Genomic DNA, 57,671 nt, shown 5'->3' with positions numbered 1-57,671 from the left:
CGACTATTCAGAAGTACAAAAACGAGGAGAGATTTATCATACTCGTATGATTTTGTTAGCACTCCTAGCGACCTAATCTGGGGTGGGAACAGCGTCTTCTACTGTCTTCGCCCCTGAACAAAACGAAACGGAGGTGGCTGTGTGGGCCGCATAGGAATTCTTGGTGCCGGCTTGGCTGGCCTTGCAGCTGCTACAAAACTCGCCGAAGCCGGTGAAAACGTCACGGTATTCGAAGCCCGCAACCGCCCCGGTGGTCGTGTGTGGTCCGAAACGCTTGACACACCAAAAGGCAGCTATGTGATAGAACGAGGTGCAGAATTCGTTCTAGATGGCTACACCTCCATGCGGCGGCTGCTTTCCCAGTTTGGGCTTAGCTTGGTTGACACTGGCATGAGCTATTACGTTCGGGAACCCGGCGACACGACTGGAATCACTTGTGATGACATTATCCGTACCGGACGGGAAGCACTGGAATTAGCCAGTGGCAGTGGCCTTCAGGGGACCGCCGAAGAGTTGCTTGCCAAGTTGCCCGACGAACCGGAACTGGTCGACGCCCTTCGTGCCCGAATCGAAATCTCTACGGCTGTGAGCGCATCAGAGGTCACGGCGAGATCCTTACAACATATCGCCTCGTTCGAACCCAAACCCAGCTGGCGGGTGGCTGGCGGCAATCAGCGGCTGCCCGACGCGATGGCAGCTGCACTTGGTTCTGCTGTTCGTTACGGCGAAACCGTGAGGGCGGTTGAAAACATTAGTGACGGCGGTGTTCTTGTTACCACCGACACCGACACGTCCGTTTTCGACACCGTCGTTGTTGCTCTTCCGTTGGCTGTAATCCGTGACTCGCAACTGAACCTTCCGACAACCGAGGCACGTGACGCAGCCCTAAAGCACGTTCTTCAAGGACATGCGGCAAAACTACACCTCCCATTGGAAACCCAGCCCGCCACAAGTGCTGTCATGTCCGTCGAAGGCCGCTACTGGACCTGGACAGCCACGGACGAATCCGGGGCCGTGGCCCCGGTGCTGAACGCCTTCATGGGCTCACCATCAGCCATTACCCGTGCCAGCCTTAAACAGCGCCCAGCGGAATGGGTTGCCAAAGCACGAGCACTTCGCACGGATCTCGCCATCCCACAGGACGCTGCCGCGCTGACCACTGTATGGTCCGAGGACCAACTGGCAGGTGGCGCTTACGCCGCCCATGCCCCAGGCGTAACGGCAGCGGGGACAGCTCTTTTGGAAAAGCCGGTAGGAGATGTTTTCTGGGCCGGCGAATACAGCGAACCCGAATTTGTAGGCCTAATGGAAGGAGCTATACGCAGCGGCGAGCGAGCCGCCGGACGTGTAATGCAGCGCCTTGAAACTAAGTCTGGTAACTCTGACTCTGAAAGAAGCAAAGCATGAGCACCGTACTTCACGCATCTTCCATACACTGGCCAAAACCGGTTTCGATTACTTCCGAACGAGTCATTCAGGGCACACCCGCCGCGAGTACCCACGTGCTTTTTACGGACGGCAAAACGGAGCTTGGTCTGTGGCGGGTGAGTCCTGGTGAATTTAGTACAGTCCATCAGGGATACGAGGAATTTATTAGCGTGTTAGAAGGAGAAGGTGAACTGATTCATGATGACGGCTCACGCATCACCCTCAAGCCCGGAACAGTCCTAATCCTTGAGAACGGCTGGAGCGGTCGGTGGAGTATCAAAAGCACCCTCGTTAAGTCCTACGCAATAGTTCGCCTTTGAACTGAAACGGGACAAGCACCTGTGCCGTAAAAGTTTTCTACCCTTCATCGTAGCGAAAGTCGCTGTATCCATAGCTCTACAAAAGGTCTAGACGTGAACAAGCACTCGTTCCACCTGTTCCGCCCCGGGTTTTGCCATGTGCGGTCAACTAACCATGGTGCGCGCCACCTCCAAGATCGGACACCACTCGGTAACTGCACGTTCGTCGAAAAATTTAGCAAGGCTGCCCTTCCTTCTCAGGCATTGAGGACTCCCGTTGAAAATCGCAATCCCGAAGTACAGGATCTTCTTCCCTGGCTCGGCTGGCTGACCACATAAACCGGCAGCAACGCACAAGTTAGCCTGCGGCCGCCGTAAATCGGAAAAGAAAGGATTGAAACTTTGGCAGCAAAATACAAGATCGGATATTTCGTGGGGAGCTTGGCAACCGGCTCTATCAACCGAGTTCTCTCGCAAGCTTTGATAAATCTTGCACCAGAGGACCTCGAGTTCAGCGAAATTCCGATTAGGGATCTCCCGCTTTATAGCTATGACTACGACGCGGATTTCCCGCCGGAAGGCCGGGCGCTCAAGCGTGCCATTGAAGCGTCGGACGGTATTCTCTTCGTGTCTCCCGAGTACAACCGTTCCATTCCGGGTGCCCTTAAAAACGCTATCGACTGGGGCTCTCGTCCTTGGGGATCGAATTCGTTCGCCCGTAAACCCACCGGCATCATCGGGACCTCCCCGGGTAGTATCGGCACCGCCGTGATGCAGTCATCCTTCCGCAGCATCCTTAGCTTCCTAGACGCACCCCAGCTGAATTCGCCTGAAGCATACGTTCACTACGACGCGGACGTGTTTGGGGAAGGGGGCGAAGTCAAGGATGAACGCACCGCGAAATTCCTGCGCCACTACATGGACGAGTACAGCGCCTTCGTTGCCCGAGTCCTAGCAGCCAACACCGCCGGACACATCGGTGATATGGAGCCGGACAGGGAGAAGCTATCCCGCTAAAAAGGACAACGCGCCACGACAGCAAACTGTCCCTGTCGAGGACACCACACTGACGTAACTGTGATGTTGCGGTTGTAGATGGGTCTGTCTGGTCCGCGGCTGCAGAATTTGCGAAAAGTCATAGCTAGGGTTGCCACCGAGCGATGGCCCTAACCTTCACGGCTGCAGATGTCGGCAAGGCTAGCAACTCAGCGAAACACCGTGGCAAGGGCAAAAAGCTGCGGAGCAAGGAAACTGCTCACGACCGTTAGTCGGCCGTTGGTCCACGCCGCCGGTGACGCTGATGTCGTCCCAGGTTAGACGTGCGATGTTTTCAGCTTGTTGTCCGAAGACGAGGATGAGGATGGCGGCGGCCCGGTCATGGCCGCAGGCGCAGACCCCGCAGGTGCGTTTTGCCTGCTGATAGCAGTAGCCGCAGACTCCGCCGTCGGGCCAACGCGCAACCGTTTGGTGGTGCTGGCCGCAGCGAACGCAGGGGACCGGCCAGCGAACGGGGTCCTCTTCTTTGCGTGGCCTACTCACCGTCTTCGGGAGCGACGAGTCGGACACGTCGTGCGATCGGGTTTCCTGGTTGGATGCCGAGGTCTTCGCTGTCGCCGCGGCGCGCATCTCCACGAAAGGTTCGAAAAGGTCGTTCGGGGTGCAGTCCAGGACGTCGCAGAGCACCGCGAATGTCTTTGCCGGAATGCGCTCCGGCGTCGAGGTGACCAGCCTGTAGACCTGGCTTTCGGAGAGGTTGATGCCACGGGATTTCAGGAGCGGCATCAGTTCGGTGGTCTTCCAGAGGTTCTGCTTTGTCATCAGGGCTCGCAGGTTTCCAGCGGTAGCCAATCCGGCGCTGTTCAGGCACCTGGGTCCTCCAAGTTCGCGATGCGGCGTGCAATCATCTGCTGCACGGTTTTCTGCTTGAAGTCCGACGATACCGAGGTATAGAGGCCGGTAGTCGACGCATAGGAGTGGCCAACCTGCGTCTGCATTATCTTGAGCCCGTCGGGCTCCTGTGCCTCTGGCCTGCGGTTTTGGGTTGGTGGGTGTGTCCGGGACGTGCATGACGGTGGCATTGGGTGTCCTTTCATTCTCGTGGATCTGTTATGGATTCGGGATGGTCGCGGGGTCTGGTGATGGACTTTGGCGGCGTTGTCCGAGGGCGTGTGCGAGTTGCTGTCGCAGTCGTTGGTTCTCGTCGTTGAGTCGTCGGATTCTGTCGTTGGCCGCTTCGAGTCGTTGCCGTAGCGAGGCCTCGCTTGCCCGCTGTGGCTGTGATGCCGGTGTGGGCTCCGCTGAGGCGTGGTTTTGGCGGAGGCGTTCGATTTCGGCGCGGAGGTCGGGCTGGGTGTAGAGCCAGGACCGGGAGACTCGGGCGTATTTGGCGACGGCGTCGAAGGTGACCGGTCGGCCTTCCGCGTGCAGCGTGCGCAGCGCTTGGACGGCTTTGGACCGGGTGAGAGCGGCGCGCTGCTGTGCAGCTTTGATCAGGTGCCGGCTGTTGTCGGGGCGGTTCATCCGGCGGCCTCGGCTGGTGCGGTGTCGTCGAGGGAGTCGATGATGCGGTCCAGGTTGTGCAGCACGGCCTGGTTCATCTCGATGAGCCGGGTCTGTCCGCGGGCCTCGGCCGCGGAGAGGATCTGGACGGTCTGGCGGCGCTGCTCTTGGTGCTGGGGGAGGAATTCGGCGGTGGTGACAAACATGGGACAGGTCAGGCAGGCGTTGGCGTGCGGGCAGGTTTTCTGAACCGGCAGCCCGCAGAATCCGTTCGGCAAGCTCTGCGTCGCGCGGCCGAGGCGTTGTTTGGCCCAGCTGGCTTCGGCGAGTGGTCCCTGCGGGTCAATGGTGATGGTGTCGCCGTTGATGTTGACCTTGCGGGCTTTCTCCCAGTGGCGACGCACGGTCGTGTCATGCAGCCGGGCGTAATGGGCGGTCATCTCCGCCGAGGTGTGATCGAGGAGGACCCGGACAACTTCCTGAGGAACGTCGCGGTTGATCAGTGTTGTCCCGAAGGTGTGGCGCCACTGATGCGGAGTCAAGCGCACCTCTTGCCCGTGTTCGTCGCGAATGTCGCAGCGTTCCAGCCAGTCTTCAAGCTGTCCGCGGTAGGAGTGTGTGGTGAGCGGTTTTGCTCCGTCGGGGTTCATCTTCGGGGCCGGGAACAGCCAGTTGCTGCCTTCGGGGAATCGTTCGCGGACGCGTCGTTGCTGATCGAGGATGGCGGTATGGACTTCCTCGTCGAGGGGTACGAGGGCTTCGCGTTTCATCTTCCGGTTCATATAGCGAAGGTATGGGGCGCCGTCACCGTCACGGACCACGCCGTCTGATACCAGGTTGCAGGCGTCCCCGACGCGCAGTCCGCAGCGCATCAGTATCAGTGTGAGTAGCCGACTGTCGGGGCTGGTCCATTTGCCGAGGTTTTCGGGTTGGTCGAGTTGCGCCATGATGTGATCGGCCAGGGCTCTGGGCAGTCGTTTGGCTGGTCGTGGGAAGTCTTCGGGGTAGAAGTTCGCCGATGCCGGCAGGTCCTTGGCCCGGTCGTGGCGGCGGATCGCGGCGAAGAAGGCGTTCAGGGAGCTGATGTCGCGGCCACGGGAAGTCACGGCCCGTTTATCCCGGGCGAGTTCGGCGAGGAAGCGTTCCAGGATGCCGCGGTCGATGCAGTCCGGGCCGTCGGAGTGGGGGATGGTGTGGGCGAGGAACGCGGCGAATCGGTTCAGGGCGAGGAGGTCGATGCGGGCTTGGATGATTTCCCTGCCGCTGGTCAGCCGCCATCGGATGAAGCGTTTTGCCATGGTGCGCAGCCACGGTTGCGGGATCTTGTCGAAGCGGAGGGTGCCGCGGGTGTCGGTGTAGCCGAGGCGGTGCAGGGCCCAGACGTCGCGGGAATACTCTGACTCCCAGCCGGTGCCGGCGGCGAGGTCTTCGAGCCGGGTGTAGGCAAATCGCAGGAATGCGAGTTGCCCGTTGTGGCGGTGACTGCGGCCCACCCGGCCGGCGCTATAGAACGCTGCCCACTGGCCAAGATTCCACTCCAGCAGCGAGGTGACGCCGCTGTCGGTGAGGAGCCGGATCACGGGCGTCACAACGGAGGAGCGGGTACTGGCCCGGCGTTCATCGTGGCGGCATTGCAGGGCGTGCTGGAGCTCAAGCCGCAGCTGGGGACGATCTGCCAGGCATCGGAAATCGAACCGGTCCAGGCCCACGCTTTCGCACCGGGCGACGAACTCGTCGATATCCGGTGTGCCAATGGCGTGCCAGCGGGACTTGTGGTTCAGACACAACGGCGAGTTGCCTTGGGCCCAGAGGTCGCAGAACGCGAGCCTGCATTCGGGCCGTTCGGTGGCTGGCTCGGGGGAGAGGGTAGCGAGCCACTTATTCACGTCGGTCTCGCTGGAACGACTGAAGAACCCGTGATGGCTGATGCAGAGGCCGCGTCTGGCCGAACCGAAGCGGCACCAGGTGACGGTGCATGCCGCCAAGGGGCCGTCGCCTACGGGTAATGGGCCGGGGCTGGCGAGGAATGACTCCAATTCGGGGCGTCCTTGGTCCAGCCAGCGCTTGTAGTGGCTTTTGCAGAACCCTTTCACCGTACGTTGCCGTTCACACTTGTCGATCCGGCAGGGCTCGGTGTTGAAGACGACGGGAGTTCCCGCAGCTACTTCTACTCCCGTACTTTGGATGCCGATAACGGATATTCCGTCAAGCTAGCAATGCGTCACAGGGCATGGATCTTGCACGCACCGTGGCGTCATCCGTTTTGGTTTTAGTGGTGGCAGACGGCATGGACGGCAGTGCCCCGCCTCGGTCGGAGGCTTTCAGGGGTTGCGGGCAGCGTGTCTTTAAGGTGACCTTTTCTGCGTTATTGGTGGCTGCGGCCTCTGCCCGGGGTTGAGCAGAGGCCGCGTGCTGGGGTTGTTCAGGCGGGTTGGCCGGCCAGGCCGTAGGCTTCGTCCTCGGAGGCGTGGGGGATCTTCATCTCGAATGTTTCGGTGATGGAGGTGTAGTCGTGGTAGCCCATTCGGGCGAGCGGCCTGATTTTTTGTATGTTGAGTCGACCGTCGGGGGTCAGGACTTCATCGTTGATGTGGATGCGTTCGACCTGTGCAAAGACGATGTCGATGGTGCCGACGTTGGAGTTCCCGGTCATGCGGTGGGTCGAAAGGTAGCGGCATTCGAAGTGGACTGGGCTTTCGGCCACCATGGGCGTGGGGGAGAGCTCCGCGTAGCGCTTGGTGATGCCGGCGCGGTCGAATTCGTTTTCCTCGAAGGGCAGGGCCATAGCGCTGATGTTGACGGCTTCACGGAGGTCGTAGGTGGCCATATTCCAGACAAACCATCCTGTTTGCTCTGCGTTGAGGACTGTATCTTTTCGTCGTCCGTCCGGGTATTGGTTGGCGGAGAACATCACCATGGGCGGGTCGAAGGTGAGGTTTTGCCATTGGCTGTAGGGGGCGAGGTTTTCCACCCCATCTGGGCTGATGCTGGAGAGCCAGCCGATAGGGCGTGGGACGGTGCAGCTCTTGAAGGGGGAGTAGGGCAGTGGGCTGCGCTCTTGCGAGGGATCGTATTTCATGAGGTTTCCTTGGTGCTGGTGTTTGCTGTTGCCGGGACGGTGGTTCCCAGGCCCTGGTCTGCGGTGGACACTTGGAGTGCGAAACGACGTGAAGTGGCGTAGTAAAGACCGCCAGCAACGACGAGGCCGATGAGCCAGGCGATCTCGGCGCCGCCGAGCCAGTTGGCTACGGGTCCGACGTAGAGGGTGCTGTTCATGAAGGGGATCTGGATCAGCACGCCGATGGCGTAGGCCAGGAAGGCTCCCTTGTTGAAGCGGCCGTATTCACCGTCGCGGAGGAAGAGTTGGGCGATGTTGTAGCGCTCTTTTCTGACCCAGTAGTAGTCCACGAGATTGATGGCCGACCATGGGGTCATGAAGTAGAGCAGGAACAGCAGGAAGTTGGTGAAGTTGGAAAGGAAGTTGTCCGTAGCGGCCAGCGCAATCGCCAACGAGACCGCCGAGATTGCCACAACGTAGAGCGATCGTTGGCGTGGGCTGACCCTGTCTTGTCGCGTGAGGCTCGTGATGATGGTAGCCAGGGACATATAGCCGCCGTAGGAGCTGAGCGTATTGCCGGTGAGCTTGCCGCAGATGACCGCGAGCAGGACCAGCGGCCAGATCGCGCCGCCCAGTCCGGCGAGGTAACCGACCTGGTCGTGGCCGAAGGCCTTGCCGCCGAGGGCCGCGGCGAGGGCACCGAGGATCATAGCGAGTGAACCGCCCAGGACGCTGCCAAGGAAGGTCCAGCCGATCGTGGCACGCTTGGGTGTGTTCTCGGGGAGGTAGCGTGAGTAGTCGGCAATGTATGGCCCAAACGTGAGCTGCCAGGATGCTGACAGCGAGACCCCCAGGACAAACGCCGCGCCATCGAAGGCGTTCGTTTCGGTTATGGTTCCGATGTTTCCGTCGGCCATGATGCGGATGAGAAGGATCACGAACACCACGGCGCTGAGGACAGCGGCGATGTGGGAGAACTTATGGATGTAGCGGTAGCCGATGATCGCCAGGGTCGTGGACATCAGCGCGAAGACCATGGCGCCCACCTCCGCGGGGACATGGAGTAGAGTGCCGATCGCCTGACCGCCAAGGACCAGCCCGGTGGCGTAGAAACCGACGTAGATCATGAGGGCCAGAACGAGGGGCAGGATGGCCCCGAAGTATCCGAACTGGGCCCTGCTTTGGATCATTTGCGGGACGCCGAGTTTGGGGCCCTGCGCCGAGTGGAGGGCGGTGAAGAACCCGCCAACAGCGTTGCCCAGGATGATCGCCGGAATGGACCACAGCACGCTGTTGCCGAGGATGACGAACAACGCCCCGGTCACCACCGCCGTGATGGAAGTGTTCGCGGCGAACCACACGAACAGGAGGCTCCTCGGTTTCCCATGCCGTTCTTCGGGTGGGATGAAGTCAATGGAGCGCCGCTCAACGGTAACGGTCTTCGCCATTGCAGACCTCGAATCTATAGAAAGTTGGAAAAATTGCGGTGCGCGCTTGACCAGTATGCGACCAATATATCGGTTGTGCAAGGGGTTCGGATAGAGTGGTGCCATGATGCAGCAGGGAAAGGCCGCCCAGGCCTACGACGAGATCGAACGCCTCATCGTCTTCCAAGAACTGGCGCCGGGCTCACTTGTCTCGGAGGCCGTCCTGATGGAGAGGACCGGTCTCGGGCGGACTCCGGTCCGGGAAGCGCTGCAGCAGTTGGCCCGGAACCGGCTGGTGGAGATCCACCCGAACAAAGGTGTGCTCGTTCCGCCTGCATCCGTCGAGGCCCAGCTGCGCATGCTTGAACTACGCCGGGTGCTGGAGGCCCTAGCCGTCCGCTTGGCCTGTCAGACCGCATCGGCAACTGATCGCAAGGCTATGCAGGAGATGGTGGAACTGCTGGAAGCAGACCGGTTCACGCTCCGGCAATACCTTGAGACGGTCAAAGAAACCCACATGATGATCGTGACTGCGAGCCACAACGAATATCTCGCCGATGCGATGGCGCCACTCCAAGGGCTCTCGCGCCGGTTCTGGATCACTCACGTTAGGGACGAGCAAGCAGAAATCAGCCAAGGCTCTGCTCTACATGCCAGCATTCTCCGCAGCGTGCTGGAGCGAGACGCCGAGAAGGCAGAAAAAGCCAGCCACGCCTTGAATGACTACCTCGTCGAGTTCGCCTACCGCACCGTCCGCACCCGCATCGGCGGCGCCTGATCACATCACCGCCGCGAACAACCACACCAGGCGCACGGTTCGGTAGGTGGCATTCGAAGCTTTGGGTGGAATACCTCGCCAGAGGCGGGACTGGATCCGCTGAGAACCTCAAAGCCTTCATCACCGGGCGAACGGCCCTGGACCAGATGGCAGGAGCGGATATCCACGCTTCTGGGCGCCACCCAGCGATTCCCCTTGCGCCTTCTTAGTCATGGCGACCTCGAAGAGGGATACGACCAGTTGTAGTGACATCCACGGTGTAAACGTGGATGTCATCGGCGCCGTCGGAAGAAGCCAACGGAAGGTTCACTTCGCAGTCGCGGCTGCGGGGTGTAGATCGCCTCAGGAAAGCCCGCTGGCCATTCACGCCGGCCAGATCCTCCGATGATGACCCGGGGGGTAATGCTAGTCGAGGCGCCATTTCAGTCCCAGAGCAGTGAAGGCTTCCTGGATGGCTGCGGCCACGTGGTGCAGGTCGACGAGTCGTGGTTGGCCCAGCTTCGGACTGGTAGGCGGGTCACCTGGACGTTCGAAAATGGCCCACAGTTGGAAGGTCATCGCCGTGGCGGGAGCGGAAGGTCGCGCCGTCGACCGTGGTCGTGTCGTACAGCCACGCGGCGACGGCCTGAGTCAGTTGTCTCGGTCTGGCGTCCTTGAGTGCCGAAGCGTCGAAATCCGTCAGGCCGAGACTCAATGCCTTGGCGACGAAGTGCGGATACAGTGCACTCACGGTGGCAGAGGCGGTGACGGCACAGTAGTTTCCACTGAGTTCGGCGCGGGCCGCGGCTCGGGCGTCGAGCCATTCCCGGGGTACTTCTCCGGGTCGAATGCTCGGGTACAGGACCTCGTCTTCCTCGTCTTCGATGACCTCGTCCAGCTCCGCGGCGAGCCGTGGATCGGGGCGGAAGCCAGCAAGGACTTCCAAGAGGCACGCTTTCAGCGATGAGCCGGCGTAGACGGTGCGGAAGTTACCGTGCAGGTCGTCCCAGCGCCCAGGAAAACGCCCGTTAGTGGATCATTCCCAGCCGCTCCACGCCCACGGTTCCGGGCGGAAACCGATCCGCCACACGGTGACCGAGGCCGGGACGATCGTCAGTTCATTCAGTTCCATACCTCAGCCGGCGGCCGCGAAAGCCCGGGCCGCGGCGAGGACTTGTTGTGCGGCCTCGTCCACGTGGCCTTCCCGCAGCAGCCGGGCAGGGGGGACGTCATCCAGCTGCGGGTTCATGCCTTGGAACCACGCCTGGACCACCGCACGGGAGTCCCGTTCAGCCAGCAGTGCCGCCACGTGGTAGGCGTGCCGGAGCCGGGTCATGACCTCGGCCGATGGCTTCCGTTCGCCGTCGGCCCATTGCCGGACGGCGCGGGTTTCCTTGACTGAACCGATGTAGGCGACCAGCTTCGCACCCAGGATGTCCCGCAGGTCACGAACCAGCTCGGCTTCGGGCAACCTGATCGAGTCTTGATGGGCCTTCAGCCCTCCGCGGGCGCCTGCAACTGCTGTCATGCTTCCATGCTGCCATCGATGACAGTTTGTTTCAACCCTTAAATCACACGTCAAATCACAGGTGCTAAGACGCCGATAATTGACCTTATGACAAGTAGTACTCTGCGTATCTCGGTAAGGGACCCCGCATCATGCACAACACGCGGAGGGCAATTACGCAACAAGTTAGACCTTGACGTCAGGGATGCCATCGTCACGGTAGTGCTGGTCCTTCACCCTCGTTTCCCTTCGCCGTCTCTCCCACCTCAGCCTGTCGGATGTTAGTGAAGGGATGCGCGTTCCACGCTTGTTCAATTACAGGATTCTCCTCAACTGCCTCGGATCCGAACTTCGAGCGAACAGACCACCCTCGGGATTCCGGATCGTTTAAGAGGCCAAGCAAGAACGAGCCCAATGGACGTCGCAAGCAGACCGCCCATTCGAGTTCAGTGATGCTAACAACGAACGCTGGGATTCCGTCATCCGTTCTGTAGGAAGGCCGAATGAGAGGAGAATTTACGACATGAAAGTCTTCCATGGTTACTACTAAGCCGATGCGAGGCAGTGAGCTAGGAATCATGGAAAGCTCAGGCTGAAGGCTGTCCATCAATTGGCTTGTCGTGTTGAGCTGCTCAAAAGCTTTCGCTAACATCCGCGACATTTCTTCGTGTGACCGATCATTGGCCATTCGAACTGGGTCTGTAGGCCTTACGGACTTAACCTCGACCAGAAGCACCGCTGTGTCCAGGACGACGAACCAGTCGATAGTCTTTTTACGCTGTGGTCCATAGCTGATCTCTGGATGCACTACTGCGTTGGGTATCAGTTTGAGCTGGCGCCCGACGTACTGCTCAAAGAGGTCGCCCATGTCCTCGGCGAAGCCGCTGCCCCATTTGTCCACTCCGGCGTAGTAGATGCCCTGTGGGCTAACTTTCCTCATGATGGCCGGGGCAACGGGGATAAGGAGGGTGCCAGAAATCCCTGAGATTGCCGGAGTGCTTAAAAGCGGGTTATGGGAGAATCGGCGGTAGGGTCCGGCGTGGTATTGAACAGCATTGGCCTTATTAAAGTCTTCTCGGCTGGTCGTGTACTGGGTTCGTAAGATATCCCGGATTGTTTTAAGCGGCATGTACTGGTCTAGGCCCAGCGCATTTTTTTCCTCTAGCCATGAAAGGTCGAATGTCCCCCTATTGGGGCCACAAGCCGTCTGAAGCAAAAATCCTGTGCCGACATATTCGGCCACCGAGCCGCCTAACAGCTCCTCCGCCCAACCCGTGCCCATAATTCTTGGTTTTTTTGCGGGCACCGTTTGAGTAAGCATCCCCACAGAACGCGAGATTGTCGCCATTGGAGGTAAGTTATATGCGAGTTGCTCGCTTGCGAGCCTGAGAAAGAGGTTAGCAGCAGCACCGGCTTTCTGCTCTGCTAGATCAGGGTCCTCCAAGTCATTGTATGACTGGACGCACTTCAACAGTTCGGCCACGCCTACCGGAGAATCTCTGTGTTCATTACCATGGACCAAACTTACGCGTGCTATGTCAGCAAGAGCCCACGGAGTCACTAATGTTCGAGCGATCGTGAGTCTGGTATCTGTAGGTCTGAATGCAGAACTGACTTGAGCGACAAGCGGAACAAGCTTTGAGGGCGCGTAGCGGCGAACCCTCTGTACAGTATCTGCGTCCCGCACGGCTCCCCGATCAAGCGTTTTTCCGAGTGCTCGACTGTCCAATTGTTTATTCAAAACGACACTGCGAGCCGAATCGTTCGTATGACATTCCAACATGCGTCGTGGCCCGTAGGAACACAAGGCTGTGGATCAGATCTCATTGTCGTGGCTCTCCCCGGTAGCCGGTCAGATTTGCTACCGCCTCTGTGCGCGCAGGGCCGTTAGCAGCAGGTGAGAAGCTGTTTTCGGTGATCTCGAGCTGAGTAGGCCATTTGTACCCGCGCCGGAAGGACGGTAACCGCCGGATTCGCCAACGCCAAAGCCACGCTATGAACCGGATAGTGATCACTATCCCTAACAGGCCGGCCATGGTGAGCCACGGACCCCAAAACCCCTGTCCTGCCAGCCACCTTAAAGGAAGCAAGAGCCACGACTCCTCTGGTTCGGCTTCAGGGATGACGGATAGAAGGTCTCTGATAGGAGGGAATGCGACGATGAGACCCAACAGCGTGGCTATGAATGTAATCCACCAGGCGCGGCTCGCCGCACGTTCTGCGCTTCGCGTGGAATAGGCAGCGGCAGACAAATTCAGCGCTGTTTCGATCGTCTTTCGGATTTCGGGTGCCCCGAACTCGTCAAGGACGTGACGAACGACGTCCCGTGCCTCGCCAAACCTCAAGTCACGCTGCCGTAGTTCCGAGAATAGCCGAATTGCCCTCTTATACCTCGCCCTTAGTCTTCTTTCGCCAGTCACCATGCGCGAAACGTCCTCTTCTAAGGATTGAAGCCGAACGTATACAAGCATTGCGTACTCAAAGAGAAGCACCGTGTCGAGTTCGGGAATTCCTCTCGGCCGCTCCCCCGCCCATTGGACGTAAGTTGCTGAACCGAGTCTCGCAAATAGTGAGTGGTTTCTGCTGAGGGACAAGTCTTTCGGAACCGACGCGTGCTTCGACACGTCCCTGTCGAAGGAGCTGCGGTTCGCCAAACGGATGAGGTCAGCCTGGTGGTTCCGTTGCCATTCTTCTGGATCGCAGCATTTCGTAGGTTCCATGATCGTAACCGGGTACATAGCCCAGAACCCGTGCGATCGCTTGATTACGCTGAGGATGCTCGCAAGATGAAGGTGCAGAAGGTCAGTCATAGAAACAGGTTCTAGATGTTCGATCTCGCCCAGAGGCTGCCCTGCATCGATTGTCCCCTCAGAGAAATCGGCTAGCGGCTCCCACGTAGTCCCACGCAAAAGGGGCAGCGACATCTGCGATCGGATGAATATTTGTTCCGGCCCCCACATCATGGCTAGCAGCTGGCGAACGTCCAAGGAGGTGTCCGCTTCTAATGCCAGATCGATCTGCACGACTCCGGACTCATGCAGTAGAAGTCGCGGTTCAAAGACCACGTGGTGCACTGTTTCAGAACCCGGAAGAGCGAAATCGTGGTAGCTCTCCCTTAACATCAGGCGGACGAAGCCATCATCGTCACGATCCGGCCCACCAAAGAGGTTTGCATCGCTCCTACGAACGAAGGCCGAGACCATCTGGCGTTCAAGATAGTTCTTTTCGGCCTCAGCCAACGACACCAAAGGGTCGGGCTCACTGGAACAGGGTTCGTCATCGGGAGGCAGCGTCGGGTATTCGGTGTACTCGGTCCCGGGTGGTCCCTCCTGTGTTTCCTCTTGATTCTTGCCAAATGAAAGTCGCAGTCCAGGAAGAACCCGCCAAACCGTAAAGAGTGGATGAAAAAGCATTAGTCTTACAAGACTTCTGAGCGACTTAGATTCGATGAATTCTTTCAGGCGAGGAGCGACGTTCTTCGATAGCCACTTTGCTCTGATAAGAGGTATCCCGAAGCGGGGATCTCGCCACGCGAACGCAAAGACCCCCTTCCACGTTTCTTGGTCAGTTGCCTCATTCACGATCATGACGCGGGAGCGCAGCTTTTGAATGCGACGCGCCTGTCTTCTTTGGGCATAAGGAACCCGCACCGCCGTTTCAGACGGCCACGCGGCCGAAACGGCCAGGTCAGCGTCCAAGAGCACCCGGACCCATCGAGCCAAGTCCGTGCGGCCATGCAACGACGCCGTCAGAATGTGGTGCACTGAAGCAGAACTGAAGGTGGGCTTATGCGTGCCCACGCGGGCACGTGCAAATTTGCTGCGCACCACTTGCCATGAATGACCCATGCAGACTTCCGTTCCTCCAACGTACTTTCACTAGCTTCTTGCCAACCTTTTGTTCGCGTCCGTACACGGCTCAGTCCTCTTGCAACAGCCGTCCCACGGTGCTAGCGATAGTTCGGATCTCTGGGGGCTGTAGCCCTGAGAAATACTCACGTCATTGTTCTCGAGAGACCCGTTCGCCAACGACTCCCAAGCTTAGGGCTGTGGGCCGTGTCGAATGCGTGGCGACTGCGAAATTTGCCGCAAGCTGTCGCAGGTATCTAATCACTCCTGAAGCTCAGGAGTGATCCCTGTGAGGCTTATTTTGCGGCTATGACCAGACCCACCCTAAGCGACAACGGAGCCGCCTCTGGGCCATCCTGGGCAGGGCCTCGAGGCTCTGGTGAGCAGTATTGATGGGCATGGCACAAAGAAGTCCCGCAAGTCGAAGAAGCAGCGCGGATTGGTGCTCGGTAAAATCCATCAAGAAGCCGTGAGCACTGAGATTGCGGAGGTTCAGTCCTGGCGTTAGCAAAGTCATTCGAAAGGCTCGGACCCAGTTGGGGTCGAGGTCCCGCTTGGCAAGGGCATCAACGTAGAAATCCATGGCAGGAAAGCGCCCCGGTGAGTCGCCTCGTTGTGTGCGGTAGAGAGGCTCGTCGAGCGCGCGGAGCAATCCCCGCGCAGCACTTTCGATGAGCGGAATACAGAGTCTTGCTGAATCTGAATACCTCTGATCCCAATGAAGGTTTAGCGACTGAGCGAAATAGTGTGAAAGGGATCCATCGGCCGAAAGGGTTTCGACCATCCATAGGGCAACCTGCTCAACGTCAGGTGCTGAAAAACGCGCACGAATGTGCTCAAGCTCAAGTGCAAGCAGAATCGACGTGGTGCTGAGGTTAATCGTCTCCGTCCGCGTGATCTCTTCGTTCGTGAAGTCTTCGTTGGTGCGCTCTGGAAGGCCATGTGCACCGTAGCTGGTCCGTGTAACGAGGGACCTTATTGATCCCCGCGCAGCACGTCCGGCTGTTCGTTTGTTTGCTTCATGATCACCGGACGGCGATGGGCCTGCCAGGAACGTCATGAGTGCGTGGTTCCAACTACGTGCGCGGGCGTACTTACGAAGATGAGCTCGGAAAGCGTTCTTGGACAGCTTCCCCTCGTAGTAGACCGATTCCCACCCCATCGTGGCTTGGTCTATTGACTGCATCACTATCACGGCCGCGTCCCTTAGTTCGGAAAGCCCATAGTCATTCGCCAGATTCACGGCAGTTTGAGCGTGGTGCATCTTAACCATTCCATGGTCTTCATTTTCGGCCCGGTTTAGGTATTGTTCCGTATGCCATCGCCGAGCTGCCTCCAGCTCAGTCGGTTCATTCGACAGGCGAAAAAGGGTCTTGGCGACCTCATCAGTAAAAAAGGTTGCGGCCTCTCCGATCGACAGCAGCTGGCTCCGCATGACCTTGCGCTCCTCATCCAAGATCTCTCCACTCCTAGGCGGAACGGAAAGCGCAGCCAGCAAAGTCAGAGCCGGGCCCATTGTCTCTAGGTTGGATGAAAAGACCTCACTCTTCGCGTACATGGCCTGACGGACAGGCTCTTCCTCGGTCATACGGCGGGACCTGGCAATGGCGTTTGCTCGTGCGAGCGACAGAGCGGACTGCTGCGCTGTGACTCCGTCAATATCGGGGACCTCCATATAGGAGGCAATCGTCACTGCTGCATGCGCGGGTCTTGCCCTTACACGTGAAGTCAGGAGAAGGTCTGCCAAATGCGCCCTGACGATGGAAGGCTTTAGAGCATCGAAGACTTCCCCCCAAAGTGTCCATGCACCGGAAGGGGTCTCAGACATCGGGCGGGTAGCTGTGACAGAGAGTCCGGACTGAACGAGCTTCACCTCACCCGCGGTTTCAAAATCTTCCTCGAGCTCATGCGTAAAGGCAAAATCAAACTCTGCCCGTAGGCTTTCGCTCAAAAGCTGGTATTTATCGTTGGAAGCAACCTGCGTCCAACCCTTCAGAAGTTCATCGCTTAGTTTTGTGGCCTCCTCTAATAGTTCTGTAACGACTTGAACATCCGAAGGATCGAACTCGTATGCCACATTGCCTCTTCTCAGGGATTGGAACTGACTAAATAATCAGGATGCTCTGCTCCCCCATCGTGCCAGCAGCTCCCTGTAGTCAGGAACCAACAACTGTCGTGTCCTGCACTTGATGAACTGGGCCGTACGTCAACGCTTCGAGTCGCTGCTTGAATGGACCTCGGAAGCGAGAGTTCGGTCCAGCAAGGTTTTTGTCGTACATCTGAACAAGCCGACGCCCAGGACATGGCACCGGGCCGAACAATGCCAGCGCGGACTGCGCCTGTAGGCTGATTTGACTGGCCGGCAGGCCCGGCTGATGGCAAAGGGAGAACATGGGGAGTTTTCGCGAGCGGGAGGCACAGGAGCGTCTACGCTTCCTTTACGCCCGCACTCCCGGGCCAGTGGTGTTCGTCGATGAGAGCTTTCGCCCGCCGGGCAACAGCTACGGTGAGCGCCCGTTCTACACCATGAGTGGAGTCACGATCCCCAAAGAGTCGTTGGAGATCGTTCGCAAAGAGCTCGAACGCATCGTTGATGCTGACTACTGGCACACCACCGAGGCGTACGCTGGGAAACTCGGCCCCGTTGAGGAACTACGTCCGCGGATCCTGGAGCTGAACAACTACCTCGCGCAGACCGTGGATTTCAGCATTGTCACTGTTCAAACGGAAGTCAGGATCGGTGGTGACGGCATGGCGAAGGCGCGGGAGGAATGCATCACTACCCTTGCCCGCGCTGCCACCAAATCCGACCGCGAAAATCCACCCCGGCTGATGGTCTTCGAACGCGTCAATGAGGACCACAGCCCGGACGCCAACCGACAGGACCAGGAGGTAGTGGCCAGGTTGCGTAAAGCCGGGCTATTGGACAGGCAGGTGACAGTGGAGGCCGTCTCACCACGTGATGAGCATCTGCTGTGGGCCGCTGACCTGTCTTCCTGGAGTTTCTACCACCAGATGGCCAGAGCAGAAGGGGCATGGTTTCAACCACTCGCGCCGGTCACTACGGTGCTGCATGCCCGGACCGGGCTGCCCGTTAAAGGAAGCAACCCCCATCTGCCGCAGCCAAGTCCGGGGGTCCAGCCAACTGTCGGCACTCAAAGAGGCGGAGGGCCGGCTGTTGCTTCTGAATCAAGGTTAGTCCACCAGGGCAAGGAGAACCAAGCCCTCAGGGCCGTACGGGCTCAAGCAGATACCCAGCGCCCTGCGCTTGACCACTCCGTCAGTCTGGGAGTCGGAACGAACTCACCCAAAAGCATCGACGCGATCAAAGAGCGCTTCGACTGGTACCTCAGTGCCCAACGCAGCCAGCGCGCAGACCCTGCAGCTTCCGAACCCATCCGACAGCTTCTCGAACAGGCCGCCCAAGCCCTGAAGGAACCCCGCCGGCGGGATGGCCCATCCAACGCGGGACCGAACATCGGTCCGCAAGCGGCGCCTTAGGCTGCTAAGCCGCTGGTTCTTCCTCCAGCACGATGTAGACCCGGTGCCCTGCCCCATATCGTCGGCCCAGCATGTCCTGGGTGCTGTGTCGCCGGAAGCCTGCGACACGATACAGCTGACCGGGTTTGAGAATGAGTTAGTGTTCATTGAACTGCATCGTCGTTCCGACCCCAGATAAAAGCCCTTGGTTGCGGTGATGATGAAGTGGACGTTTCGGTTTTCGGGGCTCCATTCCTCATTGGCGCCCAGACCCGGTGCCCCCTGCCGGGTGAACCCCGGATCGACCGAGGTCGAAACCGGACGGTCATCCCAACTGATGGTGTCCCCTGGGGCCAGAGCCAGAAGACGGTCCCACCATTGCCGGTCCAGCAGGTAGGCACGGGACTACTGCCGGTAGGTCACCACGGGCCGGGGCAGCTGGCCGTGCTCAGCGATCCATGATCCGAGCTGTTGCACCGGTTCATCGGGGATCCGGCCCCAGCGGTTGTAATCGTCCTTGGCGTGGTTGTGCAGTACGCGCTGGACGTTTTGAGGAACGCTGTCCCAGATCGTTTTGCGGTGCTGTTCCAACATCTCGATCACCGATGGATCAGGGCCGATGGCGTAGGCCGATGGATACCCGGTCAGCACCGCCATGGTTTCGTAATAGCTCAGGGATGCAGGACTGCCTCCAATTCCCAGCTCGTCCTTCTTGAACGTCTCATAGTCCTGCCGGGTGGGGAAGCCCCGCTCTCGCGGGCTCTCCACCCGGAACGCTTCAATAGCGGATACTTCCTTGGCTGCCAGCGCAAACGCGAAGTCACGACTGGGCTCTGCCGGATCTTTGCGGACCCACCACCGTTGGCGGCGTCGTATTTCCTCGCGGGCCTCACGCGCAGCAGCACTGAAGTGCTCGACAGCCTCTCGAGGGGTGGACTGTTCACGGACGGCGCGCACGAGAGCCTGCGCGCACTCTTCACATCCGTACCGTCCCTGCCGCTGATGCCGCGGGACAGCAATACAGACGATGTTCATTGAGGGCCTAGGGCGGAGATGAACTCTGAGAAGCCGTCGTCGGTGGAGGGCTCGGCCTTGGGGCGCGGGTCCTTGTGTGCGGGTATGCACGCTGCCAGGCCCCAGTTGCTCTTGATGATCCGTGCAATGGCCGGCCAGAGGATCCGTTCATGCCAAGACGCCGGAGCATCGTTCGGTGTTTTTTGGCCGTAGTAGGCTGCCCGCCAACCGATCCATACCCCGGTGAGTTCTTCCACAACGGGCCCGTGCCGGTACCAGCAGCCAGGAATCCTGGAATCGGCCGTTACGCCGTAGCGGCCGTTGTACCAGTCAACCCAGGCGCGCAGCTCCGTCAAGAGCGCCGCTGCGCCAGGTCCGTCCAGTTCCTTCCAATTCCAAGGCGCCGGTTTCTCAGCGGGCGGCGTCCGGATCAGCTCCCCGACCAGTCCGGCCAACCCGTCGACGTCTGCTCGGAGCTGGCCCAACTGGCCGTCATGGTCCAGGACCAGTTCCTCCACAGAGGGCAGGACGCCGTTGCTGTCAACGCTTGCCGGTGCATCACTTTCGGTATAGGAATCCTCCGGTGTTGGTTCCTCGTCCGGTAGCGGGAGGTCGGCGTATGGGTCCTGGCTCATGCGGTGATCCGGCGAGTCATGGCTTCGGCGGCCTTCTTGTCCTTCTTGATCTGCTCAACATCTTCCCGTTCCCAGTACGGCGTCAATTCCACAACGGCCGGGCGGACGTTCGTGTAATGCATGAAGGCCTTGCCCTGGGGAAGTTGCTGGATTTCGTGGGCACGGATCACTGGGCGTTCCTCTTCACTGGTGGTCTTCGAGGACCCACCCTTTCCTTGCGAGGTGGAGATGCGCTTGCGGTGGGTGGTGCCGGCGGCTTTCGCCACGGTTTCAAGTTCGGCCATTTCCTCCAGCCCGGGAAGGAACAGCCGCACGGACGAGGTGCCCCGGATTGCCTTGGCCCCATCGTCGCCCCAGCGGGCACGGTTCTGGGCGAATGACTGGCTGAACCCGATGATGCGGATACCGCGCCCGCCGGAGTCCGAGAGGGCACCGGCCATTTTGGGGAAGGCTGCAACGTTGGGTGCTTCGTCCAAAACCATGGTGAAGACCGGCCACAGGCGTCCCCCGGCGCGGGTCTGGGAGATTTTCTGTGCTTTACGGAAGACGTGGTCCGCGAACATTGTCACCAGCGGAGCGACCGGGGAATCTTCCCCATCAGTCAGAAGGTAGAGGGTGTTGGCGCCGGAGAGGAAGTCTTCGACGTCGAAGCCTTGTCCTTCCCCAGGAGTGAGGAACTTCAGGGCCTTAGGCGAGGACAGAGGCTCCAGCAACCCTGCAAGGGTCTCCTGGATGGAGTCCACCGTTTCGCCGGCACGGGAGGAAGTCAGCGCCTGCAGGCGTTCAGCGAACGCCGCAGGTGCCCCGTGCTCCCGAAGGATTTCCAGAGGTTCAGGGTCCGCGAAGTTGTTGGACCAGCGCACAACGTCCTCAATCGTTCCACCATCGAGCGCCGCGGCGTGCAGAAACCGGCCCAGAATGGCTGCAGCCTTGGAATTGAACCAGTCCCCGTTCTTCACGTTCCCCATCGGTTGGGCACCGGCCCAGGCTTTGCCCCGGGCAAGGGCTTCGTCCGGGTCCTCGCATCCTGCGACGGGGCTCCAACTGATCGTGTCAGGCCAACCGGAAATGTCCTGCAGATCGAAGACCTGCGCGCGGCCGCGCCGCTTGCGGGCTAACGCTGTGTACATCAACAGGTCATTCTTGGTGGACGTCGCCAGCACAGGCCCTGGGGCATCCAACACGATCCCGACGGCGATGTAGAGGGTCTTTCCCGATCGCTGCGGCGCGTAGACCCACATCGAATCCTCGTGCTGGACGTAGAGAACTTTGGCATCCAGCTTGAACGCGGGCACAATGATATCCGCTTCAGAGGCGTCCTCGGGCAGATGCAAGGACTGACGGGCCTTGGCGAGTGCGGCCTTCTTGCCCATCCGTGGTTCCAGATCCTTGTACCGGGGCAGGCCGTCATCTTTGGGCTTGCTGCCGCGCAGGGCAGATAAGTACGCAGCCCCGACAAACGTCACGATCGCCAACACGATGCCGATCCACGTTGCGGCACCTGGCCAGAGGAAAGTTCCGGCCTTGAACCGGGCCACCAGTTCGGTGAAGTTGGTCCACGGCATCCCGGTGGGTGTCAGGAGTTCACCAAGGAACGCGGAGACCCAGGCAATCACCGCCAGAGCGATGACGAAACCGGCGAGGCCGAGTTTCAGCACAGTGTCTGTCGAGGTTTGCTTGCTCATGCCGGGATAACCTCCGTGGCTTCGTCGATGACTTCGGTGAAGGCGATGGTCGAGGTGGACTTCATGGCACCGTCCGTGTCGGTCAGCTCCACCTCCAACGGGCTCCGGACGTGGATGGCTTCGAAAGGATCGAACTGGTCGATTTTGAACAGGCACGTCCCCTTGACCAGCTTCGTGATCACTTCGGCCGTGCCGACCGGGAGCGTGAACATCTCTTCGCAGGCCAGCGCGTCGGCACTCTTTTGCTGCTTGTACAAAAGGACCGTGCCGCATTCCTTGAGCATGGAAATCGCCGGACTGTCTGCCGGGATATCGGAGATGTGGTGGAACGCGAACTGACACGACAGGGACAGTGCCCGGGAGAGCTTGGTGTTGCGGCGGGTCACCGTGGCCACCGAGCCCTGAACGGTGTGCCAAGCCTCTTCAATCAGCAACACCGTAGGGACCGCTTCTTCCTGACGGTAGAGGGTGTTCGCCAGCCAGGTGTTGATGATTGTCATGACGATCGGCAGCGCCGGGCCGTCCTCGGGCAGCAGCGACACGTCAAAGACGGTCAGGCCGGCGTTGAGCTGGATATCAGCGCTGGTCTCCCCGTCGATCAAACCGGCCAGGTCATCCTCGATCATGCGTTCAAGCTCGAAGGCCGGGTCCTGACCCCATTCGCGCAACTCTTCCACGGTCAGGTCAGTGGCTTTCGCGGCGTCTTCGTTGGGCGCGTAGAGGGCTTTCAGCACATGCCCGATGTGCGCGACTTCCCCGGCCTTCTTCGCATCCGTCAACGCCTGCCGGTGCGCCATGCGGACCGCTTTGCCTTCCTTGGGCGTCATAGGCCGGCGGAGGGCTTCTTCCATGACGGCACGGACCAGCATGGACTGACCGGCCGGGGTGCGGAACGCTTCTGCACTGTCGTGGTTTTCCTCGTTCAACCGGGCCGCGATACGGGGGTCCAGGATGTTGATCCGGGATCCACCGCCACCGATGCTGAACCGGACCGGGGCCACGTCGAGCTTCCGCGCAAGCGGCGTGTACTCTCCCCCGCCGACATCCTTCTGGTACTTCTTATCAATCACGACCACGCGGCGGCCAAGGATCAACTGACGCAGCACGCCCCAGGTCTTCATGGCCGAGGACTTCCCCTGCCCAAGGTCACCGATGTAGCAGACGTTCGGGGATTCCAGGGTGTCACCGTAGGCGGTGAACGGGTCATGGACGATCATCCACCCCGAACCGGCATCAACCCCGAACACCAGGCCGCGGTGCGACGTCGGCGGGGAGGCAATCGCCATATGCGAGAACTCCATCTGCCGTGTCGAAGACGGCACACCCGGTGCTGCAGGATCGTAGAACCCCAGCTTCGAGGCGAACGCCCACTTACGTTCGTGATGCCAGCGGGTCTTGGCGGTCGCTTGGGCCTCGACCAGCTCACGGTCCCTGGCTTCCTTCTTCTCCGCCTTCTTCACCGCACGCTTGCTCCCCGGTTTGCTCAATGGCTTGTTGCGCCGCAAACCCTCGGCCGCGGTGCCGGCTGCAGAAGCTTCGAGCTCCAGCGTCCCGGCACGGGCCTGAGCCCGGAGTGTCCGCTGGGACTTGTTGGCCGCAGCCCACGGCAGGCTGAAACGCTTGACATCGTTCGTGGTGTTCATCGGATTCCCCTCGTGAACGGCATGGTGGTGATCAGGGCAAGGTCGTTGCGGTGATCCAACCAGTCAATGAACTCGATACCGGCATCGGAAGCTGCGGCCTCAACAATGTCGGTGGTGGACAGGATCTCGTTCGCGTCCTCCACAGCGAAGGAGATATACAGCCCGTAGGCTGCGCCGTGGTGGCCGGAGCCGGGCTTCAGATCCAGGAGGCGTTGGTGGGAGGCCCCCATCAGCACTTCTTCGGTGCCGTCGGTGACGACACCGGACTTGGCGACCTTGTTCCCGGTGGCCCTGTCCATCGCGGCGTCTGTCCGGGCTTTGGACCGGGCGCTGCGGGCGTCTTCAAGTTCCATCACCATGGAAACCGAATGCACCACTGCGGGTTGGATGCCGCTGATGATCGCCTCCAACGCCTCGACCGGGATCGGGGCCGGGCTGAACGCGGAGGCCGGGACGTAGCCGGTGCGGATGTGCCAGTGATCATTCACTACCACCGAGATGGGAGACGCTGCGCCGTCAAGGTGCTGCCAGCAGTCCATCAGGTTGGCACCGTCGTAGTCGTCAATGTCGAAGTCCGGGTCCTGCAGGTGGCGCAGCAGCGCGGCCATGGCCTGGGGGCCAAGGGGCCGGGAGTTGGTGATCGAACCCATCATGGACGCCTGGGCCATGGCTGAGCGGATTTCCTGATAGATCGCCTGACCGATAGCTTCGTCCCCTGCCCCGTACGCTTCCGCGCGGCGGTACAGTGCCGGGGAGCCGGGGATCCGGAACGTCTCGTAGGTACGGTGCTGTTCGGAGCGTGAGCGGGTCGTCTCGCACAGCTCGCCGTAGGACTCCAAGAGGATCCGGGGAACATTCTGTGCGACGCGTTTTTTGACCCACAGCAGGTGGTCGGCCGAGTCCATCGGCACGGCGCGGGCGAGGGTCTGGACATGGGTGACGAGGGACTGTCGGCGGGCCAACCGGGCGAGGTACTGGCCACGGGCGACGTGTCCTGATTCTTTCCGGTATTCCTCCCGGATTCCCGAGGACGAACCCATGACTTCCATCGTGGCCGTGTAGTAGGACTTCTTGACCTTGCCCTGATGCCGGAAGATGACCAGCGGACCTTCCGGGGTGTCGATGGCGAAGTGGCGGACGGTGCCCACCATGAGCGGTGCGTTGTCCTTATGCCGGACAGGGACTTCGATCATGCCGTTCTCGTCGGCGCGATCACTGTCCTTTTTCCCGGCCTTGATCATCCGTGTCTGCGGGCGGTCCTTCACCGGGACGTAGATCAGGGACTTGTTCTTGGCGCGGACCTTCTTGTGCCGGACCTCCACGAAAATGGCACCCAAGGAGCGGTGGCCGGAGAGCTTGTTGGGCGTGGTCAGGATGACTCCTGCCAGAACCAACACCGCGGCGAGGATCAGGGCAACGATCTGGCTGCCGCCGGCCAAAATGATTATCAGTGCGGCACCGATGGAAACGGACAAGCCGATCCATTCCGGTGCTGTCCGGTTTCCCCCGAACAGGCCACGGCTCTGGACCTCGCCGCCGACAACAACCATTCTTCCCATGACTACCTACTCCTTGCCTGTACTTCTCTTACCGGCCACTGATGTGGTCGGTATCCGGTGCCATCGAACGGGCGGAACGCTGCCCGCGCATGGAGGCCTGACGTGCCGCTTCCCGGCCCGCCAGCAGGAACGCCGTCGCGCCACCGGCTGCAACCTTCGCGGATCCCCGGCCAACTGCCCCGGCACCGGTTTTCAACGCTTGGCTTGCCTTCGCCCCGCCGGTCCCGGCGCGGTCTGCTCTCTGCAGCTCCCCGATCGTGCGGGTTTCCGGCTGCCCCTGGGCCTGACTGCCTTGACGGTCTTGGCCCGAGGAAGAAGTACCCCGCTCGTTGGGAACCCTAGGGGCACTGCGGCGTCCGGAGATGCCGGAGCCATTCGATCCAAGTCCGGAACCGCCCTGGCCCTCTGATTGCGGTGTCATCGAAGATGGGCCCTTCGTGGCCGCCGCGCCGCCATAAGGACCTCCGCCACGGTTTGCTCCGGACTGGACTTGGGCAGTCCGTTTCTGCCTGATTGCCGAGGAGATCGCCGCGCCTGCTCCGGCGACCATTGCTGGCCCGGCGATGGACTGGCGGCCCTCACCAAGGCTGGTCGAGGACGATGGCATGATCGGGACGAACTTGTAGAGCATCGGCAGGGCGAAGGCCAGAACGCACATCGCGGCCGCGGCCAGGAACACCGATGTGGCGTTCACCATGCCGTCGTCCACACCCTCACCACTAAAGGCTGGTCGGGTGGAGATATAGCTGAACACGGCACCCATGATCAGCAGAAGCAACGGTTTCGAGAAGGAAATGCCGAGCCACAGTGAGGCGATCTTGCCTACTCGTTGGCGGTATTTCGGGTGGATCAATAAGCCGATCATGATCGCGATACCCAGCCCCAGCAGATACAGGGCCAAAGGTTGTAGCGCGAGCAACCCGAGCATGGCCCAGGCTGAGAGGAACAATAGACCGAACAGCAAGACGGCCGCCAGGGGTCCGAATGCGCCGCTGGACTCATAGGAGGCGAATCGGGAGATAGCGACACCGAAATCCGTGACCCTGCTTGAGGTCCAGAACGTGATCCCTTCAGTGATGCCGCTCATCCATCCGTTGATGACGTAGCCGATCGGAGGACCGAACAGCACCAGGATCATGGATAGAGGTCCGTACCAGAACAGCGAGTCCCTGACGGATTCCATGTCGATCTCTTCGTTCGAGACGTCTTTCCAGAGCTTGAAATACATCAAACCCATGACGATGATGCCGATTCCGGAAAACAATGCCCACGTTGCGCGGAAACCGTCGTCAACCACAAATTCGGAGACCTTCAACAGGTTGTTCAGCACCTCGTTGGTGGACTTCACGCCCTCGGCCTTAACCGTGTTAGCGAAGTCCTCGAAGCCATTTTTCGCGTTCGCGATGAACGCCACGGTATCGACCGTGCCCAGGACGACCTGACCGCCCGGCATCGCCGAGATGGCCGTCCGCATCACCACGCCGGCAATGGGAGCGAATTCATTAAACGCGGCCCCTTGGGCGCACCACGCTGTGGCTGAGGCCGGCGCACCAGCTCCGGACAGCGCCGCGCAGAACGGGACCGTGTTACTGCCGTCGTAGTCGAGGGATTTCTCGGGCGTCGTCAGGAAGGCACCGAACGCTTTTGTCGCAACGTTTTCACAGTTGCTGCCACCCATGGCTCCGAAAAACCAAGGATCGGCGCAAGCTGACTTGCCCAGTTCCTGGTTTAGCCGGTCTTTAATCTTTATTCGCTGGTCCTCCGGCAGCCCTGCGAGACGTTTGAGCTGGTCTGCGTTCAACTTCTCAGACTTGCTTGCTTCGTCCGCTGCCTGTGCTGGCCCGGCGGAGACGACACCGAAGCTCAGGAACAACGCCAAGAAGACGGCGACTAGGCGGATCGTCCTACTAACGCTTAGCATTTGCATACTCAACCCACCCCTCACGGCTGATGTCCTTGAAGAAGGCGTTGACCAGATCGTCCCGCAGAACCGGAGTGGGTTCGTCCTCCATATTGGTGCCCACGCTCATCGGGCCGGCGTCCTTGACTCGACCGCCGAAATCCTGACCCTTGGCCACAATCGCAGCATCGGAAATCTTCCAGTCACCATCCCACACCAACTCAAACGTGACAGTCTGGAAGACACCGTTCGCAGCCTTGTTGACTCTGGCGGAAACGGCTCCAGTGAACACCTGTACAACGGCTTTTTTCTGCTCGTCGCAGCTGGCAACCCGGTACAACCCACCAGCAGCCACATCAGTGCGCGCGTACCACCCACCTTCAAAAGACCCAGGAACCGGACTCTTCGCTTCGGCGAGAACGTTGTTCGAAGAGGTCATCCTCTCGAACCAAGGACCCGACTTGGCTACCTCAGTGAGGGTCTTCTTTTGCTGTGCCCACGTATCAAGTTTCAGGTCTTTGATGAGGTGGGTGTAGTTGGCGGCGGCCTGGGCGGCTGAGTCGCAGCTGCCGCTGTAGCCGGTGACGGTTTTACCGTCGCTGGCGGTCTTGGTCCCGCCCTCACCGATTTTGATTCCGGAGACGGGGAACCCGAATTTACCCGAGGCCTGAAGTGCCCCGGGGTCATCCTGCTTGGCCGCTGGTGCCGGCGGGTTCAAAAGTACGACGGCAACAGCGATGACCAGAATCACCGCCCCCAATGCTGTGAGGAGTTTCCAGTGCTTCCGCATGGGTTAGGCCCCTGCTGCCGTGGCGAGTGCCAGGATGCCGCCGATGATGACGCTTGCTCCGGCTGCGGCACCGAAGGCGATGCCGGTCTTCTTGGCCCCTGATGCGCCTTCTTCGATGTCGTCGGAGTGGCCGCGGTTGCGGGCGACGCCCCACTTCATGAGGTTCCAGAGGAAGGCGCCTGCGAGGAGAACCAGTACGAGAGCCCAGAGGGCACCGAGGATCATTTGGACAGCTCCGGTGAACTTCACACCGAGGACGTCGATGCTGGGCGTCACGCCGTCCAAGGGATTGTCTATGGTGGGTACGGCGCTGCGGATGATGATTTCGTTGCGGATCGTGGTGAACATGACTATTAGGCTCCTTAGAGGTTGATGGTTTTGGTGGAGGTGGCACGGTCGATGGCCAAGAGGCCTTCAGCGATTTCCGCTGATGCGCGTTCGAAGGCGCGGCGGGCCGGGTCGCCGACGAGTTGCCAGTCGATGATCGAGCCGGTATCCAACGCCGCGTCATACGGGATGTTGATCAGGACCCGTACCGCGGAGGCAAGGTTCTCGCGAAGCTCCGCCTGTTCGGCTGCGGAGACTTTCGCCCCGCCGCCTTGGGTGACCAGGACGACGGCGTTGGTCACCAGGTCTTTGTAGTGCGGGTTGCCGGTGCGCTCGGACATGGATTCGAGCTGTTCGATCATCCGCAGGGCGGAGACGACGGCGTTGCGCTTCAACGTCGTGGGAATCACCAGCTGGTCGGTGACCTCGATCGAGGCGAGCCAGTTCGCTGAGCGGGTGTTGTTCCCGGTGTCCACGATGATGGTGTCGTAGAAACGGCTCACCACCGTGTGGATGCGGTTGAACTCGTCGGCACCAATGGACTTCATCCGGTCCGCGTCCTCGTCGGCGACCAGGACGGAGAACTGGTTGTTGCCCTGATGGCGGGTGTAGTAGGACAGCTCGCCCTTGCGGGCGGTGACGGTTTCGAAGGACTCCAGGACGTTCAACAGGTCCCACACAGTGCGGGTGGAGTCGTTGGCATTGGTCCGGACGCCGGCGGTGCCCATCATTTCGTTGTTGTCCCACACCAGCGTCTGCTGGCCGGAGTGGATCCCGAAGGTGGAGCCCAGCCCGACGCTGCACATCGTTTTGCCGACCCCGCCCAAAGGCTGGGCGACCATGATCTGCATCGGACGGGAGTACACGCGCTGGATCGCGGACAGGTCCGCCCGGCGCGCAAGCTCGGCCGCGCCCACTTTGGGGCTGATCAGACCGAAGCTGACCGCCCGCAGGAACGCCTGCCAGCCGGTGGCCGGCGGCAGCTGGTCGTTCACGTTCTCCTTACGCAACACCGCTGCGCTGCGGCGGCCGCTGACCAAAGGTGCTTCCCGGTGATCCACCGCCGTGGGCGTCGCTTCAGCAGAAGCAGGCTCGGGATCCGGTACGGCGTGGATGATCGTGGCCGGGTCTGCGGTGGTGGTTTCAGGCTCGGTGTCGGTCAGGCTGATGGGTGCGCGGCTCTTCCGTTCGCTCCCTTGCCAGTTCGTGCTCATCGGATGGTTCCTCTCGCTCGTTTCAGGTTCTGTCGGTGGGTTCATGAGGTCGGGTCTTGCGGGGATATGGCTGTGACCAGCCAGGGCTGTTGCTGCCCTGAACGGTGCAGGAGCATCCTCCAGCGACCCGCGTCGGTAGCAAATGTCGCGGTGACGGTCATCGGGTTACCGGCGTCCCTGCTGATCGCTGGTCCGTCCGTGATCTTCCGGATCGGGACCCGGGCCGGGTCGATGTACTTCGCGTTCTCCGCGTACTCGGGTGCCAGGTGCGGGGCCAGGTCAGCGAACCAGGTTGTTTCGGGGACGTCGGGACGGGCGAACAGGGCCATGGCTCTGGCGGAGGTGTCCTTGACTGACTTCTCCGACGCAGCATCCCATGTCACTTCCGGGACTCCGTAGTGTTCATCGGCTTCGTGGTCGTGGCTGTCCCCGGCATGGTGGCTCTCCTGGCCGGTGTTTACCGTTGGAGTCGAACCGGCTGCCGGTTCACTGCCGGAGGTCCCCGCGCAGGCGCTGAGGGAGAGTGCGGCGGCCAGGACGGCTGTCAGTGCGATGTGCTGGCGCATCAGAGAATGCCTTTCTCTTTCAGGATCGGAGTCGGGTCGATGGTCGGATTGATCGGGACCATGGGATTGGGCAGGGCCCCGGCGAAGAACTCCATGTGAAGGTGGCGGCCGGTGACATTACCCGTCGCGCCCTCGGTGCCAAGCGGCGTTCCGGCGGCCACGGTGTCACCTTCCTTGACCTTCACCGACCCTGCTTCCATGTGGTACATGCCGATGGTGAGCTTTCCATCCACTGTCTGGCCGGTAACACCGGTGCCGAACAGGCCATCAAGATTGCGGACCTTGACGATCTTCATATCCGTCAGGGCCACGATCGTTCCCGGTCCTCCGGGATGAACGAAGTCGATTCCGTAGTGGAAGTTCGCCAGCACTCCCCCGGCGGTGCCGGGAGGTGCAGGACGGGGCCCGTAGCCGCTGCTGTTGGTCGCCCCTTCCATGGGAGCGACCCACTTACCGGCCAAGTCCCCCACAACCTGGTTGCCCTCAGCCGGGCAGACGCCGGACGGGTCCACCGCAGCGCCGGACTCCCCACCCAAGGCTTTGAAGACCTCTGTGGCCTGGGCACGGAACTTCGTGTAGTGGTTCGGGTCCGCGTTCCGCTGCGTCCGGTGGATAGCGATGGTCGGTTCGAGGGTTTCCCAACCCTGCACTTTCTGGAGGGCTTTGAAGAAGTTCGTCGCCGAAATGGTGGGGTCCATCCGGTCCGCATACGATCCCCACGCGCCATTGGCGCGCTGCTGGAACAGCCCACGCGAGTCCGGCCCGGCCCCGTCGCCGTAGTCGATGACACGGAGCGTCGACTCACCGATTGCGGCCTGGATCCCGATCAGCTGTGCAGCGACTGGCAACTTGAGGGACTTGGCAGCGTTCATGATCGCATATGCGTTCTTCATCTGCTCGGCATCAAACCCTGCCACTCCCCCGGCCGGGGCAGGACCAGCGGATACACCCGCTGGCGCAGCACACGATGAGGCCGCCTGCGCCGGATCACTGTCATCTAAGACAACAGTGATCAGGCCAACGGTCATCAGCGCCACGATCGAGGCGCCGGTAATGACGTTGCGGACGGTCACTGATGGGGTCCTGGGCTGCATAACGCCTCCTAAGAGGTGAGGCCGGAGAGGGATAGGTGTGAATAGATCCAGGGGTAGCGAATAGTTTAATGCCCCGCTAATTCAATGACATCTCTTGGGTGAGGATGCGGCAAAATAAGAATCATGCCCCGCTACTCCCGCCCGAAAATCCCATCCAGCACTGAGCGGGCAATCAGCGTATTCAGCAACTCAACAAAAGTGGCCATTGTCGGCTACCTTGCTAAATCGGGTCCGGCCACCCGGGGTGAAGTGGCCAAGGGGCTGGAGATTGCAGTCCCGACGGCGCAGAACAACCTGGTGCAACTTGAGGCCGAGGGTGTGTTGATGGCTGATCCGCCGGCATCGGAAGAGCGGAACGGCCAGCGGGTCAAATACACCGTTGATGCCGAGGAGGTGGCCCGGCGTTACTCCATTTTGGGCCGCGCCCTTGGCTTCGATGAAGATCTCCCCGGGCATCTAAGCCTTACTGAGGAATCTTGACCGCAGCCAGGGTGTCCACCCGTGCGTGAGTGCCCCATCTCGGGAATTCCGAGTGAGGGTTCATAGAACTGCTGGATCGTAGGCACGAAAATAGCCTACCTTGAGCATGATCAAGATATAAAAAGCATGCTCAAGCCCGGCGTGCCGTGAGTGTCCTAGTCGTCTTCGTCCAAGATTCTGGCAATCGCCTGGAACTTCTCAGGTGAGACACCCTTTAGGCTGCGAGCGGCAAATTTCTTCACTCTCTTCTCGCGGAGAGTCTTCAGCGCCTTGAGCTGCTTTTCAATGCGTTCCGGAATCTCGGTTTCGAAGTCGTTGAGGTACGCGGGGTTCACCCCGAAGAAGTTTGCTAAGGCCGTGAGCAGCCGTTCATCTGTCACCGTGGCTCCCGTGCCATCACGCATATAGAGCCACCGCGAGCGAGAGAGGGTCACGCCCTGCTCTTCTAGACCCCGCCGGATGTCTTCAAACTCGTAGGGTTCTCCCCCGCTGGCCACCATGACGTCGAGCAGGAGATTCAGCCGCTCCGACAGGGTCTGGCGCCAGGCGTCCCGTGCTTCGTTGAGGTTGGGTGCCACCGTTATGCTCCGAGCAACGACAAGCTAAGCAGGTATGCGAGCCATGCCACCACTCCAATGGCGCTTCCCCAGAGCGACTGCGCAACGCTCTGGCGCTTCAAGGCTGCCCTGGACCAGATGAGGACAGGGAGCACAATCAAAGCGGCGAACCACAGTGGAGACAGTGACGTTCCGAGGCCCAGCACGATGCCGGCGAAAATGGCAGTATGAACGGAAATGTTCCACCGTGACCGGCCCAGGGCTATTAGCGTGGCTCCAACGAAGAATGCGATGCCGTTGGCAATGAGCAGCGCAGGCGCTCCCAGCAAGGCCGTTACTACCAAGCCAATGCCAAGCACGACCGCACAAGCCATGAAACTACGCGTCTTCCGGCGTTCCTCAGGCCAGCCTAAGGACTTACCAATCCGCGGAAAGACCAGAACGCCAAGGAGGATCACGACTGCCAACGCCGCCAGAGTGGCGATGAGGGCGGGAACGGATCCAGGAGCACTGATGGCCGTTGCAACCGCTGCCACCAGGAGCATGACCGCAGGGTGAAGAATCCGGCTAATGGCTTCTGCCGAACGTCCTGGGGTGGTTTGCTGGTCAAGCATGTGTGTTAACTTCCATCGTTCGAATTGTCGCCAGTTCGGCTTCAGAGAGTCTACCTTCTAGGGTTGCATCCGATTCAAAACAGTCACGTATTTCGACGCCCCTTCGATGTCTCCGCATGGCGGGGTCCCGGCTCATGATTTCCATCAGCCGGCCGCGGTACGGCCAGATGACATACTGGTCGATTTCCGGTTGCAGCTTGGCCCACAACGGGCAGACATCCCAGAGCTCCCTCCGGGCGATGAAGTCCTTCCTGGCGGAGTCCAGCCATCGGGGAAACGTGGGGATCCCGATGGCCAACGCGAACACAATGGCGGCGCTTGCCGTGAAGGTCCGTTCCAGCGTTCCGAGGATTTCGGGCGGGGAACCAACCAGGTCAGTCAAGGTGATTGTGGCGTGGATCAGCGCGACGGCCAGGGCAAAGCCGGACCCGAGGGCTACGAATGCCAGCGACCGGCGCCGTCGCAGAGACTTTAGACGGGGTCTGTAGCGGACACTCAGACGCATCGCTGAGAAGGCCACTGTGGCAAGGTGCGCAAGCATTAGAAGGCTGTAGGTAGCGACCAGCGGATTGCTCTCGTATTGTCGCATACCCGAACTGGCAAGCGACGGAGCTGCCTGGATAAACAGGATCACCTGACCGCCATAACTGGCCGCGGCTATGACGCAGGCGAAAATGACGGGACGCCGTAGTTGCGAAGGGGCCATTGCCCTCCAAATGCCTATATGCATTGACAGCAGAGTCGCCGTCAGGAAAGCTCGCTGGGCCAAGGCGAGGTAGTTAACACCTCCCAGGGCTGCATCCGCGGCGTAAAAGATCGGCTCGACAAGGAAAATGGCGGTGAGCGAGCCAAAGAAGCTGCCGTAGATCCATGAACCGTGCATCCGGCGACCCCGGGAAACGTACATTGCCACAGACGACAACAGAAGCACGACGGCGGCAACGATTAGAACAACACCAGCGAGCGTCAACCGATTACATCTCCGAAGCCCAAAATCTCTTCTTCCCTCTTCCCGCAGCGGATCTGTGCGTAGAGGTGGTCGGCCAATAGCTCCGCCTCCGCTTCGATCCCGGTCCGCAGCTTGGTGTGCCTCCACCCGTGCAGGACCTTTCGAGGATCCAAATCCGGGAACACAACGGCCAGCTCCTCTGCCGTCAGGGGCTCAGGGTCGTGCTGGAGCAGAACATGCGAGATCTCGTGCAGGATGTTCATCTCACCGGCGAATTCCGATCGATCGCCCACATGGAACAAACGGTTCACTTTCTCGCCCTCATGCCAAAAACCTGACATGTCCACATCCAGCAGGTCATCCCTCCGGGAGAGTTGGATGGGCCTCTCCGTAACCAGCTCAACAAATCGCATGAGCTTGTCCAGGCTTAGAGGGGAAGGGAGTTCCAGTATCCGGGTGAAAGCGGATACTCTCCGGGCAGCTCGGCGCCTATCCAGCGCAGAGGCAGCGCTTCTCCCGAGGGGGCCGAGGTGCCGCTCTGCAAATTGAAGCGATGATGCAATAGGATTCATATTGAGCATGCTTAATGCTTGGCGATCATGATCAACTTATTACGGGAAAGAGGAAGTACATATGTCACATCCTAGCTACGGCAAAAGCGGGCTGGATTGACGCGTATGCGTTTCGAAGCTTTTGGATCTAGCAGTGTTGTCCACACGCGCCCCACGCATCTCCTGAAAGGCGATGAGGCGCACATTGCTAGCATCAGCGATCGTCGGTAACCGTGGTCTGGTCACCGTCACGCGCTCCCTCGTACGCCGGCGGCGGCACACCCAATACGGGTCCGCATCCTAAGTTGTCCATCATCGGGCATGCCGAAGCCCTGGCGTCATGGCAGACCTCCATGCAGATGGTTCCGCCGTTAGACTCCGTTTCTATTTCAACACGCCGGAGGCTGTTTCTGTTTCAATGCCACTGCCGGAAGGCGCGCGATGGTAGTTTCAGTTTCAGAGAAGGCCGGTTGTATAGCAGCCGCCTACTTAGGGCCGGGTGGCACTTGGTTCGACCAATCTATTGAAGTAGCGGCGGCTTCCGCTGCCGAGTTCAAAGGACAGGGATGATGGCTCCAGTTACACGTACAGGCAGACGCTCCAAAGGCGACCGCAAATTCGTCGGATTCCGCATCGCAACACCTAAAGCGGATGCAATGGACCAGATTGCAAAGGCAGAAGGCTACCAGTACGTAAGCGACTGGCTGTCTGATTTGGTTGAAGAACGCCTAGCCAATACCAAGCTGCACGCAGTTCCCCAGCAGGAGGAGTTCCCGCTTGGGCGCTTAGCCTCTTAACGAGGAAGGCCCGCACTAGGCGGGCCTTCGAAGCTAGTGACTTACATTCTGGTTTGCTTCCCGGCGCTCAGACTGTAAGTCGTGAAGGTTGATCTTGTCAGATTCACCTTTGTCTTGCTATGTAACCGGTCTTTGCGGGCCGGCCCTTTGTTGTCCCTCTGACAGGACCTCCTCGAAAGGAGTGCTCTCATCGTACAACAGCACGCTCGCGTGCTGCCAGCAGTCGTACCCGCTGGCGTGTCTCGCGACCATTCCCCGACCGCTGACGCCGCGCAAGCGTGGGCCTCGCTGGCGCCTCTTCTCGCAGGTCAACCCCGTGTTCGCCTGTCTCGAGACGGCGGTAAGACCTATCCCCAAAAGCACGAACGCGCTCTGACTGAGACGCTACCCACTTTTCCTGCGGCGGTCCGGATCTTCGGGAAAGACGGTAGCTGCTCGGCCATCTTCCTGGACTTCGACTCCTCAGTTGCAGGAATCGACTGGGTGGAAGCGGACGTGAAGTCCCTCCAATCGTGGCTGCACAGCTGTGGCGCTCGGTGGATTGAAGATCACTCCCCCAATGGTGGCCGGCACGTTTACATACCACTGGAGACAAGGGTTTCCTTTTCCGAGGCACGCGACGTTGTCGAGGCACTCGGCACTCGATACCGGACATTGGATAAATCTCCACACCAAAACCTTCTACACGGTTGCATGCGCACACCAGGATCACCCCACAAGCGCGGCGGCCACCAGGAACTCGCCATGAGCCTCAGCGTGGCGTACGACGTTGCGCGACGCCCAAACAAAGTTCGGGTCTGGGACGCACTACGCCAAGACTTGAGCGATGAAATCGCCAGCGTACGGGCCCTGCGACTGGAACAGCCGCTTCCCGGGGAAAACAGAGACCCGGAAGCACCGCAGATGATCGGGCGGATGTCCAGGCCAATGCAGCAGATGGCGCTGTCGGGCCTGTACGACGCCAATCGGTACGCCTCGGACTCCGAAGCCCGTCAGGCTGTCCTGACAGCCGCTGCCGCCGCGGGAATGAAACTTGTTGAGGTACAACGACGGGTCCTCCAGGGTGTCTGGCCCGGACTCGCATCGTTCTACGCCCGCTACGCCTCACATCATCGGCTCCCCTCCCTGAAACGGGACTGGAACAACGCGATCGACTACCTACGAAAAAACCAAGGCTCAAGGACCGGGAATAACAATGCCCGTAAATCCCCCACAAGCCAGCCAAATACACAGCCCCTACTAGGAACACCCTCAAACCCAGATCCGAGCAGCGAGCACCGCTACCTGCGAGCCTGGAGAAACGCCCTGTCACTGAGGGAGCCTGCATACGCCAGCTCCCGGACTGGGCTGGCACGTCGGATGGTTTTAAGAGCGTTGGGCGCGGCTGCCCATATGACAGCGTCCCGATTTGTTGAGTTTGGTGACCGTTCAATCGCCGTGGCGAGTGGATTGGATCACACAACTGTGGGCTCTCACTTGCGGGCTTTGCGTGCTGAGAATGACCCGCTGGTGACGTTGGTAGAACGTGGCCGGGGAACCAAGGGGGATCTGTACATGTTGACGATTCCCGAAGGACTCCGTGCAGCGGCTGAGGATCTAACTTGGCGAAAGGGAAAGATTCACTCGCTCAGGCCGGTTTTCAGGGAGCTGGGTTTGCCGGCGGCGTTTGTCTACGAAGCCCTGGAGAGCACGCCAGGGCTCACAACGACGGATTTGGTCGCTCGGACAAAGCTGTCCAGAACCGCCGTGAGCGAAAGCCTTGAGGTCCTGGCAGCCTGGAACATGATCTCAAGGAATGGCACGCGATCCTGGGTGATCGTTGCTACGACCTCTCTCCAGGAGCTGGCAGAATGCTTTGGTGTGCTGGAAGTTGTAGCTGCCCAACTCCAGAGATACCGCATTGAACGGATAGTGTGGCGGGAGTGGCTTTCAAAGAACGTGAACACAGTCGCAGAGCTCCTCTCCCCCACAGATGATTACCCTTGGGAAGCCTTCGAGGGGCCACCTGATGAGTGGACCCTAGCTGATATGGCCTTCATCAGAGGACTGTGAAGCGGATAGTACCTTGGCTACTGAGAAATAAGGGACTGCCAAAGCCCTCGTAAGTCCTCAAGTTTCAAGCAAAAATTCGCAGGGCTACGGGTGACTAGTTGTCGATGCCTAAGGCCATTGCACGGGCAGGCACTCCCCCACTACCGCCTAGATTGAGCCGGAGTCTGGCATTAGCTGCGATGGCGGACCTATCTGGCCCGGTTCTTGGAGGTGCCGGGCCAGTGAGCCAGTTTTTACGAAGTTGAACGGAAGCACACCGATTACCGCCGGGAGATCATGCAGACTTTGCTATGAGCGTGAGGAAACCCGGACAGTACCAAGTAAGCACGCGGTGTTTGCTAGCCCGAGTTTGAGATGGGGCTCTAGACGTAGTCCGTTTAGCACGAGCTTGGGTGTTAAGACTTCCAACGTTCATGGACTGATTGCCTGCTGACTCCTAGTACGTCTCCGATACGGGCCCATGAGACACCCACAGATCGTGCCGACTCCACTCCCCTACCCAGGCGTGCCTCTGCGTTCTTCAACGTTCGGAAGGCGGCTTGTAATTCGGAAATTGCGGAAGCGGGAGTTGCGTGGGCTGTCCACTCACGGCGCATGGCCTCCTCAACAGTGACGGATGGCACGGCCACACCAAGAAGGGGTACAAAGGCAAGGCGCTTTGAAAGGCTAACTTCCGATGATGTCGGAACTCGCTCCCAGAAGGGACCGAACCATCCGCATGCACAAAATGAACGCCAGCCTACAACTTGGTCATCTGGGACAACCTCGTGGTCAGCCTGACCTGGATGTCGGGGGAAATTACCTGAGATACCTTGAACCGAAAGGCTGCCAATTCTGATGTCTCCCGTGATCCTTCCGTCTGGAGCGACAGCACTTGGCCATCCTTCGTGGATCCCATCCTGCATGTCCCACTTCATACGTCGGCGTCTCTCTAGGTTAAGGTTTGGTATTGCCCCTGAGTCTCTTCTCAAATTATGTCAGGATTTCCTGACGCCATAATATTGCAGCTCCTATTGGGCCCGGGGCTGGTCAATACTCGGACGGCTGTTCGGGGTAATTGCGGCCATGGGACCTTGATCCTGGTCCATCGACTAAAACTGGGAAGACAAGGCGTGCCAGGGGGTAGCAGTTTGATATCAGTTCAATAGTGAAGTGATACTCGTTGGTGCAGATGCAGTCCCCCTCCCCCCGAGACCAATCTTGCTTAGATGTTCCTACGAACCTTCGCCTTCGAACGGGGTACTGGATTCAACCCATATTGGTCCGATATCAGTTCGAAAGTGATATCAGATAGCTAGTTTACTGATACTGAATTGATAGTGTTTGAGCTGCTCCGTTGGCATGGGGGGTGGGTTCCCCCGCTATCAAAACGCTAGTGTTTTGATAGCGTTTGGGTAGCAGTTTCAAATTGCTAGCTTTTTGTTATCAATGTGCCCAAAGCAGCTTCAACGGGGGAGTACGGGGCCTGTCGGAGATCTGATATCAGCTTGAAAGTGATATCAGATAGCTAGTTTTCTCATACTGAATTGATAGTGTTTGAGCAGCTCCGTTGGCATGCGGGGTGGGATCCGTTTTGATAGCAGTTTCAAATTGCTAGCTTTTCAGTATTAACGCGTCAAAGACCAGCTGCACGACAGCGTTCCACACACGCTTCCCTGAAATAGCAATTTGATATCAGTTTGAAAGTGATATCAAACCGCTAGCGTGTCGGTACTGGTTTGATAGCCGCCGTCAGCTAGCGTTGTCGGCATGATCATTGTTGTTGGAAGCGAAAAGGGTGGGGTGGGTAAGTCCACTGTCGTCACTAACATGGCCGTAGAGCTAGCGAAGCGCGGGATGCGAGTAGCGGTAGTGGACGGGGACCGTCAGCGGTCTACCGCTCGTTGGGCCGTTGACCGCGAGGAGGCCGGTCACGAACCGCGCATTTTTGTCGTAGAAAAGCTGGGCAGCCTCCACGAGACGTTGCGAGAACTTGACAAGAGTTATGACATGGTTTTGGTCGACGTCGCGGGTAAAGATAGCAAAGAGATGCGTACAGCCATGACGGCTGCGCACCAACTGCTGATTTTGACTCAGTCCAGTCAGTTTGACTTGGACACGCTGGTGACGGTCGACCGGCTTATCGAAACAGCGCGTGACTTCAATCCATCCCTACGCGTTCGGGGAGCTCTCACGCGTGTATCAACAAATGCCTTTGAGTCAGAGAGCGCTGACGCAAGAGAATATCTTGCCGATTACCCAAGCATCGAGCCGCTCCAGACTGTTCTGTACGAGCGTAAAGCCTATCGCGACGTAGTAGGTGAGGGGCTGGGTGTCGTTGAATGGAAGAATCCGAAAGCGGCGCGAGAGATCCGCGGTTTGGTAGAGGAGTTGATTGGTTAATGGCGCTCAAGAAACGTTCGGCTTCAGAGAAGGCTCGGGAGGAAGCGATAGAGGCGTTTGGCAACGCAGCTGAACCTCTTCTGGCCGCGCCGGCTGCCAGAGACCAACGGGTCACGCCTGTACGACCGAGTTTCACACCTGAACTTAGTGATCTAAGGGATAAGGGGCGCCCCAAAACGATGCTGCTCCGATTCGACAATGACCTGGATCTTGTGGAGCTGTTGTCGACAGTGGCAACCCTGGAGGGACGAAAAAAGCACCCGATGGCTCTAAGGGCTCTGAGGATTGGACTTGAGCAGGTGCGAGACAGCTACGAATAGGACGCCTTCGATGCTAGCTGTTTAGTATCACTTCGATAGCATTTTCTACCGGTGGAAGTGTGCTCGATGACCTATAGCCGCCGATCCCAGCAAGCCCTGGAGCCGGAAGCCGGTCATTGCGGTTCAGCTGCTTATAGAAGTCGGGAGACTGGACCCTGTGGATCTCCGAAAAAGGTCGACCGCTTCGCGTTCTGAGTGCTGAGCGCGCTCTCTACTTGCGGAGCGCATTGTGTGGCACCTTCGAGGCGGTATCTGGTTGGTGTAGGGCGGCATGCATTGGCCGCAGCCGTCATGTTACTGCTGGAGATTGTTGTCCCAAAAAGGTAAAGGTTTGCGAGACGCTGACAGTCACCTTTACGCCTCCCCCGTCCGGGCCGGAAATCTGCGATTCCTAATGTCTCGCTAACTCATCTCGTCGTGCGGTGTCTCAGATTAGTCGCGTATAGGTGTTTATGAGGCAGAATGGCCCGATGAGGCTACTTGGGTACACGAGGGTCAGCACAGCTGCTCAGGAGGCGCAGCTGCAGCTGGACGCACTCTTGTCTGTTGGCGTGCAGAAGCGGGATATTTTCGCGGACGTCACGTCCGGTAGCCGGGCAGCGGCCGAGCGGCCAGGGATGAAGAAGCTTCTGGAGTATGCGGAGGCGGGGGACACGGTGGTCGTGTGGCGCGTGGACCGACTGGGACGGTCCCTGATAGATGTGTTGAACACCGTGAATCTTCTCCGGAGCAGGGGAGTGGAACTTCGTTCGATCTCTGATGGGATCGACCCGGCAACTACGACCGGCCGGCTGATGTTGAACATGCTCGCCACGTTGGCGGAGTACGAACGAGAGCTGATTACCGAACGGGTCAACGCGGGGATCGCCGTTGCCAAAGCGAATGGCACGAGGTTCGGCCGGCCCGTGGTGGATCCGTTGGTGATTGCGGACAAGCTCGCCATCGCGAAACAAGAGAGGGAGAAGGGGCGTACTGCTGAAGAAGCTGCGCGCCTGGTCGGCTGGAGCCGCGCGACCTTGTATCGGCACCAGCAGGCTGGCTCTAACTAGGGCATGGCCTGCCGCGGGGCGCATCGTTGCTGCCAGCTTGGATGCTATCGCTGGGTGTACGTTTCTGGGCCCCTTCCCGATAAGGGGCCCAGAAACTCTCTATGCGCGACCTCTCACGAGGGCGACTGATTGAACGATGTACGAGTTGTGTATCGTTCGTGGCGGACTCCTTCTTGGGGAGCGGATACAGGTGCCCTTGTGGGTGTTCCGGGACACCTGTCGCCGTAGCAGACTGAGGCGATGGTCTCGTCCTGCCATATCCCATGGCTTATGGCCGATGGATAGGTTCTGTTCATTGAATGGAGCACGACGGACTGACGCGCGGTCCGACGTAAACTATGCAGCCTCCATGGATTCAATAGGTTCAACTACGGAATCCGCGGTTTCGAAGAGCTTTCGTCCAACCCCTCCGTCCAGCCAAACCCAAACCATACTTCCGTCGGGCATCACGGAATCGATGGTTCCTGTATGTGATTTGGCTGGGTCAGTAACCCTCACCCGCTGGCCGACGTGGAATTGTGGAGGGTGCCAATTACCCTGGTTTTCTTCCTGAAAGGCCGGCAACCAAGTGGGGTCTCCTGATAGACCGAAGCTGATCCTCCGGGGAGGCATGCATTCTGGCTCATCGCCCATCGTTCGATTATCCGAAGGTCCGCGGCCCATATCGCGCCTGAGCGCACTCGTCTCTGGTTGGCCTGATGGCACGCCGTTAGTGGTAGCTGTCCAGGATGCTTCCGGGGGTTTGCAACTTATGCCATCGGGCCGACCGCCGGTGATGTCGTCGCTATCGCTGGCAGAGCCCTGCCAGCGAACTTCGCGCGTTTCTCCGTAGGGCACATCTGAACTATGGCGAACTTCAAATTCGGAGTAGCTAAGCTGGGCGATCAGAATCCCGCCCCGACCAAGTGAAACGGCGTGCTGTTGGACTTTCTCGACGGCCGAGTCCAGTTGGGCTTGGAGACTGAGGCCGTCGTTAACGAGCACCTTCACGCAGAATCCTTCTTCGCCTTCGGATGCCTCTGTGCTCGTGGTGTCTGCCCCCGGCCTGGACTGGTTTCCTTGACAGGCGGCTGCCGGTAGTCGCAAAGGAATCTGTTTCATCTAGGGACCGCATCCTTGGCCTGCGCCGCCCAACTGCGCTCGGTCTCCGCTAGATGTTCGATGACAAGTCGCCGAAGTGCGGCATCGTTCTGGTTAGCCTCCAGCCAGAACGTGGCCGAGTCGATAACAGCAGCGCCTACGACAGGTCTCGGATAAAGCCCACTGACGAGCTTTTCGGCAATGGCATAGCTGCGTTCTTTCCATATACCGCCAAGCGCTTCAAAGTATCGATCAACGAACGGTTCAAGCAGTCCCGGATCATCGACGCGGAGGAACCCCTCAGCAGTGGCCTTTACGAGACCGTTGGGTGCTTCGCTTCGCTCAATTAGGGACTCCCATGCCCTCTCTTTCGCTCCCTGGGTTGGGATGGCCGCCCGAGCCCGGGCAGCGGATTCGTTGCCCCTAGCGGTATTGTCTGAACGCTTCAGTGCCTCGATCTCCGGCTCTCCTGCGAGTCCTGCACTAACCAGTCCGGTCAACAACTGCCATTTGAGGTCTGCGTCAAGGGTAAGTCCAGCAAGTGTGCGCTTGCCTGAGTACACCAATTGGAGATCAGGTAGATAGGAACTGGCTTCGGCGATCGATGCGAAGGCCGAGATGAATTGCAATTGTGCGTCGCTTCCAGGAGATGCCATTTCGGCGAACTCCCATAGACTGTCGGCCACGATGTTCCTGACTTCGCCGCGGCGGTCAGGTGATGTATACACTTCAGCGGCAGTCAGAACATTGGCAAGCGCGACCTGCATCGTTGTCGACGATGATTCGTCAGGGAGATGTTCGAGCGCAAAGGCGATAAATTCTCTTGAAGCCATTTCGGCGTCCCGGGTAGCGTCCCAAAGCGATCCCCACACCAAGGCTCTCGCCAAGGGGCTCTTGAGTGCCGAAAAATGAGCACACAGAAATTCAAGCGAGGACTCATCAAGACGGACTTTTGCATACGCAAGGTCCTCATCGTTCAAAAGAACCAGTGCTGGCCTGCGCATTCCCTTCAGGGCGACCACCTCGGTCGATTCTCCATCGACGTCAAGTTCGACCCTCTTGATACGGATGAGTTCTCCATCCAACAGCTCGTAACAGCCAATAGCGATGCGGTGTGCTCGCAGGATCGGGTCTTCACCAGCACCGGATTGAAGAATTTTCACCGACGTCATATGGCCGGAATCATCGGTTTCGATCCGGGCTCTCAACGTGTTCACCCCTGCGGATTGAAGCCATTTGGCAGCCCAAGGCTGCAGGCTCCGCCCACTCGCTTTCTCGAGCTCAACAATCAGGTCACCGAACGTGGCATTCATCCAACGATGCTTGCTGAAGTACGTGCGCAGACCGGAAATAAAGGCATCAAGGCCCACCCACGCCACCAACTGCTTGAGCACCGACGCGCCCTTGGCGTAAGTAATTCCGTCGAAATTGACCTGAACATCATTGAGATCGGCAATTGTTGCCACCACTGGATGGGTCGATGGCAATTGGTCCTGGTAGTAGGCCCACTCCTTCTCCTTGACGGCGAAGGTTGCCCATGCGTCGGTCCACTCCGTGGCTTCTGCAGCAGCCATCGTAGCGGCCCATTCAGCAAAGGATTCGTTGAGCCAAAGGTCATCCCACCAACGCATTGTCACAAGATCCCCGAACCACATATGGGCCAATTCGTGAAGAACGGTCACGACCCTGCGTTCCCGGAGCGCATCAGGAACCTTTGACCGGAAGAGCAGTTCTTCAGAAATCGTCACTGCGCCTGCATTCTCCATGGCACCCGCGTTGAACTCGGGGACAAAGATCTGATCGTACTTCGCGAAGGGATACGGGCATCCAAAAAGGTCTTCAAAATACGTGAAGCCCTGACGGGTCTTCTCGAGAATGTCATCGGCGTCCGCGTGTTGCATGAGGCTCTTGCGCGCGAATACCGCCAGCTCAACAGTTCGGCCGTCGACGCTCTCAAGCTGGCCGCGTGCAGCCCCAAAAGGCCCGGCCACCAGCGCAGTGATGTAGCTGGAAATCCGTGGAGTTCTCCCGAAACCCCACGTCTTACTTCCAACAGCATTAATCATGGGCTCGATTGACGGTTCGTTGGAGATAACCACCCAATCCGGGGGTGCGGTCACGGAAAAGCGGAACTCCGCCTTGAGGTCCGGCTGATCGAAGACAGCGAAGACCCTTCTGGCATCCGCGACCTGAAACTGCGTGTAGAGGTATGTTTCGCCGTCTACAGGATCCTGGAAACGATGGAGCCCCTCACCGGTGTTCATGTACCGGCCTTGGGCGACGACGGTGAGCTCATTCTGCTGATCCAGATTCGGGAGGTGGATCCGGGCGCCGTCACAGACTTCCCTCGGATCCAGATCCTTGCCGTTAAGGCGAACTAAGCTGACGCTCTCCATCATGGCGTCTATGAACGTGCCTTCTTTGCTGGTGGCCGAAAACCTCACGGTGCTTCGACTAAGGAAGGTCCTCGGACCCGTCGTCAGGTCCACATGGATGTCGTACTCATGGACGGTCACTAGCGCTGACCGCGCCTCTGCCTCACGTTCGGTAAGGTTCTCTCCTGGCAATTTAAGTCTCCAATACTTTTGGGAAACACGCAGGCGCCGACCAGGGCATGCCACCCTTGTTTGCTGACGCCATCGGCGCTTCGGAACGCTGATGTCTTACCGGTGGTAAGTCACCTCCTGGGCTTTCCAAGCCCACTGAGATTTCTTACTCGACCGGGGCGGTCATCCGACCGCGGTCCTTGGGGAAAAACCGGCTGGTGATAAGGCCCGTGGCCGCTACAGCTGCGGCCAACAGCAGACCGCGGCTGAAGTCATCCTGCGGTAGTTCGGGGTCAGCCAAGGCGACTGCGCCCAATTGGGTACCCAGGGCAAGGCCAAGGCTTCTGGACAAAGCGATCAGTGCTGTAGAGATGCCTACCTCGTCCGCTGGCGCTGAGAGTGTCGTGGCGGCATACGCCGAAGAGGAAGCTGCGCCGGAACCGGCGAAGATGAGTACCAGGCCTGTGATTACCTCAGTGGCACCGTTGAACAACACGAGCCAAACGGCTCCCGCGACGAGCAGGCCGCTGCCGACTGTTGCCATGAATGCCGTTCCGGTCCAGACTGCAATCCGCCCTGCCAACGGGGAAGCAATAATTCCGGCTATGGAGCCGCAGATGAGGAAGAGACCTGTTTGCGTGACGTCGGCACCGAGCCCGTAGCCGGTATCCGTTGGCAAGGAAATCCGCTGAAGAATCATGAAGGATGTCGCGGCCATCGTCGCTCCCTCGGCAGCGCTGACAAGCATCGGGGCCCAGATGCCGCGTTGGCTAAGCAGGCCTACTTCGACCAATGGGTTCTTCGAACGTCGCTCGGAGATGAACCAGAGGATCAGGATGACCAATCCCGCAACCACGAGGCCCAGCGTGGTCCACGTGAACCACCCGAGGTCAGGTGCGAGGTTTAAGCCGGCAAAAAGGGCCAGCAGGCCTGAGGCCAGCAAGGCCGCTCCCAGCCACGGCATCTTGAGCATGCGAGTTGAGCTGGCAGTGTCGCTTACTGATTTCGAAAACCACAGGAAGAGGGCCGCGAGGACCAGGAAGCTTGTGGGAATGGCGAAGAGTGCGGCCCTTGAAAGGGAGAGTGCGACCGGGCCCGACAACAAAAGACCAAGGCCTTCCCCGGCCGTCAGCATGGCGATGACAACACCAGTTGCTACCTTCATGTGCTCTGGCGCAAAGGCGGACCGGAGGACAACGAAGATCACCGGAACAAGGGCGAACCCACAACCGACGAGGATTTGGCCCACAAGGAAGACTGGGAATCCATCCGCGAATGCAGACGTGTACCCACCTATGATGACGGCTGTAAGCACAACGAGCAGGGTTCGTCGGGGACCGTATATGTCGGCCATGCGCCCTGCCAGCGGCGTAGCAACAACGCCCGCGAGAGTGGACGCAGTGAGAGCTATCGCAAAAGTTGAAGGGTCGACGCCCAGCTCGGTCTGCAACAGGGGCAGTGTCGGCAGGATGAGACCAGCGAGAAAGGGCTCAGCTATGGCGATAAGCGAAAGTATAACGAGGGCAAGAACAGGACGACTCGTCGCTGTGTGTGTTGGCGGTGTAACTGTTTGGGACACGAAAGCCTCCATGCGGCATCTTTGACGACGGATTGGTGTTTGGTGTGAGAACTGGCGGGCAAGCCTGGATGCTTCCTGCCCTAGACGGGCAATCCTTCGCGAACACGGGATGCTGCCATGAGGATCGCTGCGCTCTGGATACCTACGAGATCTGAGATTGGAACGGGAATGCCGGGCCTGTCGAGTTCGATTTCGCGTGACCAGGACTCGAACATCTCGGAAAGTTCGGCGTGCAGGTTCTTCACTTCCGGGGAAGGCTCTGAGTCTTCGAGTAGACGTAGGAGCGTGCCACCGGCGCGAAGCAGCAAGGTGTCAGGAGTCCCTCTTAATTCCATGAAAACTTCGGCCTCGGTGGCGTATCGCTGGCTGTCATCCTGCCAATCGATCATCCGGCTCTGGGCGGCTTCGTCGATAAGGCTTCTCGCATCATTCATGGCGCTGTGGAAGGGGCTACCCGTATCAAGTTTTCCTTCAACTTGGCTGAGCATTCGGTCGAAGAGCTCTCCGCTTGATCTGAGATTTGATGCCGACAACCGCATAAGTTCCCCGAAGGGCATCCCTGTGCTTGCGTTATCGAAACCTCGAGGGTCGGACCACAGCGGAAGCTCACAGATCAGCGTCGCAGCACCCACCCCGGCTGCATAGTCTCGAGCGCTGCCCCCGCACAGCATCTCTTCGGCAAGTTCCGCATCCATCACGGAAAGGGCCTCGTACATCTGACCGAAGCTGACCAGTTCAAAAACCCCGGGGGCAAACTTCCGGGCTCCTGGCAAGTCAGGAAGGCCGCCCTCTTGCTCCACTCCGTAGTGCTCAAGTATGTCGGTGAGCCCGGACCAGTACGATGGGTCGCCGCCGGTCACGTAGAAGAAGCCACCCCCGAAGTCGGCGTTGTGCAAAGTCACAACCAGCTCCGGTTCGGTTCCGTCAATGAGCCGCATCAAGGCCTGCGTCTCCGGGATGGGGTCACCGTACACACGGCCATCGTGTTCCACCGGGAAAGTCCATTCAGCTTGGCCGGACATGGCCTGGCGGTAAAAGTTCCTTGCAACGTTCGTCCGTGTGTGCGGACCGGAATACCACGCCTCGTTCAGGCGTGTTCCGTCGGGGTCGATGCAGGGCACAAAGTGCCACTTGGCGCCCAGATCCTCCAACATCGCGGGCCGCTCACACAGCCGCCGCGCGAGATGTTGGATCGTCGCCATGCCAATGGGTTCATTTGGGTGCGGGTTTCCAACGATCAGGATATTCCTAGCACCGCTGCCGACCGTTAGCTTCCGGAGTTCCTCACCGGCGCCTGAGCGTCCAATCGTGGAAACTTCCACCAAGTCCGGGTGGTTCGCTGCCAGCTTCTCAACGAAGTCGTGCATCTCATCGACAGTCGGGAAGGTTGTTCGTTCCTCGACAACCCCGACCAAGTCGTATAGCGCTTCTGTGTACATCTTCTCTTCAAGCATGAGTAACATGATTACTTAGATAATGCCGTTATTGCAATAGCATGTAAGCATCCATTGGAGAGGGAGGGTCGGATGCGACTAAGCAGGGCTGAAGCAAAGCAGCGGACACAGAAGTCGTTGCTGGACGCTGCTGAACGGCTGATCGCTGAAAGGGGATCAGCAGTCAGCCTCGAAGAGATCACTGAAGCTGCAGGTGTGACGACGGGCGCGGTGTACTCGGGCTTTGGCGGGAAGAGAGGTCTTGTCGCGGCCCTGTTCGATCGCATGAATAGCGATTTGTTGGACCGTGTCGAGTCAGCGATAAGTCCCGATTTCGACCTCCGCGCAACCTTGGTCAGCATCGCCGGCTGCTGGGACGAGAGCGATGCCAGCCAGCTGCTGACAGAACTGCGAACTGAGCTCCAAGTTATGTTGTGGTCATTGGATGACCCGGCACTCGCTGCCGAACTCCAGACGAGTATCAGTAGAGTCGACGTGCGGATCCGGGACATCCTAACCGGCAGGCAAAAGGCAAGCGGCGGCACGACAACTAATGAAGAAGCGGCTCTGCTGCTCATTCACCTTAGGGCGCTCCAGAGTCACCACGCCACGGCAACTGCCTTCCAGGAACCCATTCCGGACTTGAAGGTAACAGCCGCTGGACTTGCCAAGCTTGTCGAATAGGTCACCTGGTTCACCCTTTTGGGCACACATACTTGACCACTCCCTCAAGGATGCCGTAACTGCCTAAGCACTGAATAGCCACAGGTTCACAAGACCCGCCCGGCAGGAGCCTGCATTTGCCTGCGGGGGAACGACCCATCACGCGTCCAGCCGCCCCGAGGGTTCCGGCTGCCCAAAAGCCATTACAGGAGGGCTCCCTTGGCGTTCCTGAAAGACGACCAGTATCGGCCGCATCTACGAAAGGAAAAAGCATGACCACCAGCGAAATCACAGGGCCGCGGAGCGATCCTGAATTCCCCCGTTATGCAGGAATCGCAACCTTCGCCCTCTTGCCCCGGATCGAAGACGTTCCGCGAGCCGACGTGGCAGTGCTGGGCATTCCCTTTGATTCGGGAACCAGTTTCCGACCTGGTGCACGGTTCGGGCCCTCGCACATCCGCGAAAACTCTCGGCAACTGCATCCCTACCACCAGATCCACGACGCCTATCCCTTCCGGTTGCAGCAAGTTGTCGATGCAGGCGACGTGGCCGTCAGCCCGTACGGGACCGAACGTGCTGTCAACACAATTGCAGCGGCAGCGAAGGCACTGACCTCTCAAGGCACCAGGATTATGGCCCTCGGTGGCGACCACACCATCGCTCTGCCCCTGCTGAGGGCTGCTGCTTCCCAACACGGTCCACTCGCAGTGATTCACTTCGACGCCCACTTGGACACTTGGGACGCGCTGCATGGCGAGTCCATCTGGCACGGATCCCCGTTCCGCAGAGCAGCGGAAGAGGGGCTAATGGATATGGAAAGCTGCCAACACGTTGGAATCAGAGGGGGCATCTACGACTCCTCCGAGCTCGACGATGACCGCAAAGCAGGGTTTGAAATCATCCGTACCGAAGATTTTCAAGAACGCTCCATCTCCAGCATCGTCGCCCAAATACGCAGACGTGTTGGCGGCAGCCCGGTTTACATCTCCGTAGATATTGACGTGCTGGACCCGTCCCATGCGCCCGGGACGGGAACACCGGAAGTTGCTGGAATCAACACCAGAGAGTTCTTCTCAGTGCTGCGCAAGCTTCGTGGCCTCAACGTCGTCGGCGCCGACGTCGTCGAAGTGGCCCCCGCCTACGATCACGCGGGAGTAACTGGCCTGGCTGCCGCACATGCTGCTTGGGAACTGATTACCTTGATGGGGCTGCGCGAGGAGATGGCATAGCAATAGGCCATCTCGGCGTCCCGCCGACGCCGACCTGCAGACCGTCATGACCGGTGCGGTCTGCAGGTCCATCCATCGCGTATCCGATGACTATGTCGAACCGTGCCAAAAACTGTCTCTGTGACGGTCAAGTGTTGCTCCTGTTTTGGGATAACAACCGGGACAACAAGACGAAGCGGATTCTCGCGGCTCTGAACTGATAGGGCAGTGGTCCATACCCCGTGTGCCACTTCTAAGGAAGTGGGACGTCTGGATTCTGGCCAGGCGCGGACGGCATGACAGTTTGTGACCTTGCCGGTAAGACTAGACTCCCCGGCATGACGGAGAAAAAGACCCAGCCGCTTTTCCGGATAGTTCTTCTGGCGGAGTCCTCTGCCGTTTTCCGGCCGGACGCTTCATGGCTGATCCAACTCCCTGATGACTCGGGCCGGCGCGTTTGGTTGGCTGTGGTCACAAGGTACGCAGGCGATGAGGCTCTTCATGTACCGCGGGAGCTCGTTTTTCAGTTTGAAATTGAAGCCGATGATCTTGACGAGGCAATCGCAATAGGCACGGAAGCAGCTTCCTGGCTCCGCCCGATCATCGCCTTCGTAACGAATGCCGAGGTCGGTGAGCCCCGAATCCATGTTGTGTATGAGCTGCAGCCTTCGTCAGAGGAAGGGCTTCAATTTGTACAGTTCTATCGGCACTTCCGTGACCACGAGAATCCGCAACGTGGCCGTTTCATCGATAGCGCTCATTCGGAAGCGGTCATTGCTGCGGTCGGCGGCGAGGACGAACAAAGGCTGTGGCGCTGCCTTTCCCAGTATGCCTTTGCGTTGGAGCATTGGACTTTTGGCAGCGAGTTCCTGGCCCTAAACCATCTGTGGATTGGAATCGAGAACCTTTCCAAGGCGACTCTGCGGCATATTTGCAGGAGCACAGGCAAGAGCGAGAACGACCTAGCGATCTCCTACGGCATCGATACCGGCGACAGGAATTGGAAGCGCGACCTGCTGATTGCCATCAGGCAGCAGGCGATTTTTCAGGGCGACCTCGAGACGCATCGACTCGCAAAGCTGGTCAGCGACGGGTTTGAGCATGGCTTCAGAGCAGCCAACGAGATTCAATCCGATGCCGCTGACGTATGCGACAAGGTCTTCGACTATGTGCGGCGGACGGTGCTGGATGTGCTCCAGCTGCCCGCCGAGATTGCCGAGCAGATCGAGGCGCGCAAGCCCGTGGATTGGAGGTCCACGCACAAGTTCATCAATGGGTGGTTGGTCGGAGACCCTTCTCAAGGACGTTTTGGCTCTCCCGAGGTCCTCTATCCGCAGCTGATGTGGGGCAGCGACCTGAAGGCAATGACGAGTAATGACGATGAATCCGTCAGCTACACATTTGAGGAAAAGCTGACCCCGCAGCTTGGCGAAGGTGTTCAATTCAAGCTCAAAGGAATTGGTGCGGGCTTCCGTCCCTTGATCAGCGATATAGAACGTGTGGCTGGTTCAGCAGAAGATGCCTCCCAGGGATGACACAAATCTGATCAGTCGCCTGCCACAGGGGTACGCCCGGTTTATCTGCCTGACGGACCGTCCCCCATCTAAGGAACTGGGACAGCTACGGCATCGCGCCGCAAAGCCCACCAACGGGGGACCGGTGGGCGTTCCAAAGAGAGGCGATCCACTGGGCTCAGAAATTTCGACACGGCATCCATCCCACTTAACACCTGAAGTCGGCGGAACTCTGGGATCAGGAACCCAGGAGAGGACTGAGGATGGACACGAAAGTACACTGCCCGGTGGCGGGCTGCGGGAAGGCGGCGGATGCCCTGGCGCCGTACCATGATCCGTTTGCCGAGGTTGGCGTTGAGCAACTGGTGACCCCGAGGATGACACCGGCATGTCAGGAGCATGTAGACGTGCTTTGGAATTTCTACCGGACCCGCGTGTCTATGTTGCTAGTGCAAAGCTCCCGTGCCGGCGAGCCAGTCGAAGAAGAGACGGTAGCTGCCGTGGCCTGGAACCTCAATTCGCACAATGATCCGCTCTCGAAATCAGTAGCGGCTTTGCTGGCCACAGTAGGGCGAGGGTCGTTTTGATGGCAACCCTTCAGCAGCCAATCCGGCGCGGTACGGCTCTGGCCTTAGGGAGAGTGGCTCTACTTGGCAGCGGGTTTCTTGCGGCCCGGCTTCACTGTTGTCGTGCGGCCAGCAGATTTTGTGGTCGCAGTCCTAGCCTTTGATTCAGGTTCTTGTTCGGACACCAGGGCATTGCCGTGAAGCGTGTAGACCTTGCGCACCTTTTCTGTGGTGAATGACAGAAACGCCCCGGGAGGGCCAACAGGCATTCGCGTCGTTTCCAGCAGGTCGGCCTCTTCAAGTTCCTTGGTGCCGCGTGAGCGCATGGAAGCACTTATGCCGTATCTTGCCGGAAAGTTTTCGGTCGTGAACCAGATGTCGCGTCCCTTGGGGAACAAGTGCAGAGCTTTCATGGGGTTCTCACTGGGTCTGTATCCCCCTTCTTCCAGGAGGATCAGGAGCATGGCGAGGCCGGAAGCGCTCAGTTGCTGCAAGTCCCCGGAAGTCCACAGCTTGCCGGAGACCTTGAAATAGAGGTCCTTCTTTAGGCCATGCCGGGAATAGGCCGTCGAGGGAAGCTCATATGCAGAACCGTCTCCCGATTCGTCAAGAAGAGTGACTTTAGTTGCTTCGCCATGGACTTTATCGAGCCTGATGAGCTGATTGTCTGCCAAGGTCTGCAACGCATGGGTGATCCGTCGCGCTCCCTTGCCGGTGGGATCAGCCAAACCTAGGAGCTCGGCCCACTTTCGTGCCGGCAGTTTCACGTCGAAGGGCTTCTTGGCACACTTCCAAATAAGCGCTACATACAGCAGGACCGTCACTGCCCCGCCACGTCCGCCGCCAATGGAGACCAGTTTCTTCAACGGAGCATCTTGGGCCGGGTTGTCATTGCGAACGAAGGAGTTCCGGATCGGAACGGCTTTACGGGCGCCCAAGCTCCTGTCGACTTCCCGCGCTATGGCTTTCGATCGCAGAAGGGGGTCTGCCAGCACGGCCGCTATGTCCACCCCGTTTGCAGTGTCAGGCACGGCCCGATTCTCCTTCCACAGATGAGTTTTGCGCCTGCTGAACAGGAGGCTGCTCTAACTGGCATGCACGGTACTCGTAATGTCCTACATACTTCTGATAGCAGCCACTGACGTACTCCTCAGCTATGGTTCCACCTAAAACTATAGTAAAGGTACTTTCAACTGTTCGGCAAACGTAAAATGCCCGCGCCGTTGCTGGGAAGGAGGCAGATTCCGTGTGCTAATTTAGTTTTATCGAGTTGCACCGCTGAAGTTCGCAGCAGGAGATGAGTGTCCGGGACCAGTAAACCCAGGGCTTAGGTGACCTGCTGCGGGAAGCAAAAGTCGTCTCGTAGCGGAAGATGGCCTGAGTCCCCGGTGTTCAGGTTACCTGCGGCAAGGAGTACCAGCTGATCGCTTGGGTCAGAAAGGGGCTCCGGTGAACTAGTGTCACGCCGAGGGCGTCTTCGCCAGTGAGGAGCCCCCTTGGAAAGGGGCTCCTCACTGCTTTCCCAGCAGTCCTTCGCTTGCCTGATGTAGGTCGAACATTCCTGAAATGTCGGTAGCAGTCTGTGGTGAAAGTGACGTTCTAGCCGCCTTCCGTATACTGAAGCGACACCAAGGAGTGTCGGAAAAGCGGGGGAGTAATGGTCGAGCGCGTGGATGTCGCTCTCAGCATCTTCGCCTGGGCGCGCCAACGGGCAGGAAAGTCTGTCGCCGATCTCATCAGTAAGTTCCCTCGTCTGCCGGAATGGGAAAACGGCACAGTCAAGCCAACGATGCGCCAGCTGGAAAACTATGCCGAGGCGACTTACACCCCTTTCGGGTATTTCTTCCTCCCGGCGCCTATCCAGGAGCCTTTACCGCTCCCGGACTTCCGAACGATACGCAACGAAGCTGTCGAGAACCCCAGCGCGGATCTCCTGGAGACCATCTACATCTGTGAACGACGCCAAGACTGGTACCTCGACTACGCAGCACGCCGCGACCTGGACCCCTTGGGATTTGTCGGATCTGTAACCACCCGGACGCCCATTACTCAAGCCGCCTTGCAGATAGCGGAAGTGCTTGGTCTGAACTGGGAGACCAGGAACCGCTACGCCAAGTGGGAAGACGCCTTGTTTGGCCTCGCGACGCTGGCTGAGGATGCAGGCATCCTGGTAATGATCAGCGGTATCGTCGGCTCCAACACCCATCGCGTTCTTGACCCAAACGAGTTCCGTGGATTTGCCCTGGCCGATAGCACGGCACCCGTCGTGTTCGTGAACGGCACAGACACCAAAGCCGCGCAGATATTCACCCTCGCCCACGAAATCGCACACGTATGGCTCGGCCAATCCGCCGTCTCCCGTCCTGACCTGCACGTCATTGAATCCAACGACATCGAGAAATGGTGCAACTCCGTAGCGGCGGAACTGTTGGTCCCCTTGGCCCATCTCCGGCAGGAGTACCGTGCGGGCGGCGACCTGACCAAAGAACTCGACCGGCTTGCCCGCGTCTACAAGGTCAGCACCCTTGTGGTCCTGCGCAGGATCTTCGACCTGACCAACTGGAACTGGGATAGCTACAGGGAGCAGTTCGAAAACGAGCTCGATCGGGTCATGGGGAAGGCACGTCGGGCCGGATCCGGCGGCGATTACTACAACACTCAGCAGTATCGCTTGGGAAAACGCTTCATCCGCGCACTCGTTGCCGACACCAAAGAGGGCGGCACTCTGCATCGACAGGCGTTCGAACTCTCGGGATCGCACAACCCCGCGGTGTTCCATAAATTGGGAGAAAAGGTTGGGGCCCTGTAAGTGACGTACCTTTTGGACGCCAACGTATTCGTAACAGCAAAGAACGCCCACTACGGCTTCGACTTCGTCCCAGGATTCTGGGAGTGGATCGAAGCGAATCACGACTCAGGGAAGCTCCGGAGCGTTGACAAAGTCGGTCAGGAGCTCCTGCGCGGCCATGACGAGCTTGCCGAGTGGGCGAAGGAACGGCCGTCAGGCTTTTTTGCAGCGTGCCCTCCGGCCAAAATCACGCCGCAGCTCGCGGCGCTGGCTGCCTGGGCCAGCAGCCCGGAAAAGGGATTCAAAGCCAGCGCGATATCAGAGTTTCTACAATCTGCCGACTACCACCTTGTGGCCCATGCCGCGGCAGAGGGATACGTCGTCGTCACTCACGAAACACCAGCGCCGGACTCCATCAAACGCGTGAAAATCCCAGACGCCTGCCGCCATCTCGGCGTGCCCTACATCAACCCATTCGACATGCTTAGGACCGAACAAGCACGCTTTCGCTAGGAGAAAGCCGTCATCGACGAAGCCGGGCGGTGACTAGGCGTGCATGTACCGGTTCTAAGGAAGGATAAAACCGTCGCAGCCGCCAAAGCTGCCGGGGCTTCCTGGGCAGACATCGGCCGTGCCGCAGGGATCAGCCGCCAAGCCGGACACGAACGCTGGGCCGATAAATAGCGGACGCCCTGCACGCTCTGGGTTTCGGATGACGGTTTTGTGGGAAGAATAGGCACATGTGCGGCAGATACGTGATGTCCAAAGCAACGAGCGACCTTCTAAGCCACTTCGACGCCAAGGAAGTCGAGGGCAGCCCTCCAGGGCCGAGCTGGAACGTCGCCCCGACCCAGAACGTCCCGATAGTGGCCGAACGCCTGGACGAGGGATCCTTTGACCGACGCCTCCTCATCGCCAAATGGGGGCTGGTGCCGTCCTGGGCAAAGGACACCAAGATCGGATCCAGGCTCATCAACGCCAGGAGCGAGACCATCCTGGAGAAACCATCGTTCCGTTCAGCCGCGGTGAAGCGCAGGGCTATCGTTCCGGCTTATCCGGTACAGCTTCCGACAGTTCTTTAACGTCTTCAACAGGAACTGATGGCGCGTTGTCGCTGTCGAAGACAGCGCTATCCGGTATTCGTCTTCACCGGGCAGATCCCGGGTTTCCGTTCATCGTTCACTTCCAGTCCCACCTCAGTTGGCTTCCGAACGGGAGGCTGATGGGGGAGGGGAGCTGACCAATGGCGAGAGTCCAGCGAGTTCAAGTCGATGGTGCCGAAACCACGTGGACAGTTCTCGGAGGCGATTTCCTTCCGATTCCGGAGATAGAGCTCTATTTCGAGCACCTGAGACAGACCGGCCATTCACCCAACACCGTTAAGTCTTACTCGCGATCGCTCTGCTTGTGGTGGGACTTCCTGGAAGCCCGCGGCCGAACCTGGGCCCAAGTGAAACTCGAGGATATGTCAGCCTTTCTGGCATGGATTCGTACCGGGATTCCTCCCGACGTGGTTCCTCTTTACGGGACCGCCACGGCTTCCAAGAGCGCTCCCTCAACAGCTGCCCTGAGAATCCAGGGCGTGCGCTCCTTCTATGCATTTCATCAGTGGCGCGGGTACGACTTCGGGGCAATCGTTTACTCCGACCGCCCGTCCCGGAGTCCCTATCTGCCGTTTCTGGGTCATACAAGCCGTGGACTGCGCCGCAGCGCGTCGGTCAGCCTGCCGAAGCGGCGGTCCAGCGCTCCTATCCTGACGGTTCGACAGATCGACGCGATCAAGGATCACTGTGGTCGGTTCGATCCGAAAGCGGGGGAGTGGAACGGGTCTGTCCGGGACCTCTTGCTTTTCACCTTGTTAGAGGAGACCGGGCTCCGGCTGGGCGAAGCCCTGTCTTTAAAGCATCGGGACTGGCATTCCGGCCGCGGGGAAAACCCCTATCTTGAGGTCGCACCGCGCGATGACCACCCGTACGGCTTAAGGGTCAAAGGCTCGCGATACCGCAAGATCCATATCTCCGATGGCTTGGACAGGCTCTACGCCGAATACGTCTGGCAGTTGTGTGAAGCGGGAATGGATCTGGTGGTGTCAACGATGGATGAGGCCTACGTGTTCGTCAACCTGAGGCGGGGGCACGAGTTCAAACCCCTGAGGTCGGAAACCGTCTACAAACGCGTCGGTCGCATTCGAAGGGACCTGGGCTCTGCGGTGCCGCAGGACTGGACGCCTCATTGGTTCCGCCACACCCATGCCACGGCAATGCTCCTGGCCGGTGCCCCGATCCATGTGGTGAGCCGGCGGCTCGGACACGCTGACGTTCAGACAACCCTGGATCTGTATGCCTGGGTCACCGATGACGAGGAACTCCAGTCCCTTGCCGACTGGCAAAGACTAACGAACCGATGGAGGGGCCAGGATGAAATCCGCTGACGCGCGAACTCTGGAGGCGCTGAGCCTCAACGGCAGAAATCCTTTCACGGCCGAGGCCAACCACGCGTTGGGCAACCAGGTTCCACATAATATGCGGTTACTGCACTACACCCGGACCACGATCCCGGCGCAGTATCTGCCCTTCTTCGCTTACTACCACTCCAAGATCGGCAATATTCATCTGGACGGGCTCCCACCTGTAATGCAGCGGGAAATGCAGTACGTCATCTGGCGCATCGTTCAAGGTGGCGGCCGTGTTCCCTGCTCGCCGCTGGGACTGCTCGTCAGGGAACTGGCAGAGACTTCCCGCCGGCTGAAAGCAGAGGGACAGGATGGGGAAAGCCTGATGGGCCGCACGCCATCCCAATGGCGGAAAGAGCTCAGCATTTCCTGGGCGAGAAGAACCCGGGTGCTGCCCAACCCCTCAACGTTGCGAACCATTACCGGACCGCTGGACCGTGCCTCGAAGTTGTTGTGGTTTGCCTACGACGACGGCCCTTGGTGGAAACGGGAAATCTGGTCATTGGAATTGGACGCCCGCATCCCACTGGGACGGAACTTCCCGCCCAAGACGACAGCCATCCATTGGCACGAAGTCGCACCAGACTGGCTGAGGCAGGGCGGGATGTTCTTCGTCAAGACCGAGCTGGAACGAGGTGACATCGCGTGGGGAACGGTACTGCAGAGACACAACGGGATCAAAGTTTTCGGCAGGTTCCTCACCCGTCGAGGTGTCGACACTCCGCTGCTGGCCAGGGATGCCAGGGAACGGAGGGCCTTGATGCTCGACTTTCTTTCGGAGAGCGCCTTCAAAACCCGAAGCGGCAGCCGACGCGAGCTCTCTGGTGTTTCCTCCATTGTGGCCGCGGTTCGGGGGCTGTATGAGTTCATGGTCGATCAGGCCAGTGACGCGGCACAGAACGGAATCGATGCCCGCTGGGCAACTCTGTCCCCGGACTATCTTCGCCTCATTCGACCAGGTGACCTCCCGCGGAAGTCGAAGAAAGAGCCGCTGGACGAAACCCGGCTCTATTCCGAGCACACGATGTCCCAGATCGCCCAGCACGCACCATTGCTGGGGACCTCAAGGTCGGACGGAGGTCTGGGAGATCCCCAAGCGATGCGGATCCTCCTTTTGCTCATCGCGACAGGTCGCCGCGCGAGCGAAATCTGCATGATCGACGTCAATCCGTTGATACCAGTTCCGGGAGCGGAAGACCCGGGGTCGGAGAGGATCGCGAAGTTGCGGTACCAGCAGACCAAGATCGACGGAGCACCCGAAACGATCTTCATCGATTCGGAGGCGATGGAGATCATTGCCGAGCAACAGCGCTGGCTCAAAGACCATCTTGACCGGAATCAGATAACAGAGCCTCCGCAAT

The 57,671-nt window shown here is 59.3% G+C and carries 47 protein-coding genes and 3 pseudogenes (1 of these 50 only partly in view); 19 read left to right on the top strand and 31 right to left on the bottom strand.

Annotation, left to right across the window (positions count from 1 at the left end; all coding sequences use genetic code 11):
- Window positions 1-141: 141 nt before the first annotated feature.
- From ACZ5J0_RS20495 to ACZ5J0_RS20485, 3 genes are all read left to right on the top strand, one after another.
- A complete protein-coding gene (locus tag ACZ5J0_RS20495) occupies window positions 142-1,407 on the top strand; it encodes a flavin monoamine oxidase family protein (protein WP_071416795.1) in 1,266 nt (421 codons plus the stop codon).
- On the top strand, window positions 1,404-1,748 hold the full coding sequence (locus ACZ5J0_RS20490) for a cupin domain-containing protein (protein WP_082038920.1): 345 nt from the start codon (window positions 1,404-1,406) through the stop codon (window positions 1,746-1,748). Before ACZ5J0_RS20495 ends, ACZ5J0_RS20490 begins: the two co-directional genes overlap by 4 nt.
- Window positions 1,749-2,129: 381 nt before the next feature.
- Window positions 2,130-2,744, top strand: coding sequence for an NADPH-dependent FMN reductase (locus ACZ5J0_RS20485; RefSeq protein ID WP_021474757.1), 615 nt, complete (start codon window positions 2,130-2,132; stop codon window positions 2,742-2,744).
- Between the two features lie 514 nt (window positions 2,745-3,258).
- On the opposite strand, the pseudogene ACZ5J0_RS20480 reads toward ACZ5J0_RS20485, so the two are convergent.
- From ACZ5J0_RS20480 to ACZ5J0_RS20455, 6 genes and pseudogenes are all read right to left on the bottom strand, one after another.
- Window positions 3,259-3,594, bottom strand: a pseudogene (locus tag ACZ5J0_RS20480) (helix-turn-helix domain-containing protein).
- Window positions 3,587-3,721: pseudogene (locus ACZ5J0_RS20475) on the bottom strand (tyrosine-type recombinase/integrase); the annotation flags it as partial. The pseudogenes ACZ5J0_RS20480 and ACZ5J0_RS20475, both read right to left, overlap by 8 nt.
- 112 nt (window positions 3,722-3,833) lie before the next feature.
- Window positions 3,834-4,247 carry a DUF6262 family protein gene (locus tag ACZ5J0_RS20470; protein ID WP_021474754.1) on the bottom strand — a complete coding sequence of 138 codons (414 nt, stop codon included), beginning with the start codon at window positions 4,245-4,247 and terminating at the stop codon, window positions 3,834-3,836.
- Complete coding sequence (locus tag ACZ5J0_RS20465) at window positions 4,244-6,427, bottom strand: tyrosine-type recombinase/integrase (protein ID WP_464097230.1); 2,184 nt, start codon at window positions 6,425-6,427, stop codon at window positions 4,244-4,246. Before ACZ5J0_RS20465 ends, ACZ5J0_RS20470 begins: the two co-directional genes overlap by 4 nt.
- Before the next feature lie 221 nt (window positions 6,428-6,648).
- A complete protein-coding gene (locus ACZ5J0_RS20460; protein ID WP_250820570.1) occupies window positions 6,649-7,305 on the bottom strand; it encodes a flavin reductase family protein in 657 nt (218 codons plus the stop codon).
- Window positions 7,302-8,732, bottom strand: coding sequence for a purine-cytosine permease family protein (locus ACZ5J0_RS20455; protein ID WP_464094964.1), 1,431 nt, complete (start codon window positions 8,730-8,732; stop codon window positions 7,302-7,304). Before ACZ5J0_RS20455 ends, ACZ5J0_RS20460 begins: the two co-directional genes overlap by 4 nt.
- 103 nt (window positions 8,733-8,835) lie before the next feature.
- Here ACZ5J0_RS20455 and ACZ5J0_RS20450 point away from each other — a divergent pair, with 103 nt between their 5' ends.
- Window positions 8,836-9,489 (top strand): GntR family transcriptional regulator, encoded by a 654-nt coding sequence (locus tag ACZ5J0_RS20450; protein WP_250820572.1) that lies wholly within the window; start codon window positions 8,836-8,838, stop codon window positions 9,487-9,489.
- A 517-nt stretch (window positions 9,490-10,006) separates the two neighbouring features.
- Here ACZ5J0_RS20450 and ACZ5J0_RS20445 read toward each other — a convergent pair.
- From ACZ5J0_RS20445 to ACZ5J0_RS20425, 5 genes are all read right to left on the bottom strand, one after another.
- Complete coding sequence (locus tag ACZ5J0_RS20445) at window positions 10,007-10,414, bottom strand: hypothetical protein (RefSeq protein WP_464094965.1); 408 nt, start codon at window positions 10,412-10,414, stop codon at window positions 10,007-10,009.
- A gap of 189 nt (window positions 10,415-10,603) precedes the next feature.
- Complete coding sequence (locus ACZ5J0_RS20440; protein ID WP_250820573.1) at window positions 10,604-10,996, bottom strand: hypothetical protein; 393 nt, start codon at window positions 10,994-10,996, stop codon at window positions 10,604-10,606.
- A 193-nt stretch (window positions 10,997-11,189) separates the two neighbouring features.
- The gene (locus tag ACZ5J0_RS20435; protein WP_464097224.1) at window positions 11,190-12,458 is read right to left on the bottom strand and encodes a hypothetical protein; all 1,269 of its coding nucleotides are present in this window, start codon (window positions 12,456-12,458) and stop codon (window positions 11,190-11,192) included.
- A gap of 340 nt (window positions 12,459-12,798) precedes the next feature.
- On the bottom strand, window positions 12,799-14,562 hold the full coding sequence (locus ACZ5J0_RS20430) for a hypothetical protein (protein WP_464094967.1): 1,764 nt from the start codon (window positions 14,560-14,562) through the stop codon (window positions 12,799-12,801).
- Window positions 14,563-15,130: 568 nt separating this feature from the next.
- The gene (locus tag ACZ5J0_RS20425) at window positions 15,131-16,900 is read right to left on the bottom strand and encodes a hypothetical protein (RefSeq protein WP_464094968.1); all 1,770 of its coding nucleotides are present in this window, start codon (window positions 16,898-16,900) and stop codon (window positions 15,131-15,133) included.
- Between the two features lie 314 nt (window positions 16,901-17,214).
- On the opposite strand from ACZ5J0_RS20425, the gene ACZ5J0_RS20420 reads away from it, so the two are divergent.
- Window positions 17,215-18,324, top strand: coding sequence for a hypothetical protein (locus ACZ5J0_RS20420; protein ID WP_464094969.1), 1,110 nt, complete (start codon window positions 17,215-17,217; stop codon window positions 18,322-18,324).
- A gap of 384 nt (window positions 18,325-18,708) precedes the next feature.
- Here the strand turns inward: ACZ5J0_RS20420 and ACZ5J0_RS20415 are convergent, their stop codons facing one another.
- The 11 genes from ACZ5J0_RS20415 to ACZ5J0_RS20365 form a co-directional block, all read right to left on the bottom strand.
- Complete coding sequence (locus tag ACZ5J0_RS20415) at window positions 18,709-19,260, bottom strand: hypothetical protein (protein WP_464094970.1); 552 nt, start codon at window positions 19,258-19,260, stop codon at window positions 18,709-18,711.
- Window positions 19,261-19,334: 74 nt separating this feature from the next.
- Complete coding sequence (locus tag ACZ5J0_RS20410; protein WP_464094971.1) at window positions 19,335-19,952, bottom strand: hypothetical protein; 618 nt, start codon at window positions 19,950-19,952, stop codon at window positions 19,335-19,337.
- Window positions 19,949-21,637, bottom strand: a complete 1,689-nt coding sequence (locus ACZ5J0_RS20405) for a type IV secretory system conjugative DNA transfer family protein (protein WP_464094972.1) — start codon at window positions 21,635-21,637, stop codon at window positions 19,949-19,951. The genes ACZ5J0_RS20410 and ACZ5J0_RS20405 overlap by 4 nt, the downstream gene beginning before the upstream one ends.
- Window positions 21,634-23,280, bottom strand: a complete 1,647-nt coding sequence (locus tag ACZ5J0_RS20400) for an ATP/GTP-binding protein (protein ID WP_464094973.1) — start codon at window positions 23,278-23,280, stop codon at window positions 21,634-21,636. Before ACZ5J0_RS20400 ends, ACZ5J0_RS20405 begins: the two co-directional genes overlap by 4 nt.
- Window positions 23,277-24,839, bottom strand: coding sequence for a hypothetical protein (locus tag ACZ5J0_RS20395; RefSeq protein ID WP_464094974.1), 1,563 nt, complete (start codon window positions 24,837-24,839; stop codon window positions 23,277-23,279). Before ACZ5J0_RS20395 ends, ACZ5J0_RS20400 begins: the two co-directional genes overlap by 4 nt.
- A gap of 28 nt (window positions 24,840-24,867) precedes the next feature.
- On the bottom strand, window positions 24,868-26,760 hold the full coding sequence (locus ACZ5J0_RS20390) for a hypothetical protein (RefSeq protein WP_464094975.1): 1,893 nt from the start codon (window positions 26,758-26,760) through the stop codon (window positions 24,868-24,870).
- Window positions 26,747-27,529, bottom strand: a complete 783-nt coding sequence (locus ACZ5J0_RS20385; protein WP_464094976.1) for a hypothetical protein — start codon at window positions 27,527-27,529, stop codon at window positions 26,747-26,749. Before ACZ5J0_RS20385 ends, ACZ5J0_RS20390 begins: the two co-directional genes overlap by 14 nt.
- 3 nt (window positions 27,530-27,532) lie before the next feature.
- Window positions 27,533-27,877 (bottom strand): hypothetical protein, encoded by a 345-nt coding sequence (locus ACZ5J0_RS20380; RefSeq protein WP_253469826.1) that lies wholly within the window; start codon window positions 27,875-27,877, stop codon window positions 27,533-27,535.
- 14 nt (window positions 27,878-27,891) lie between these two features.
- A complete protein-coding gene (locus ACZ5J0_RS20375) occupies window positions 27,892-29,070 on the bottom strand; it encodes a MinD/ParA family ATP-binding protein (RefSeq protein ID WP_464094977.1) in 1,179 nt (392 codons plus the stop codon).
- Between the two features lie 41 nt (window positions 29,071-29,111).
- Complete coding sequence (locus tag ACZ5J0_RS20370) at window positions 29,112-29,636, bottom strand: hypothetical protein (RefSeq protein WP_464094978.1); 525 nt, start codon at window positions 29,634-29,636, stop codon at window positions 29,112-29,114.
- Window positions 29,636-30,730: a M23 family metallopeptidase gene (locus tag ACZ5J0_RS20365; RefSeq protein ID WP_464094979.1), complete on the bottom strand. Its 1,095-nt coding sequence runs from the start codon at window positions 30,728-30,730 to the stop codon at window positions 29,636-29,638. The genes ACZ5J0_RS20370 and ACZ5J0_RS20365 overlap by 1 nt, the downstream gene beginning before the upstream one ends.
- Window positions 30,731-30,853: 123 nt before the next feature.
- On the opposite strand from ACZ5J0_RS20365, the gene ACZ5J0_RS20360 reads away from it, so the two are divergent.
- A complete protein-coding gene (locus ACZ5J0_RS20360; RefSeq protein WP_464094980.1) occupies window positions 30,854-31,210 on the top strand; it encodes a hypothetical protein in 357 nt (118 codons plus the stop codon).
- Window positions 31,211-31,365: 155 nt separating this feature from the next.
- Here the strand turns inward: ACZ5J0_RS20360 and ACZ5J0_RS20355 are convergent, their stop codons facing one another.
- From ACZ5J0_RS20355 to ACZ5J0_RS20340, 4 genes are read right to left on the bottom strand one after another with little or no spacing between them, the layout of a single operon-like run.
- Window positions 31,366-31,788 carry a hypothetical protein gene (locus ACZ5J0_RS20355; protein ID WP_464094981.1) on the bottom strand — a complete coding sequence of 141 codons (423 nt, stop codon included), beginning with the start codon at window positions 31,786-31,788 and terminating at the stop codon, window positions 31,366-31,368.
- 2 nt (window positions 31,789-31,790) lie between these two features.
- Entirely contained in the window at window positions 31,791-32,381 is a 591-nt protein-coding gene (locus ACZ5J0_RS20350; RefSeq protein WP_464094982.1) for a hypothetical protein, read from the bottom strand.
- Complete coding sequence (locus ACZ5J0_RS20345) at window positions 32,374-33,351, bottom strand: hypothetical protein (protein WP_464097228.1); 978 nt, start codon at window positions 33,349-33,351, stop codon at window positions 32,374-32,376. The genes ACZ5J0_RS20350 and ACZ5J0_RS20345 overlap by 8 nt, the downstream gene beginning before the upstream one ends.
- Window positions 33,348-33,743 carry a hypothetical protein gene (locus ACZ5J0_RS20340; RefSeq protein ID WP_464094889.1) on the bottom strand — a complete coding sequence of 132 codons (396 nt, stop codon included), beginning with the start codon at window positions 33,741-33,743 and terminating at the stop codon, window positions 33,348-33,350. The genes ACZ5J0_RS20345 and ACZ5J0_RS20340 overlap by 4 nt, the downstream gene beginning before the upstream one ends.
- Window positions 33,744-34,447: 704 nt before the next feature.
- On the opposite strand from ACZ5J0_RS20340, the gene ACZ5J0_RS20335 reads away from it, so the two are divergent.
- The 5 genes from ACZ5J0_RS20335 (at window position 34,448) to ACZ5J0_RS20315 (ending at window position 40,481) form a co-directional block, all read left to right on the top strand.
- On the top strand, window positions 34,448-34,678 hold the full coding sequence (locus ACZ5J0_RS20335) for a hypothetical protein (RefSeq protein WP_243753352.1): 231 nt from the start codon (window positions 34,448-34,450) through the stop codon (window positions 34,676-34,678).
- Window positions 34,679-34,888: 210 nt separating this feature from the next.
- Window positions 34,889-36,730, top strand: a complete 1,842-nt coding sequence (locus ACZ5J0_RS20330; RefSeq protein ID WP_464094890.1) for a MarR family transcriptional regulator — start codon at window positions 34,889-34,891, stop codon at window positions 36,728-36,730.
- A 1,749-nt stretch (window positions 36,731-38,479) separates the two neighbouring features.
- A complete protein-coding gene (locus tag ACZ5J0_RS20325) occupies window positions 38,480-39,112 on the top strand; it encodes an AAA family ATPase (RefSeq protein WP_464094891.1) in 633 nt (210 codons plus the stop codon).
- Window positions 39,112-39,432 (top strand): hypothetical protein, encoded by a 321-nt coding sequence (locus tag ACZ5J0_RS20320; RefSeq protein ID WP_464094892.1) that lies wholly within the window; start codon window positions 39,112-39,114, stop codon window positions 39,430-39,432. Before ACZ5J0_RS20325 ends, ACZ5J0_RS20320 begins: the two co-directional genes overlap by 1 nt.
- A 470-nt stretch (window positions 39,433-39,902) precedes the next feature.
- The gene (locus ACZ5J0_RS20315; RefSeq protein ID WP_464094893.1) at window positions 39,903-40,481 is read left to right on the top strand and encodes a recombinase family protein; all 579 of its coding nucleotides are present in this window, start codon (window positions 39,903-39,905) and stop codon (window positions 40,479-40,481) included.
- 1,097 nt (window positions 40,482-41,578) lie between these two features.
- Here ACZ5J0_RS20315 and pepN read toward each other — a convergent pair.
- From pepN to ACZ5J0_RS20295, 4 genes and pseudogenes are all read right to left on the bottom strand, one after another.
- Window positions 41,579-44,128, bottom strand: coding sequence for an aminopeptidase N (gene pepN / locus ACZ5J0_RS20310; protein WP_464094894.1), 2,550 nt, complete (start codon window positions 44,126-44,128; stop codon window positions 41,579-41,581).
- A gap of 145 nt (window positions 44,129-44,273) precedes the next feature.
- A complete protein-coding gene (locus tag ACZ5J0_RS20305; RefSeq protein ID WP_464097229.1) occupies window positions 44,274-45,272 on the bottom strand; it encodes an MFS transporter in 999 nt (332 codons plus the stop codon).
- Window positions 45,273-45,356: 84 nt separating this feature from the next.
- Window positions 45,357-45,698: pseudogene (locus ACZ5J0_RS20300) on the bottom strand (MFS transporter); the annotation flags it as partial.
- Window positions 45,699-45,766: 68 nt separating this feature from the next.
- Window positions 45,767-47,140 carry a M14 family zinc carboxypeptidase gene (locus ACZ5J0_RS20295; RefSeq protein WP_464094896.1) on the bottom strand — a complete coding sequence of 458 codons (1,374 nt, stop codon included), beginning with the start codon at window positions 47,138-47,140 and terminating at the stop codon, window positions 45,767-45,769.
- A 72-nt stretch (window positions 47,141-47,212) separates the two neighbouring features.
- Here ACZ5J0_RS20295 and ACZ5J0_RS20290 point away from each other — a divergent pair, with 72 nt between their 5' ends.
- The 3 genes from ACZ5J0_RS20290 (at window position 47,213) to ACZ5J0_RS20280 (ending at window position 50,525) form a co-directional block, all read left to right on the top strand.
- Window positions 47,213-47,803 (top strand): TetR/AcrR family transcriptional regulator, encoded by a 591-nt coding sequence (locus ACZ5J0_RS20290; protein ID WP_464094897.1) that lies wholly within the window; start codon window positions 47,213-47,215, stop codon window positions 47,801-47,803.
- Window positions 47,804-48,054: 251 nt separating this feature from the next.
- Entirely contained in the window at window positions 48,055-49,011 is a 957-nt protein-coding gene (gene speB / locus ACZ5J0_RS20285; protein WP_464094898.1) for an agmatinase, read from the top strand.
- Window positions 49,012-49,328: 317 nt separating this feature from the next.
- Window positions 49,329-50,525, top strand: coding sequence for a hypothetical protein (locus ACZ5J0_RS20280; protein ID WP_464094899.1), 1,197 nt, complete (start codon window positions 49,329-49,331; stop codon window positions 50,523-50,525).
- Window positions 50,526-51,150: 625 nt separating this feature from the next.
- Here the strand turns inward: ACZ5J0_RS20280 and ACZ5J0_RS20275 are convergent.
- On the bottom strand, window positions 51,151-52,101 hold the full coding sequence (locus tag ACZ5J0_RS20275; RefSeq protein ID WP_464094900.1) for a hypothetical protein: 951 nt from the start codon (window positions 52,099-52,101) through the stop codon (window positions 51,151-51,153).
- 638 nt (window positions 52,102-52,739) lie between these two features.
- Between ACZ5J0_RS20275 and ACZ5J0_RS20270 the strand changes: the two genes are divergently transcribed.
- The 5 genes from ACZ5J0_RS20270 to ACZ5J0_RS20250 all read left to right on the top strand — a co-directional run.
- Window positions 52,740-53,879: an ImmA/IrrE family metallo-endopeptidase gene (locus tag ACZ5J0_RS20270; protein WP_464094901.1), complete on the top strand. Its 1,140-nt coding sequence runs from the start codon at window positions 52,740-52,742 to the stop codon at window positions 53,877-53,879.
- Window positions 53,880-53,891: 12 nt separating this feature from the next.
- A complete protein-coding gene (locus ACZ5J0_RS20265; protein ID WP_464094902.1) occupies window positions 53,892-54,371 on the top strand; it encodes a DUF4411 family protein in 480 nt (159 codons plus the stop codon).
- Between the two features lie 227 nt (window positions 54,372-54,598).
- Window positions 54,599-54,940: an SOS response-associated peptidase gene (locus tag ACZ5J0_RS20260; RefSeq protein ID WP_464094903.1), complete on the top strand. Its 342-nt coding sequence runs from the start codon at window positions 54,599-54,601 to the stop codon at window positions 54,938-54,940.
- Between the two features lie 161 nt (window positions 54,941-55,101).
- Entirely contained in the window at window positions 55,102-56,289 is a 1,188-nt protein-coding gene (locus ACZ5J0_RS20255) for a tyrosine-type recombinase/integrase (RefSeq protein WP_464094904.1), read from the top strand.
- Window positions 56,276-57,671: the 5' portion of a tyrosine-type recombinase/integrase gene (locus tag ACZ5J0_RS20250; RefSeq protein ID WP_464094905.1), read on the top strand. The gene runs 740 nt beyond the window's last position; only the first 1,396 of its 2,136 coding nucleotides appear in the window; its start codon is at window positions 56,276-56,278; its stop codon lies beyond the right edge, outside the window. The genes ACZ5J0_RS20255 and ACZ5J0_RS20250 overlap by 14 nt, the downstream gene beginning before the upstream one ends.

The sequence above is a fragment of the Arthrobacter sp. DualSoilB13 genome, from assembly GCF_055389195.1.
This window is presented reverse-complemented; position numbering and strand designations above follow the sequence as displayed.

Coding starts and splice junctions, on each gene's coding strand:
- ACZ5J0_RS20490 (WP_082038920.1), top strand. CDS start 1,404: ATGAGCACCGTACTTCACGCATCTTCCATACACTGGCCAAAACCGGTT.
- ACZ5J0_RS20470 (WP_021474754.1), bottom strand. CDS start 4,247: ATGAACCGCCCCGACAACAGCCGGCACCTGATCAAAGCTGCACAGCAG.
- ACZ5J0_RS20460 (WP_250820570.1), bottom strand. CDS start 7,305: ATGAAATACGATCCCTCGCAAGAGCGCAGCCCACTGCCCTACTCCCCC.
- ACZ5J0_RS20455 (WP_464094964.1), bottom strand. CDS start 8,732: ATGGCGAAGACCGTTACCGTTGAGCGGCGCTCCATTGACTTCATCCCA.
- ACZ5J0_RS20450 (WP_250820572.1), top strand. CDS start 8,836: ATGATGCAGCAGGGAAAGGCCGCCCAGGCCTACGACGAGATCGAACGC.
- ACZ5J0_RS20440 (WP_250820573.1), bottom strand. CDS start 10,996: ATGACAGCAGTTGCAGGCGCCCGCGGAGGGCTGAAGGCCCATCAAGAC.
- ACZ5J0_RS20430 (WP_464094967.1), bottom strand. CDS start 14,562: ATGATCGTGAATGAGGCAACTGACCAAGAAACGTGGAAGGGGGTCTTT.
- ACZ5J0_RS20420 (WP_464094969.1), top strand. CDS start 17,215: ATGGGGAGTTTTCGCGAGCGGGAGGCACAGGAGCGTCTACGCTTCCTT.
- ACZ5J0_RS20410 (WP_464094971.1), bottom strand. CDS start 19,952: ATGAGCCAGGACCCATACGCCGACCTCCCGCTACCGGACGAGGAACCA.
- ACZ5J0_RS20405 (WP_464094972.1), bottom strand. CDS start 21,637: ATGAGCAAGCAAACCTCGACAGACACTGTGCTGAAACTCGGCCTCGCC.
- ACZ5J0_RS20400 (WP_464094973.1), bottom strand. CDS start 23,280: ATGAACACCACGAACGATGTCAAGCGTTTCAGCCTGCCGTGGGCTGCG.
- ACZ5J0_RS20395 (WP_464094974.1), bottom strand. CDS start 24,839: ATGGGAAGAATGGTTGTTGTCGGCGGCGAGGTCCAGAGCCGTGGCCTG.
- ACZ5J0_RS20390 (WP_464094975.1), bottom strand. CDS start 26,760: ATGCTAAGCGTTAGTAGGACGATCCGCCTAGTCGCCGTCTTCTTGGCG.
- ACZ5J0_RS20385 (WP_464094976.1), bottom strand. CDS start 27,529: ATGCGGAAGCACTGGAAACTCCTCACAGCATTGGGGGCGGTGATTCTG.
- ACZ5J0_RS20380 (WP_253469826.1), bottom strand. CDS start 27,877: ATGTTCACCACGATCCGCAACGAAATCATCATCCGCAGCGCCGTACCC.
- ACZ5J0_RS20375 (WP_464094977.1), bottom strand. CDS start 29,070: ATGAGCACGAACTGGCAAGGGAGCGAACGGAAGAGCCGCGCACCCATC.
- ACZ5J0_RS20370 (WP_464094978.1), bottom strand. CDS start 29,636: ATGCGCCAGCACATCGCACTGACAGCCGTCCTGGCCGCCGCACTCTCC.
- ACZ5J0_RS20365 (WP_464094979.1), bottom strand. CDS start 30,730: ATGCAGCCCAGGACCCCATCAGTGACCGTCCGCAACGTCATTACCGGC.
- ACZ5J0_RS20360 (WP_464094980.1), top strand. CDS start 30,854: ATGCCCCGCTACTCCCGCCCGAAAATCCCATCCAGCACTGAGCGGGCA.
- ACZ5J0_RS20350 (WP_464094982.1), bottom strand. CDS start 32,381: ATGCTTGACCAGCAAACCACCCCAGGACGTTCGGCAGAAGCCATTAGC.
- ACZ5J0_RS20340 (WP_464094889.1), bottom strand. CDS start 33,743: ATGCGATTTGTTGAGCTGGTTACGGAGAGGCCCATCCAACTCTCCCGG.
- ACZ5J0_RS20335 (WP_243753352.1), top strand. CDS start 34,448: ATGATGGCTCCAGTTACACGTACAGGCAGACGCTCCAAAGGCGACCGC.
- ACZ5J0_RS20325 (WP_464094891.1), top strand. CDS start 38,480: ATGATCATTGTTGTTGGAAGCGAAAAGGGTGGGGTGGGTAAGTCCACT.
- ACZ5J0_RS20320 (WP_464094892.1), top strand. CDS start 39,112: ATGGCGCTCAAGAAACGTTCGGCTTCAGAGAAGGCTCGGGAGGAAGCG.
- ACZ5J0_RS20315 (WP_464094893.1), top strand. CDS start 39,903: ATGAGGCTACTTGGGTACACGAGGGTCAGCACAGCTGCTCAGGAGGCG.
- ACZ5J0_RS20305 (WP_464097229.1), bottom strand. CDS start 45,272: ATGAAGGTAGCAACTGGTGTTGTCATCGCCATGCTGACGGCCGGGGAA.
- ACZ5J0_RS20295 (WP_464094896.1), bottom strand. CDS start 47,140: ATGCTTGAAGAGAAGATGTACACAGAAGCGCTATACGACTTGGTCGGG.
- ACZ5J0_RS20290 (WP_464094897.1), top strand. CDS start 47,213: ATGCGACTAAGCAGGGCTGAAGCAAAGCAGCGGACACAGAAGTCGTTG.
- speB (WP_464094898.1), top strand. CDS start 48,055: ATGACCACCAGCGAAATCACAGGGCCGCGGAGCGATCCTGAATTCCCC.
- ACZ5J0_RS20280 (WP_464094899.1), top strand. CDS start 49,329: ATGACGGAGAAAAAGACCCAGCCGCTTTTCCGGATAGTTCTTCTGGCG.
- ACZ5J0_RS20260 (WP_464094903.1), top strand. CDS start 54,599: ATGTGCGGCAGATACGTGATGTCCAAAGCAACGAGCGACCTTCTAAGC.
- ACZ5J0_RS20255 (WP_464094904.1), top strand. CDS start 55,102: ATGGCGAGAGTCCAGCGAGTTCAAGTCGATGGTGCCGAAACCACGTGG.